Source organism: Clostridium pasteurianum (assembly GCF_001705235.1).
Lineage (GTDB): Bacteria > Bacillota > Clostridia > Clostridiales > Clostridiaceae > Clostridium_S > Clostridium_S pasteurianum_A.
Genome location: NZ_MCGV01000001.1, coordinates 2,595,218 through 2,652,888, shown reverse-complemented (window position 1 = coordinate 2,652,888; position 57,671 = coordinate 2,595,218). Strand labels below are relative to the sequence as shown.

Here is a 57,671-nt window from a genome sequence, read left to right as displayed (position 1 = left end):
TCAAGCATAAGTGCAGTTTACACACCATCACTTATTCTTTTAATTTTTGCAGCTGTATTTTTCATATTAGGGCTTGGTACCCTGAAGGTCGCCAAGTAACAATGCTTCGTCACATTAAAAAAATTCTATAAATCTAAGATAAAAAAAGTCGTAAAATACTAAGATATTTCAATAACTCGCTAAAAAGAAGCTCAGACAAATTGAAATAACTAAGTATTTTACGATTTTTTCATCAAGATTTATTAGAATTTTTTTAAATCGTTCCTTCAGCATTGTTACTTCGCTTATAAAATAAAAGCAAGGTAAAAATTCCTCCGTGCCTACGGAATTTTGGATAGCGTGGAGTTTTATAATAATACACCAAGTAGAATATAATTAATCCTACTCTTAAGTCTGATGTAAATTTTTATACAGAATCCATAGTCTGCTATGCTCTTGCACCAACTCTTTCTGGTAATTTGCCATCCTGAAATTCCTCTTTGAATGCTCTTTTTATAAAATACATAGACGTTAAAATAACAATTGTATCAGTTACAGGATAAGCTATAAATACGCCTTTCATTCCTATAGCATTAAATAAAATTACTGACAGCGGAATTAGTATAATAAGTTCTCTATAAATAGACAATATAAAACTTATTTTTGCCTCTCCTATTGCTTGATAATAGTATATTGTAACATAATACACTCCAAGCAGTGGAAGCATTGATATAACTACTCTAAATGCTGAAGCTGTATTGTGTACAAGTGCAGCATCTTTTAAGAAAAATCCAATTATAACATTTGCGCCTAATATGAATCCTATCCAGGCAACTGCTGAAACTATTATTACCGTCTTAAGTGAAAACTTTAAAATTTCCTTCATCTTATCGTATCTACAAGCTCCAAAATTATACCCTATTATAGGCTGCATGCCTGAACTTATTCCTATTATTGTTATAAACATAAACATGGATACTCTCGTTATAACCCCAAGCATGATTATGGCAGAATCGCCGCCTCCAGCATAAAGCACATTATTAAGCACAGCCGATACAACTGCATCCGCAATTTCTATTATAAAAGTAGAGAAACCAACCACTGTTATTTCTTTCAAAATACTTCCGCTTATTATGTTTGAATTAATATTCTTAAAAAACATAAAATTCTGTTTTTTATTCATCTTAAAGAATTCTACTGCTGCAAAAGAAAATGCAACGATCTGCGATATTACCGTAGATATACCACTTCCACGTATACCCATATGAAATTGTATTACAAAAACATAATTAAAAATTATATTTAATATTACACCAATAGTATTTGTGTAAAGCAAAATTTTAGTTTTACCAAGTGAAACCATAATATACGATAAAACAGCTGCTAAACAGAGGAAAATTCCACCAAATAGTATAATGGATACGTACTGATCTGTCATAGTATAAGTAATACTACTCGCTCCCAATGAATATATTATATTTTTCTTAAAAACAAATATTATACATGAGATTATGATAATAGAAATTATAGTTAGAAAAAATGAATTGATAACTATTTTCTTTAATTCTTTAAAGTTCTTTTCTCCTATAACTCTCGCTGAATACGTAGAAGCTCCAGCTGCTATTAAAAGTCCAATAGCTATTATGAGCTTTTGAATTGGGAATGCTATTGTCATAGCTCCTATAGCATTTTCTCCTATATACCTACCCGCAAAAACTGTATCTACCATATTATACATTTCATTTACAAAAAGAGAGAATATCGCAGGAACAGCAAACTTAAAGAGCAATCTCGATGGACTTCCATTTGATAAAGCCCTATTGTCTAAAGTCATTTTATCACCTCAATCTTTCCTACAATTAAATTATAATATTTATATGAGGTGACTTTCATCAACTAAAATGCTGATTTAAATGTACCAATATGTTATACCACTAAAATTTATAATCTATGATAAACACATATTAAACCAAATTTATGATTTTTTTATACCTCTTTTATTAAAATAAGCACAGCACCATAACCTTCAAGTGTAGTTCTTATATTGAATATTGTACTTTTTTTAATTTTTTTAAAGTATATCCTCGGAAAAGCAGCTTTATGTAGTATTTCTTTTTCCTCCTTGTTCAATCTCTTAGGTTTACCCATATCAACCCAATAATTGTAGGATGAACCCATACTTTCATTTATTTTATACATTACTATCCTTATAGATGATGGTATATTAACTATATTTAAGGATATCTTCTTTTCAGTTACATTCTTCCTGCCTTTAAACTTTGAAAAGTTATCAAATACATTCAGTGTATCTATACCTTCATAGTAACTGTACAATAAAATTTGATATTCATCTTCACTTTTAGTTACTACATATCCATCTCCCTTACACACAAAAGTGTCCCCTAATTTATTCATAAGATAACAAGCATAATACGATGGTTTTTTTATACCTTTATCATTTACAAGCCCGGGATATCCAAAAAATACTTCATTTGTAAGCTTAACTTGCTTATCTAAAACATCAAATGCTCTCAAAAAATTATTTTGTTTGCTATTCATACTGTTGTAAATTATAAACGGAATCATATATGCAGTATCATAAATAAAATTTGTACTATCATTATAGTAAAAAACATCTTCCATCGCTTCAAGTTCGTAATCCCCTAAGAGTTTTTTTATCTTTTCCCGTGTACTAACCTCCATTGACGCTGCAAATTGAAATTTAAAAGAATTTATATTAACCGTATCCACTTCAGTAAAATAATTTATAAGAGATTTTAATGCTACAATAAACTGATCTTCTGTAAATTCCCTATCATCTAAAACTATAATTGCACTTATACCCACATAATCTAAAAATTCAAATACGTCACTTGCTCTATTCCAGTTATAGAATTCAGAGCCAGGAAATATACCCATATCAATACTTATTACATTCAAAATTCTCACATACTTAAATCCTATTTCACTTTGAATCATTTCAAGTATATCCCGATTGTCCTCTATAAGAAGCTCAAATGCATCGCCTATATCAATTATATCTTTAAAGCTTTTGTGAAATTCGCCCATGTCTTCTGCCATATTTATGTATATCTTAGTTATTTTCTCTTCATAATTAAACCTATCATAATCCTCAAGATAATTAACTATTTTATCTACACTATCTTCAATCTTTAGATATGTAATCTTCTTTTGCTTTTCATAAGTTTCCTCATCTGCTTTATACTTTTTTCTAAACTGATTAGGTGAACATTTAAAGTGAATTTTAAAATGCTTATTAAAGTATCTTACATGAGAAAAACCGACCTCTTCTGAAATTTCAGTTATAGTTTTATCCGTATCCAAAAGAAACTTTAACGCTTCATCCACCCTAGTTAAATTGAGCAAGTCAGTAAAACTATATCCTGTGGTATCCTTAATTTCATGTGATAAATAATGTGTACTTAAAAATTCCTTTTTGGCTATATCCTGAAGCGTTATATTGTCATTATAATTATTAAATATATACTTAGTTATACGATGATACCTTGCGAGCTGTTCTTCATTATCCTTTAATTCTTCTCTCTCACTAGTTAAATAATGAAAATTGTTAATTAAGTGATAAAGTATTTCAACAAGTATATCTTCTATTTTATTATCATAGTCTTCCTGCTTTTGGACAATCTCACATACTACTCGAGATAAATACTTCCTTAAAATTTCATACTCTTCGCCTTCCTGAGCATTGTCATCTGTTATATTAGTATAAAAAAACATGTTTTGAATATCACTAAAATATTCCTCAAAAAAAGTAGGATCTATGTGAAATACAAGAATTCTATTATCTTTATCATCACTGCGGATTCCATGTGCCTCATCTATATTTATTATTTCAATATCATTTTCAACAAGTTCATAATTATCAGAATCAATAGTTACATTAAAATTGCCCTTAAGCACATACAATATTTCAATAGCATTATGCCAGTGTACAGGGTACCGCATTACATTAGCATATGATATTATAACCGGCATCTTCTCTGGATAGGTTATATATTGTCTTCTCAAAATTAAACACCCCTTAACCCATTTTTATATAAATTTTAATCATTATTATCATAATTATTTAACTATAACATATATTACTGACAGCTTTTCTTAATATTATATGTAAAATATTGTCATTAGTATCGTTATATGTAAATTTTATTGACTATTTTAACTATTATGTTTATAATGTTTAAAAGAGTTATGTTGATAATTTAATTATATAAAATTTTGAACACTATGTATAATATTTATTTAAGTGTTCTATTATTATATAATAGACTATTAATAAAATTAGCTTATGTGTATAGTAAAAAAGCTCTAGTATTTAATACTATTCAATGTCTAATTTCTTATTTTAGTTTACTATGGTAGGAAACGTTATCATTTTATTGGCAATTTAACCGCTTTAATGCAATGAAGGGAGCTTTTTAAAAATATGAAAAAATTAATATTGTCACTTGTACTTATCAGTACAATATTGGCTTCAACTATTATTATATATAACAATCAAGCAAGTAAAAAAATAGCAAATACTAAAACTCAAATTGGTAAAACGAAAAAAAAGCCCAGTGTATCTAAAAAACAAAAAGCTAAAATAGTAAAAAGACAAAATATATTAATTGTAAATAAGCAAAGTAAACTATCAGGGAACTACGTACCACAAAACCTAAGAGTTCCAAACGTAAAATTCATAAGCTATGCAGCTCCAAACGTAAGGCAAATGGAAGGAGAGGCTGCCACAGCACTTGAAAATATGTTTAATGCAGCTTCAAAGGATGGATTTACACTTTTAGCTGTGTCTGGATACAGAGATTACAATTATCAGCAAAAACTTTACACAGAAAAAGTTAAAAGGGACGGAAAAGCTGAGGCTGACAAATACGTAGCTGAACCAGGAACTAGTGAACATCAAACAGGTCTTGCAATGGACTTATTATCAACTGAGTATACTTCCCTAGATGATGGTTTTGTGAATACAAAGTCTTACAAATGGCTTCAACAAAACTGCGGAAAATATGGTTTTATAATACGATACCCTAAAGACAAAGAAAATATTACAAAATACAATTTTGAGCCATGGCATGTACGATTTGTTGGTTTACCAGCATCTAATACAATCATGACTAAAAACATTACTTTAGAAGAATATTTAAATGAACAAAATAACAGTGATTTGGAACATTAAATAAAACCCATAAGTCTAAGCTTCAAATTATAAAAATACTAAGTCTTTTTATAATTTGAAGCAAGACTTATTGAATTTTATTTAAATTGTTCCAGATCACTGTTATTTTTGTTTTGAGAGTAAGGTTTTGAAGTAAAAAGGGATAACAATCATATACGGGGCTTGGGTCAAAGACCCATTATCCTCTTTAAGTATCAATAGGCATTTTCTATATTATTACTAACAACTTCATGTTAGCAATTTTAAAATTGCCCAATCCTCATATATGATAATTATTCTAAAATTCAAACCTCATTATTTAAGTGACTTCTTAAATATTTTAAGTACATCGTCTGCATTTACAGGCATAAGATTTCCTATGGTTCCTCCGCTTAGTTTTACAGACTCTTTTGCCATTACTTCTAGGTTTTCTTCTCCAATTCCAACTTCACTTAGGGTTTCTGGAATTCCTAATGTATTGACAAAATAATCCTTAGTCTTTTTTATAGCTTCATAAGCAATTTCATAATTATCCTTGTTCTTATCTATTCCCCATACGTTTACACCATATTCTACAAACTTATATAGTGTATCACTGTTTAAAATATAATCCATCCAATTAGGTGTCAAAATAGCAAGTCCAACTCCATGAGTTATATCGTAAAAAGCACTAAGTTCATGCTCCATCAAATGTACACTCCAGTTAGTGTCCTTTCCATAAGTTAAAAGTCCATTTATTGCAAGACTTGATGCCCACATTAAATTTGCTCTAGCCTCATAATTACAAGGATCTTCAAGTGCAATTTTGCCATATTTGATGCATGTTTTTAAAAGGGCTTCTGCCATTCTATCCTGAAGATAAGCTGTTTTTGTAGGACTAAAATACACTTCAAAAATATGGCTCATAATATCTGCTGTCCCTGCTGCTGTTTGACTTTGAGGTACTGTAAAAGTATATGTTGGATCTAATATTGAAAACTTAGGTGCCAAATCAGGATGTGCAGCAATAAGCTTTTCATGAGTATCCATATTATTTATTACAGCCCAAGAATCCATTTCTGATCCTGTTGCTGCAATAGTAAGCACACTTGCAATAGGGAGCACTTTTTTTATTTTAGAACTATCTAAAACTACATCCCATGGATCTCCATCGTAATAGTATCCAGCTGCTATTGCTTTTGCGCAGTCTATTGCACTTCCACCACCTACAGCTAATACTAATTCAACATTGTTTTTTCTACATAAATCAATTCCCTTTTGTACTGTTGTTATCCTTGGATTTGGTTCTACTCCTTGGAGTTCACAAAAACTAATTCCATTTTCTTTTAATATACTTACAGCTTTATCATATATTCCATTTCTTTTTATGCTTCCTCCTCCATAAACCATAAGTACTCTTGAACCATACTTTTTAACTTCCTTGCCTAAAACATTGATTTTGTCTTTACCAAAAAAAATTTTAGTTGGTATAGAATATTCAAATTCAACCACTTTAACCCCTCCTGTTTATTTACTATTTAATTATATTTTACTATTGTAACAAAATATTACAACGATTTTTTGTCAGGTGGGACCATTTTTAATATATATTTAACAACTAAGAAGTAAAAAAATTAAGAATTGAGAGTAAAGAATTAAGAATGAATGAGGATTTTCCACCGCTTTGCTATGTAAAATCTACATCTTATAATTGAATCCATTTCCACTAGTGGAAATGGATTCAATTATAAGTTTAAAGTTTTTTCTCAGCAAAGCAAAGAAAAAATTACATTCATTCTTAATTTTTTAATTCTTAATTCTTAATTTTTTTCAAAAGCTTTTTATAGCTATAGTGATTTTTTTAATATTTTCAAAACATCATCAGCATCTATTGGCCTTAAACTTCCAAGAGAACCTTTTGCATTTTTAATTGCCTCATTTGCCATTATTTCTAACTTTTCTTCTCCTATTCCAACTGCCTTAAGTGTAGAAGGAATGCCCAAAGAATCAAAATATTCCCTAGTTTTATTTATAGCTTCATGTGCTATTTCATATTTGTCTTTATTTTTATCTATATCCCAAACATTTACTCCATACTCAACAAACTTATATAAAGTATCATCATTTAAAATATATTCCATCCAATTTGGAGTTAATATTGCAAGTCCAACTCCATGAGTTATATCATAAAATGCACTAAGTTCATGCTCTATAGGATGGCAGCACCATTTTCTATCTTTTCCAAGTGCTATAAGATCATTTATTGCAAGGCTTGATGCCCACATAAGATTAGCTCTTGCTTCATAATTTTCTGGATCATCAATAGCTATCTTTCCATACTTTATGCATGTTTTTAAAAGTCCTTCTGATATTTTGTCCTGAACATAAGCACCTTTTACACCGCTAAAATATTCCTCAAAAATATGACTCATAATATCAGCTGTCCCTGCTGCTGTTTGTCCCTTAGGTACTGTAAAAGTATATGTAGGATCTAGTACTGAAAATTTAGGCTTCATATCTTCATGTGCAGTACCTAGCTTTTCATTTGTTTTCATGTTTGTTATTACTGCAAATCTATCCATTTCAGAGCCTGTAGCTGCAAGAGTAAGTATACTTGCAATTGGAAGAACCTTTTTTATTTTAGATGGATCTTTCACTATATCCCAAGCATCACCGTCATAATAATATCCTGCTGCAATAACCTTAGCACAGTCTATAGTACTGCCCCCTCCTATTGCAAGTACTAATTCCACATTATTTTCTCTGCATATATTAACTCCCTTTTTTACACTTTCTATCCTAGGGTTAGGTTCTACACCAGAAAGTTCACAAAAACTGATATTATTTTTCTTTAGTATTTCTACCGTTTTATCATATATTCCATTTCTCTTTATGCTTCCACCACCGTAAACTATAAGTATTTTTGTAGCATATTTTTTTATTTCTTCGCCTATTACGCTTATCTTTCCTTTACCAAAAAAAATTTTCGTTGGTATAGAATAGTCAAAATTTTGCATATTTTTACCTCCCTTAGTGTTAAATTAATAATTTCCCTAATTACATTTTACTATCTTATAAACTTAATACAAGAGCTTGCAACGTTATTTTTTATTATCACAAATGGAACATCTAAGCCAACTAGTAACCTTAACAAAAATTAAAAGCTTAATAATTACGAAAATCAAGACCGTTATAATTTATATACTACCAAAACAAAAAGTACATATAATTGCAATAATAACGTATAAATAAGGTTCTAATTTAATACCTAGGGTGTCCTTGGAACAAATATTAACTGCTGTTCTATTCGCAAGTTTATAAAATATCTTTCTCATAATATTAAAAAACACAAATCCACACATAGTACCTAGAATATTCATTATTAGATCATTGATATCAGTTTCACGAGAACTTACAAATAATTGGCTAATTTCAATAGTAAGAGAGAAAATTGCTCCATAACATACTGTCCACAGTAATTTACGGTATCTTGTCCATAAAGCTGGCAATAGAAATCCAAAAGGTATAAAAAGCACTATATTAAGTATATCTGTAAATTCAAATCCGACCTTAAATGGCATCAAATTTATATGAGGATTAAATATTGGCTTATTTAATTGTAATAATATTTGCCATTCAGATAGAGAAGGGAATCCTACTAATTTTAAAGAAATTACAAGATACAATATAAAAAAATATCCAAATAAGTAATGCTGCCATCTTATTTTATTTCTAATATGCTTACTACTTCTACTTAAGAAAATATTTATCATAGTTACTATAAAAATAGATACTATGCTGCTTATCATTATATTCATTTTTTCTCCTTTCTAATATTATTCAAAGAGACTAATAATATCCTCATCAGTTAATGCGGTAAGATTTTTATCACTTGAGAGTTCATCACCTAAAAGATTTTCAGCAAGTTCTCTCTTATCCTTCTGGAGAGTTATGATCTTTTCTTCAATAGTACCCTGAGCTATTAGTTTTATAACCTCTACAGTATTATGCTGGCCTATTCTATGTGCTCTATCTGTTGCCTGATCTTCAACTGCTGGATTCCACCATGGATCAAAATGAATGACTACATCAGCAGACGTGAGATTAAGGCCTGTTCCCCCTGCCTTTAAACTTATTAAGAAAACAGGATTTGAGCCATTATTAAAATCATCTACTATTTTCATTCTATTTTTAGAAGATATTGTCCCATCAAGATAACTATATTCTATTTTCTCGTCCTCTAATCTTGAGGCTATATTCTTTAATACAGAAGTAAACTGTGAGAATACAAGAGTCTTATGTCCTTCATCTATACTTTGACTGAGGATTTCTACAAGTGCCTCAATTTTGGCACTACCTCCCTTATAATCCTCCATAATAACAGAAGGGTCAAGGCATATTTGTCTGAGCTTTGTTATATACGCAAGTATCTCTATTTTACTATTTTTAAATTCATCAAGCTGAACCTTTTTCTCAATTAAATTAATTGCATAATCAGCATAAGTCTTATAAACTTTTTTCTGCTTATTATCCATGCTAACAGTTACTATTTTTTCTATTTTAGGCGGAAGTTCTTTTATAACTTCATTTTTCTTTCTTCTCAAAATAAATGGTTTTATAAGTTTATTTAAATCTTCAATTACAGCAGGATCCTCTTTTAGCTTTTTATAATATCTAACGCTGAACCTATTTTCATCATAAAGGTATCCTGGCATTATAAAATCGAATATAGACCAAAGCTCCATAACTGAATTCTCCACAGGTGTACCTGACAGCGCAAATCTATTTGATGCTTTTACCTTTTTTACAGTAACTGCACTTTGAGAATGCGGATTTTTTATATACTGAGCCTCATCTAATATGCAATAATCAAACTGAAGGTTTTCATATAAATCAAAATCCCTCTTTAAAAGATTATATGTTGTTATAAGTACATCAAATTTTTCTATGTTTTTAATTATTAATTTTCTTTCGCTTTTTGTACCATTGACGGCTGCGGTTCTCATAGTTGGTGCAAACTTATCAAACTCTTGAATCCAATTATATACTAACGAAGTAGGCACTACAATTAAAGTCTTTTTACTTACATTGGACAATAAAAATGTGATTACCTGAAGAGTTTTTCCAAGTCCCATCTCATCTCCAAGTATTCCTCCAAAGCCAAAATAGTCAAGAGTTTTAAGCCAGTTATAGCCAACCCTTTGATATTTTCTAAGACTTCCCTGCAATTTTTCAGGTTCCTTAAATTTAAGCTTTTTAACGTCCTTGAATTTGTCCCTAACTTCTTCTAACTCGCTTTTCCCTTTAATATATCTAATATCATTTTCTTCTATGTACTCATCAATATAAACACTCTTGCTCTTAGATATTTCTACCCTGTTATTTTCAATCTTTTTAGGTGCAATTGAATCTATAAGCTTCAAAAACTTCTTAATCTCAATATCTTCAAGATCAATAAATTCACCACTTTTAAGCTTATAATATTTTAAATTATTGCGAAAAGCTCTTAATATATTTACCGTTTCTATAGGTGGTATATCGGCTATTTTAAATTCCATTTCAAAGTAATTGTACTTGCCAGTTCTTATATTTCCACTTATATTATTGCTATTAATATGTTTTATACCTCTGAAATTTTCAGAATAAAATACCTCACCTACATTTTGCAATCTAAATATTTCAGTCTTAAAAAAAGTAAAAGCATAATCTTCTCCAAACCCTAAAACAAACTTATTTTGGACTTGTTCAAATCTAAGCTGCCTTAAGAGCTCCAGCACCTCAGTTTCTCTTCTTGAATCTCTGTAAATTACTTTTCCTTTATAATCTTCAAATATATTAAACTCAATGGTTCCATATTTAACCTTTGTCGTAAGTATAATTTTTTCATTTCTTCTATCAAAGTAAAATTTAAATTCACATTTTGCCATTACTATCTTATTCCGTATATCTTCCGAAAGCCGTACATTTTGTGATAATATCTTTAGATTAGGTATTAATTTTCTTAGTATAGTACCTTCACTTTTGCGTGACAATTTAACCTCTTTTGCTCTACTAAATACCTCGAAATATGGATTTATTCTCTCACAGTACTCATAATTAGGTATGTATATATCAACTCCATATAAAAACACATCATTCTTTGAGCTAAGCGATACAGGCATTCCATCTGGAATACTTAAAACATAGTCATCTTTATTTTCTTTTAGAGAGAATCCTATAGGTGGATTTTCCTCTATAATTTCCACCTCTGAATTTAAATTAAACCCTTCATTTAAATATACTCTATGATTTTTTATAACCTGAAAAAATTCCCTCACAAGATAATCGGGAACATAAACATATTTACCAGTTACCGCCGCTTTTTTTGCCTTTCGTGAATAGTAAGATGCTCTATCGATATTTATAATCATCTGAATAAAATCAACAAGCTTTTTGTCCTTAACTGAAAGCCTTTGCTTTTTCATATTTAGGATAAGCTTTTTACCATACGGTATTGGTATATTTTGATATATAGCTAAAAGAAAACTATTTATATCCTTTAATATGTATAGACCATTTGAATTCATATCTTTTGTGCCTATTTTAAGCTCAAAATAAATTTTACTATTCCATTTATCTCTGTTTACATATACCTCTATTTTAAGCTCCTCTTTTAAGTTCTCATCCCCTAAAAGAAGTGATAAAGTATCCTTTAATTTGCCATTTCTATTTGCTTTTATTTCTTTTTTCTTGTTTAAACTTGGGCTCTTTATAAGTTCATCGAGTACCTTATAAAAAGTTGCTATTAAATGCTTACAGCAGTAATTTTTTTTGGACTCATGGTTCTCATAATCAGAACAACTACAATAAGTTGATGCTATACTTTTATCTGTACAATCTATCTTTATTCTCGTATTATATTGGTTAAAAAGGCTTTCAGATATAACTCTTCCATTTATGTTTATATAGTCATCTTGCTCTTCGATAGTTGCATCAGAAACTAAATCATTATTAAGCACTCTAAGTCCTTTAGTCTGATTCTTGCCTGATATACTTTCATTGAATATCTGAAGCATTTCATTTCTATTCATAATATATCTCCTACTTTTCTTTCTTAAAGAATATATCTATCATAAAATACTTAGTATTTAAAATCAATATTAATAACAAATATAAAAGGCGAACTCTTAAAGCAATTTCTTTACGAGTTCACCTTCCTTTTAATATAAACAAAGTTTGATTTTGAATAAGTCTTATAGTAACATGCATCACCATACTCTGTCTTAACCTTTTAGGGGCTTCCATTTTGTGATTTTGTGAGCTTTTAATCTTTTGACCCTTTTCATTTAATTCCTCAAATTTAACATGCATAAGCTCACAGCATATCTTTTCCTCTTCCCTATAGGAATCTATAAACGTCCTTTCATCATTAACGTTTATTATTCTTAAACTTTTATTACTGCCATAAAAAACAGGTTTAACAATATATTTAACTTTTGTTACACATCTAAAAGGCACATTAACAATAATATTTTTTACTTTTCCATCAAATAAATTACTATTGCTTCTTTGCTCACAATATTGAATACTCTTTATTACAGTTCCATTTAAAAAAAGCATGTTTGTTTCAGGAATTAGCTTACAGTTTCCAAGCTTTACTTCCTTACTTACACTATCTATGCACAAAATAGGTTCTTCTAAATCAACAACATTTTCTATGTTAATATTCACTGTCACCTCTGTTATTATGACAGGCATACGCACAGGAATAAAACCATCCCTAATTTTAAATTTAACTAAATCACTTTCACATTCCATAAGTGCATCATTATTGGAAGGTTCATCATTAATCAACTTATCATTATCAGGCTCATCATTAACCTGATCAAGTTTTTTCTCCTCCTGCATTTTATTTATTTCTTCATGGTCTTCACATCTTTTATGTTTATGATGATGATGTCTTCCATGCTTATGCAATATAATTCACACTCCAAATATTATTTTAATGAGGACCAGAATGCCTTCTGATCCCCTAATATCTTACTTTCTTGTATAATAGTCTGGTATTCCATGCCATTTATAATTATTATAGTTATAAAATTTACTTTTTGTATTATTTTCATCCTTTTCGTCGTCTTTTAAATCGTATTCTTCATCATATCCTCCGCCGTATTCTTCATCGTATTCTCCATAATCTTCTTCATCGTATTTTTTATCATCTTTTTTATCATGTTTACACTCATGTTTTTCATAATGCTTACTATGATCCCATACTTGCTGATTTTGAAGAAGTTTTATTTTTATATAAACAACAGATTTATCTGTAAACTCTCTAAATTCTTCTTCATTTGGTAAAGAATCAACTGAAGATCCTCTATCGTCAATATCTGCATCAAAGATTTTAGACCATTCAAGTTCACAATATACTGGTTCATTAAACCTTTCATAACTTGCTCTATCAGCTTCTCTTATATTTTTGCCCATTCTTCTTTTATCAAAATATCTTGTTACATCTGGCTGAAAATTAGGGGTAACTCTAGGACGAGCTCCATTAAAAAATACTCTAGTTACACATTTAAATGGAACATGAACCACCTGATCGTTAATCACTCCACTTATTCCAGATCTTGTTGTACAATTTCTAGAAGCATATTCTATATTTTTTCTTATATATCCAGCTATAAATACTTTGTCTGTTCCTCCAATATATCTGCATTGAGTAAGAAAAACTTGTTTTTCTATTCTCTTTATTTCATATGATGGGAAATTTAATCTTACTTTAGCTTCTACATCTATCTGAATAACAAATTCAGATAAAACAACAGGTAACTTATATTTTCCTGGTCTTACAGGAAAATTTTCTGCCTGCTCAAGCGTAGTTGGTCTTATAACTGCTGCACTACAGATTGGATCTGAAACTTCGCAACCCTGATTATTATCCATTTGTATATCTGCTCCTTTATCTAAAAAATAGGATATTTTTATACCCTGATATATCCTATTCACGAAAAAAAGAAAATGTACCATTTTTAGTTATAGAAAAAATCAACTTCACACAACTAATTTAAATTTTTAACATCCGCACATATAGTTATATCAATTAAAAGCACTCTCTTAAAAAGCATATATACTAAATATATATTAACTTACCATATATTTTTCTCTTTACACCCTTAAGATTACTCAACTTTTGCATGTAAAATTTATTTCCACTTTTATCAATGCTTAGAATATTATATCCCATACTTTCATAAAATCTTTCTACAGGCTTATTTTTCTTAGAATAATTATAGTAAGCTAAAATTTCCTCACAACCTTTTTGTCTATACATTTCTTCGACAAAATTCATGAGCTGTTCTTCAATTTTTCTTCCCATAACCCTACAGCTCATCAAAAACATATCTATAACAACTTGCTTTTTATTCTTTCTTTTAGTTACTATAACTGATGCCATACCATTGTCACCAAATTTATCCTTAACCTCCACTGCAAATACATCAAAATTATTATTCTTAATTAACTTATTTATTTCCGCCTCACCATATCTTCTATTTGTTAAATTAAATTGATTAGTCTTCTGAGTTAACTGTGAAATTCTCAGAGTATCTTTACTATTAGCCTTTCTTACGGTTATTTCCATGTCCAAATTTTTGAGGAACTTATCTAATGATTCCATCTCTTTTTTCTGTTCTTCTCTTTTAGCATTTTCCATGTACATTTCAGTTCTCATTAAATCTTCGTTACTGGTTTTAAGAATTCTAAAATATTTATTATATATATCTATAATAAAATCCTCCAATTCGAAAATATCATTTGGAAATTTTTGAACTGTAATCCCATTAAAATGAGTTTTAACAAGCTCACTTTCTATAGAATTATCGCTTATAAATACCACTGAATCCGTTCCTATGTTAAGTTCACTGCAAATTTCCTTTATATTGGTCACTTTTGAATTCCAATTAAATTTTATACTTGCAAAGTCGCTTTTCCTTAATATTCCGTGCCTATTACATAAAAATAAATTATTTATATCTTCAACATTATTTTTAGAACATATACTTAGCATTATTCCCGTATCCTTAATTTCTTTTATCCTCTTCTCAAAATTTTCAAACCCAGTTTTTTTAAATTCACTTCCCTTTATAGCATGTTTTATAAATACATTATTTATATCTAAAATAATACATTTCTTTCTTTTACCCTTTACTGAATTACATAGACTTTCTATTTCATCTTTAATCATTTGCTGCCCTTTTTTTGAAAATTTCTCTCTTGAAAAATACCATAGTTCTTTAGAATAAAATTCTCTTCTTCCATATTCCTCAATAAACTTTTTCAAATCCAAAATAAATGTATTCCTGTATCTAACTTTTAAATTATTTAAACCTTGAATCCAATAACATTCAAGCATTCTATTTTCGTCCTCACACTTTTCATCTGTGATGTTCTTACTACTTATATCTAAACTTGATATAAAAAACTTTATGTCAGAATTACTTTTAATAACATCTTCTATACAATTTAAGTACTTATGAAGGACCTTCTTGCTATTATCTAAACTTCTTACAATTTCATTTCCATCTAAAATCAAAAAAACGCACTCTGGTCTAAACCTATATAAATTCGAACTCAAATCCATAATTTCTTGAAACCAAGCATTATGTTCTGAAACTTTATAAACATCAAAATCATTTTGAGCTTCTTCTATAATAGAATTCAGATTGATATTTGAAAAAATGGCTATTTTCATTTTCTCTCACTTCTTATAAACTTAATGCCCTTTTTAGTCTTACATATATTAAAAATCTTCATCATTTCTACCTCCACTCTTTCATATCTCACTTTTTAGTACTAACCTTTGTGAGCTAACATTGATTTGTAACATTAAAAAAATCCTATAAATCTAAGGTAAAAAAATCATAAAATCCTAAGAGTTTTAATAACTCGCAAAGCTCAAACAAATTAAAATTGCCAATCGAAGTTTGAGTATAATCTCCCTTATTGAATATAGTATTCTGTAAAAAAGTTTTATGTTACAAATGAGTAAAACCTTTACTGCTATACTACAAATAGCAATAAAGGTTTTACTTTTATACCTGTGTACTTTTTAAACATAAATTATACTATATGATTTACAGGCCAAGATGGCTTTTTACCTCTTAAAACTTCATCTATACCGATAGCTGGGCAAATGGACATTCTAACCATTGCCTCTCTAGTATGTGCTGCAGTATGAGGTGATACAATTACATTTTTAAGTTTAAACAATGGATTATCCTTAGCTGGCACTTCTCCTGCATAAACATCCACAGCTGCTCCTTTTATCTCACCATTTGAAAGAGCATGAACAAGAGCATCATCATCTACAACTTCCCCACGAGCTGTATTTATGAGAAATGCACTTTTTTTCATTAAAGATAATTCTCGTTTTCCTATCATATGCCTAGTATTTTGGGTAAGAGGAACATGTAAGCTCACAAAATCCGAATTTTTCAAAAGATAATCCAAATCATTTGTTACTTGGGCATTTTTTTCTGACTTTAATTTTTCAATATGCCTTCTATATTCTATAACCTTCATACCAAAACCAAGAGAAGCCTTTTTTGCCACGAGCTTTCCTATAGCCCCTGCTCCAACTATTCCTAGAACTTTATCCTGAACATCCATTCCAAAGGTAGTCCTTATACCAAAATTGCCATCTCTAAGTTCACTATCATATAGAATAAGATTTTTAGCAAGGGCAAGTACAAGTCCCATAGTATACTCAGCCACAGTATTTTTGTTAGCTTCAGCTGAATTAGTAACCTGTATACCAAGCCTAGTTGCCGCTTCAACATCTATTGTATCTACTCCAACCCCGAACTTTCCTATAACCTTTAGTTTTTTTGCCGCCTTCAAAACTCTCTCACTTATAATAGCAACGCGGGTTAATATAGCATCATAATCATTTACTTCACGTACAAGATTATCTTCATCTATGCTGTCTGCTAATTTTATTTCATAACCAGCCTTTTTAAGATAATCCTTGCCTTCCTGCTCTATGTCTTCCGTAATTAACACTTTATACCCCATATGTATAGCCTCCTTAGTATATCTATTTACTTTTACATCTTCATTATACTTTAACTTTAATGCATTATAAAATAAAAATTTATCCCCATTAGCCTATCATGTATTGGTATGATATACTAACTGTGTAAATTAGTTAAGTAAAGGGATGAATAAAAATATGATTAATAAAAATGAAGCTAATAACGTTGAAGTAATTAATAATACCCCAGATACCTTTACACTTGCTAAACTATTTCTTACATGGCTACAAATTGGTGTTACATCCTTTGGTGGTGGAGCTACTACGCAATATCTTATTCAGGAAAAATTCATTTATAAACATAAGTGGATAACAGCTGAAGAGTACTCTAACATAATGGGAATAGGTCAAATGGCACCGGGTATAAACATCATTTCATATACAATACTTATAGGCAAAAAGTTAGATAATTGGATAGGAATATTGGTATCTTTAATCGGTCTTATTTTACCTAGTGCAACAATTACAGTTGCGCTAACTGCTATGTATACTTGCATTAGTAAATCTGCAAGGGTGCATTCTATAATTCATACAATATTTCCCGCTGTCTTTGGTATTACTTTGGCTACTAACTGGAGAAATATAAAACCCATTGTCAAAAAAAATTATAAACAAAGTTACCTTGCTTTTGGTGTGACACTTGCAATATTAATAGGCATTGCTGCTCTTTATATACTTTTAAATCCATCTGTAATTGTTTTATACATTTTAGGCGGTTTATGCTGTGCTATCACTTACTGGTATATTTCTAAAAAAAAGGATGATGATAGATGAACTGGATTGTATTTTTTCTAGATTTACTTAAGTCAATTTTGTTTTCATCAGGAGGATATGGGCCTTTACCTAGTATACACTCTGATTTCATATCTCAAGGATTGGCAAGCCAAAAACAGTTCACTGATTCTTTGGCAATTGGACAAGTTACCCCTGGACCTAATGGATTCTGGATTATAAGTTTATGTTATTTGGTTGGCGGACTAAAAGGAGCGCTACTAGCATGTATTGCATTAATTATACCACCCCTATTAATCTTAATCGTACAGCATTTTTATACCCGTATTGCTGGTTATGCTGCCGTACAAGGTTTACTGGATGGTCTTGTGCTAGTTGTATCCAGTTTTAGCGTAATAGTTGTATTCCAATTGTTTGTAAGTAATGGCATTGATATAGAAATGGTGGCAATTGCAATTATAAGCACTGTGCTAGCAGTATCAAGACGTGTATCTGCAAATGTTATATTACTAGCCGCTGCAATAATAGGATTAGTATTTGTTAAATAATTTTATTATTAAGAATAATGAAGATACTAAGGTGTAATCTTTAGCATCTTCATCATTTCAATATGTGCATATCACTTATTTAGATTTTTCATAAACTCAGGATCTGATTTAGAAAGATCTATTCCTTTTACATGCTTCTCAATTTCTAAATTAGGGTTTTTTACTGATCCCCCAAGTGATTTAATTATCTCCTTTGCCTTATTTTCATTACTCGTATCAGCATTTACTACAACCTTATAATTTACGTCTGCTATTTCCTCAAATCCTCCCATTCCACTTACCATAGGACTAGCTGCAAGCATTGGTGACTTATCTCTATCGCCTCCTGGGACTCCAGAATTAAGAACTAAATCTGAATTAAGTGGATTAACCAAAAGACGTCCTCCACTATTTTTAGTATTTTTGTCTAGCTGAAAATGATCATTTATATCAGTATAAGCTTCAATTCCTTCATTATTTAATTTACTAACAACCTCATTTGCATTCTTTATTCCTCTAAAAAACGCCTCAATCTTCATATTCTCCTCCTGCATTAACTTTATTTATATTAGTTTTTGTTTTCATCCGCTTTTTATACGTTCTTCACGCATAATAAAAAAATTGTCATTAACCTTTGCCTCAATCAAATCTCTCACTTGTCAATAAGGCAAATAAAGTTGATATCCTTCCCATGCTGACGAGCATAGCAATGTCAGTACACCTCAGCATTACCTGTCCACCAACCATTTTTCCCTTGCTTTACCCATAAAAGATAAGTAACAATGCTTTGGAACAGTTTAAAAAAATTCTAATAAATCTTGATTAAAAAATCGTAAAAGCCTTAGATATTTCAATTTGTCTGAACATTTTTTCAGTGAGTTATTGAAATATCTTAGGACTTTACGATTTGCATTCTAAAATTCCGTAGGCAGGGAGGAATTTTTTCCTTGCTTCACCCCCAAAGAGAAGAAACAATGATGAAGGAACAATTTAAAAAAATTCTAATAAATCTTGGCAAAAAAATCGTAAAATCCTTAGATATTTCAATTTGTTTGAACGCTAGTGAGTTATTGAAATATCTTAGGATTTTACGATTTTTTTACCTTAGATTTATAGAATTTTTTTAATGTTCCAAATCATTGTTCCTTCTCTTTATTTCATTAGGCTTGCTACATCATTTGCAAACTGTACAGGATCTTCTATTGGAAGTCCTTCAATTAAAAGAGCCTCATTATACAAAAGATTTGCATATTTCTTTAATTTATCCTTATCATCTGCATATGCATTCTTAATAGCCTTAAACATCTCATGGTTTGTGTTAACTTCAAGTATCTTTTCAGCCTTAGCACCTTGACCATTAGGCATTGCTTGAAGTACTTTTTCCATTTCAATAGACAAATCTCCCTCATTTGAAAGACAAACAGGATGTGTCTTTAATCTATTTGATGCTCTAACTTCTTTAACTTTGCCATCTAATGCATCTTTCATGAAATTAAATAAATCTTTATTCTCTTCTGTTTCTTTCTTGCTTTCTTTTTCGTCAGCCTCAAAGCCTAAATCCTTACTTGAAACAGATTTAAATTCCTTCTCTTTATATTTCATAAGCATCTTAATTGCAAATTCATCTACATCATCTGTGAAATACAACATTTCATAGCCCTTATCTTTAACAACTTCAGTTTGAGGAAGTTTCTCAAGCTTATCAATACTGTCACCTGCTGCATAGTATATATACTTCTGATCTTCCTTCATACGTGAAACATATTCATCAAGAGTTACAAGTTTCTTTTCTGTTGATGAGTAGAACATAAGTAAATCCTGAAGAACTTCTTTATTGCTTCCAAAATCAGAATAAACTCCATATTTTAATTGTCTTCCAAAGCTATTAAAGAACTTATCATAATTTTCACGATCATTTTTCTGCATTAATAAAAGTTCATTTTTAATCTTCTCTTTAATCTTCTTTGCAATAAACTTAAGCTGTCTATCATGCTGCAAAAGTTCTCTTGATATGTTCAAAGATAAATCTGGTGAATCAACTAATCCCTGTACAAAACTGAAGTAATCAGGAAGTAGATCTTCACATTTCTCCATTATCATTACACCATTTGAATAAAGCTCTAAGCCCTTTTTGAATTCTTTTGTATAAAAATCATAAGGTGCATTTGAAGGAATAAACATTAAAGTTGTATAACTTACTACCCCTTCTACGTTTGAATGAATTGTTTTAAGCGGTTTTTGATATCCAAAATGTTTATCCATGTAGAAATTATCATAATCTTCCTGTTTTAATTCATTCTTATTTTTTCTCCATATTGGAACCATACTATTTAAAACTTCATCTTCAAAATATTCTTCAGTTTCCTTGTCATTATCTTTCTTAGCCCTTGTCTTCTTAACCATCATTTTAATTGGATACTTTATAAAATCAGAATACTTTTTAATAAGTGTTCTTAATCTAAATTCATCCAAATAATCTTCATATTTCTCATCATCAGTATTATCTTTGATTTTTAATATAATTTCAGTTCCAGGTGCATCCTTTTCACATTTTTCAATAGTGTATCCTTCTGCTCCCTTTGAATTCCACTTATATGCTTCATCAGAATCGATTGAACGACTTATTACAGTAACTTCTTCTGCTACCATGAAAGCAGAATAAAATCCAACTCCAAATTGTCCTATAATATCTACTCCATCTTTTGCTTCATTTTCATTTTTGAAAGCCAAAGAACCGCTTTTAGCAATAGTTCCTAAATTATTTTCAAGTTCTTCCTTTGACATTCCTATTCCAGTATCAGTTATTGTAAGAGTTTTTTTCTCCTTATCAGGTGTGATTCTAATATAAAAATCATCTTTATTGAAGGTAATATTTGTATCAACGAGCGAACGATAATAACACTTATCAATAGCATCACTTGCATTTGATATGAGTTCTCTTAAAAAAATCTCTTTATTTGTATATATTGAGTTGATCATTAAATCTAAAAGTCTTTTAGACTCAGCCTTAAACTGTTTTACAGCCATTTTATATCATACTCCTTCACTTAATTAATATTTAAATGTCTAAAAAACCAAACAATACAATTGCATGGTTCATGGACTAAATTTTATTTCTTATCGTTGTTAGCACTCTTTATTGTTGAGTGCTAATTTTATTTTAGCAATTATTACAGTTTTGTCAATACATTTTGAGCTTTATTTTTAGAATACATCTGCAAAAACTTGTTCTGCTTTATTAAAAATCAATCTCAAACCTCTATTTTAAGCCAAATTTAAAATTCGCCGACCCACAGTATTTTACTCTACTCAAGGTCGACGAAAAATCACATATATGATTACATCATTGGTGCAAACACTCTCAGCACTAAACGCCACAACAGCGTGTACCATTTCACTGATTTAGCATCTTCTAAAGTAATTTGCTTACATTTCTTTAATGTATCAAGAAAATCATTTTTTACATCAAGCACACTTGGAGTTTTATACATCCAAACCCCGCATTCAAAATGAAGATATAAACTTCTAAAATCCATATTTATACTTCCTACAACACTGTACTCATCGTCCGCAACATAAGTTTTTGAGTGAATAAAGCCTGGAAGATACTCATAAATTTTAACTCCACCTTCTATAAGCGTCTGATAATACGATTTAGTAACTGAATTTACAAGCTTTTTATCTGGAATATATGGAGTTATAATTCTAACATCTACACCAGCCTTAGCTGACGAAGTGAGTGCACTCAATATTTCATTACCAATAATCAAATACGGTGTTGTCATGTAAATATATCTATTTGATCTATTAATTAAATTCATATAAACAGTTTCCCCTACAGGTTCATTATCTAGTGGGCTGTCCACAAATGGTTGAACATATCCTTTAATGCTTGGGTCATAAGGGAAGTCTTTTTTGAATTTATAAAAATCTTCATCTACGCCTTTAAGAAAATCCCACATTGATAAAAATGCAACTGTTAAATTCCATACAGCATCACCTTTTATCATAATTGAATTATCTTTCCAGTACCCATATTTCTCATATTTATTTATATATTCATCAGCTAAATTTATTCCCCCTGTAAAAGCAACCGCGCCATCAATCACAGCAATTTTTCTATGATCACGATTGTTAAATTTAAGAGATATTAACGGAACTAGTGGGTTAAAAACGCAGCACTTAATGCCAACTTTTTCAAGTTCTTTGTTGTATCCCTTAGGTAATGTAAATATGCAACCTATATCATCATATATTACACGAACATCCACACCTTTATTTACTTTATCTATTAATATATCTAAAATGCTATTCCACATAAATCCTTTACCTATAATAAAATACTCTAAAAAGATATAGTGTTCTGCCTTTTTTAGTTCGTCTATAAGTTTTTCAAAAGTCATCTCACCAGACTTAAAATATTCTACTTTTGTATTAACACATGGCGGGAAAAGTGAATAATTTTGAATATATCTCGACTCATTAGCTGCAGTCTCACTTTGTGATTTTATTTCATCTAAAATTACTTCATGCTTCATTAAAACCTGTCGTGACTCAGATGTAATAGACTGCATCTTCTTTTTAGTTCTTCTATTAAGTTTATTAAAACCAAAAAACAAATAAAGTAGTCCGCCTAGAACCGGGAACACTGATATAAGAACAATCCATGCAATCTTATATGCAGGATTTGTGTTTTTATATAATATAACAAATACTGCAAGTACACTTATAATAATGCAGATGACATAAAAGAAAATAAAGTATTCATTGAATTTTATTATTGCACCTGCTAAAACCAATAACTGCGCCAATATAGAAATGGCTACAAAAGTCACCCTATGAAATATAATCTTTCTTAAAACCTTCAATTATTCACCCCCATCGCTGTAAATATTTAATGCAATATTATATATAAAACATTATATACCAAAATATTTTATGGGCAAGTTTTCTCTATATAAACTTTCCTAAACCATGGGTGCGAATACCCGAAGAACTATACACCATAATGACTTATACCACTTTACAGATTTAGTGTCATATTCAGTAATTTGCCTGCACTTTTCTAAAGTAATAAGAAAATCTTTTTTCACCTCACTTACACTTTTAGTTTTGTACATCCAAACACCACATTCAAAGTGAAGATATAGGCTTCTAAAATCCATATTTATGCTGCCAACAACGCTGTATTCATCATCTGATACATAAGTTTTTGAATGAATAAATCCAGGCATGTATTCGTAAAGTTTTACTCCACTTTCTATAAGTGTCTGATAATAGGATTTAGCAACAGCATCTGCAACCTTGCTATCTGTAATATTAGGGACAATAATTCTAACATCCACCCCTCCTTTAGCAGCAGACTTTAAGGCTGTAAGCATTTCACTGTCAATAACTAAATAAGGCGTAGTAATATAAATATATCTATTGGCTTTGTTAATCAGATTCATATAAACTGTTTCCCCTACAAGCTCATCATCTAAAGGATTATCGGAATACGGCTGAACATAACCATTATCATAAATTTTGCAATCAAAATTCTTTTTAAAATTATAAAAGTTTTCATTAGTACCCCTAAGAAAATCCCACATAGCAAGAAACATAACTGTGAAATTCCAGACAGCATCTCCCTTAATCATAATTGCAGTATCTTTCCAGTGCCCATACTTTTCATATTCATTTATGTATTCATCGGCCAAATTTATACCACCTGTAAAACCCACTATACCATCAACTACAGTTATTTTTCTGTGATCACGATTATTGAATTTAAGGGATACTACAGGAACTACATGATTAAAAATGCAGCATTTAATGCCAAGCTTCTCAAGTTCTTTATCGTATCCCTTTGGTAAAGTTAGCATGCACCCTGCATCATCATATATAACACGTACATCTAGCCCCTGCTTTGCCTTGTCAACTAATATATCTAAAATACTGTTCCACATAATTCCCTGATTAATAATAAAATACTCTAAAAAAATATACTTTTTTGCTTTCTTTAATTCATCTATAAGTCTCTTGAAAGTAAGCTCACCAGAACTTAGATATTCTGTTTGTGTGTTAACACATACCGGAAAATGCGAAGAATTTTGAATGTAATTCGCCTCATTAGCTGCACTCTCGCTCTGCAGCTTTATATCACTTAAAATTGAATCATTTCTCACCAGTACATCTTTTGATTTTAATATAACATACTGCATTTTCCTCATAGTCCTTTTACTCAATTTATTAAAGCCAAAAAATAAATAAAGTAAACCACCTAAAGCAGGAAATACTGATATAAGAACAATCCATGCAATTTTATATGCAGGACTAACCTTTTTATATAATATAGCAAGTAATGCAACTATACTTATTAAAACACAAACAATATAAAAAGGGATAAAATATTTTTTGAATTTTATAATCACACCTATAAAAGCTATTAATTGTACCAATATGGCAATAAATATAAATGTAATTCTATTAGCTAAAAGCTTTTTTAAGATTTTCAAGTGTTTATCCTCTCTTACTATAAATATTTCATTTAATATTTATAGTATTAACACTTTTTATAGATACAACGCTATTTTTTATTTAATATTATGTTTACTAAAAAAGAAGTGTTCCCAGTAATCTAAGAATTGCTGAAAACACTTCTCAATGTAACTTTATATCTTTATGATAATTCAAAGGCTCCAGTATAAAGCTGATAATACTTGCCTTTTTGCTTGATCAAATCGTCATGACTTCCTCTTTCAATAATTCTGCCCTGCTCCAATACCATAATTACATCAGAGTTTTTAACTGTTGAAAGTCTATGTGCAATAACGAACACAGTTCTGCCTTTCATAAGTCTGTCCATTCCCTCTTGAACAATTTTCTCTGTTCTCGTATCAATACTTGAAGTTGCCTCATCTAGTATTAAAACTGGTGGATCAGCAATAGCCGCTCTAGCAATAGTTAGAAGCTGTCTCTGCCCTTGAGATAAATTCCCTCCGTCACCTGTTATAATTGTATTGTATCCATCTGGTAAATGCTTTATAAAACCATGTGCATTTGCAAGCTTAGCTGCTGCAACTACTTCATCTTCAGTTGCATTAAGCTTTCCGTATCTTATGTTATCCGCTATAGTTCCAGTAAACAAATGTGGATCTTGAAGTACAATACCAAGTGATCTTCTTAAATCATCCTTTTTAATCTTATTTATATTAATACCATCATATCTTATTTTTCCATCCTGTATATCATAGAAACGATTGATTAAATTAGTAATAGTAGTTTTGCCTGCCCCCGTAGCACCAACAAATGCCACCTTTTGTCCAGGTTTTGCATAGAGCTTTATATTATGAAGTATTACTTTTTTATCATTATATCCAAAATCAACATCATTAAATACAACTTCTCCACAAAGCTTTGTATAAGTAACTGTTCCTTCTTCTTGATGTGGATGCTTCCATGCCCAAAGTCCAGTATGCTCGTCAGCTTCTACTAACTCACCTTTTTCATTTTCTCTTGCATTAACTAAAGTTACATACCCCTCATCCATTTCTGCCTTTTCATCAGCAAGGGTAAAAATACGCTCTGCACCTGCCAAAGCCATGATAACAAAGTTGAGCTGCTGTGACATCTGATTTATTGTCTGACTGAAAATTCTCGTTAATTGCAAAAACGATGCAAGTGCTCCAAGAGTAAATCCAGCAAATGATCCAATGGCAAGAATAGAACCTCCAACGGCTACAGCTACATAGTTTATATACCCTATGTTACCCATAATAGGCATCAAAACATTGGCATATTTATTGGCATTATCTGCACTGGCAAAAAGCATATCATTTAATTTATCAAAATTGGCCTTGGCCTCATCTTCATGGCAAAAGACTTTTACAACTTTCTGTCCTTCCATCATCTCTTCTATATAGCCATTTACCATTCCTAGATCCTTTTGCTGAAGTCCAAAATACTTACCACTTTGACCACCAACAAATTTAGTAACATAAACTATTAAAATTATAATTAAGACTTCAATAACTGTTAATGGCAGACTTAAGAAAATCATAGAAATAAATACTCCAACAACAGTTATAATCGATGACATTAACTGCGGTATACTCTGACTTATCATCTGTCTTAACGTATCTGTATCATTTGTATAAAGGCTCATCAAATCGCCATGAGCATGAGTATCAAAAAACTTAATTGGTAAACTTTCCATATGAGAAAACATATTATCTCTTATCTTTTTAAGCGAACCTTGAGAAATTGTAATCATCATACGGCTGTATGCGTACGTTGCTAAAACTCCAACATAATAAATTAAAGCCATAGTAAGTATCATTTTAAGTAATGGTCCAAAATCAGGATGAGATTTTCCTAAAAGTGGTGTTATATAAGTATCTATTAAGGTTTTTATAAATAGTGTACCAATAACATTAGCAAGTGAACTTATAATAATGGTTATAAATACTATAAAAAATAAAAATTTATATTCCTTAATAATATAAGCCAGCAGTCTTTTTAATGTTTTTAAAGAATTCTTACTTAATTTTGCGTGTCCACGTGGTCCATGCATTGCTCTAGGCTTATTAGCATTATTTTGACTCATTATTATCAGCTCCTTTCACTTGAGATTCATAAACCTCACGATATATGTCATTTGATTTTAGAAGCTCTTCATGTGTTCCAAAACCATCTATTTTTCCATCATTCAATACTATAATTTTATCTGCATCCTGAACAGAGGAAATACGCTGTGCAATTATAAGTTTTGTAGTATCTGGTATAGATTCTTTAAATGCTATCCTTATAAGTGCATCTGTTTTTGTGTCAACTGCACTTGTAGAATCATCTAAAATTAGTATTTTAGGTTTCTTTAAAAGTGCTCTAGCAATACACAATCTCTGTTTCTGACCTCCAGATACATTTGTACCTCCTTGCTCGATAAAAGTATCATACTTATCAGGAAACTTTTCTATAAATTCATCCGCTTGAGCCTGTCTACATGCAGTAATTAATTCCTCATCGGAAGCATTTTTATTTCCCCATCTTAAGTTTTCCTTTATTGTTCCTGAAAATAGTACATTCTTTTGAAGTACCATAGAGACTTCATTTCTAAGAGTTTCTATATCATACTTTCTAACATCCATTCCACCAACTTCAACACTTCCACTTGTTACATCATATAACCTTGGTATAAGTTGAACTAAAGTAGACTTAGCGCTGCCTGTCCCACCTATAATTCCTATAGTTTCACCTGAGTTGATTTTTATATTAATATTCTCTAGAACTAATTTATCAAGACTATTCTTATAAGAAAAATCAACATTCTTAAATGCAATAGAACCATCTTTTATCTCATAAACTGGTTTTTCAGTATTAGCTAAATCACTCTTTTCATCCAGTACTTCTACTATTCTTTCAGCAGATGATCTTGCCATAACTACCATTACAAATACCATAGAAATAACCATAAGACTTATCATTATGTTTGTTGTATAAGTAAATAAACTCATTAGCTCACCAGTTGTCATTGACTTTACCACAATCATTTTTGCTCCAAGCCATGACAAAAGCAAAATACATGTATATACTGAGAACTGCATCGCTGGTGCATTAATTATAATCAATTTTTCAGCTCGTACAAAAAGTTTATATAATCTTAAAGAAGCCTTATAAAATTTACTTGTTTCATGTTCTTCCCTTACATAAGCCTTTACAGTACGGATTGCTGTTAAATTTTCCTGTACACTTGCATTTAATTCATCATACTTTCTAAATACCTCCATAAAATATGGATGCACTGTTGTCATAATAAAATATAATACAATTCCTAAAAAAATTATTGCTCCTAAAAAAACTAAAGACAATTTAGCATTAATGTAAAAACTCATACCCATAGCAAAAATAAGCATGAATGGTGCTCTAACAAACATTCTTATTACCATTTGAAATGCATTTTGAACATTTGTTACATCTGTAGTAAGTCTTGTTATTAATCCTGCTGTAGAAAATTTATCTATGTTAGAAAACGAAAAATCCTGTATATTGTAGTACATAGCCCTTCTTAAATTTCTACCAAAACCCGTTGATGCTCTAGCTGCATACTTTCCTGATAATGCACCGCAAGTAAGAGATACAAATGATACTAATATCATTATTACTCCAATCTTACATACGTATGACATATTTCCCTTTCCTACACCATTATCAATAATCCACGCCATCATTAGTGGGAGAATTGTTTCCATTATTGCTTCTAGTGCGACAAATATAGGAGTTATAGCTGTATCTTTTTTAAACTCTCCTACGTAATGTAGTAATTTTTTTAACATAATTTGCCTCCTATTGTTAGATTTCTAACTACTATTTAGATTTTTTTATTAAATTTTTTGTGATAGTCTGCTGATAAGTCCAATAAACATTCTAAACTCTTCTTCACTAAGCTCATTTCTTAAATCATTTTCAAAATTAGTAATATAATTATATACTTTTTTTTGAATTTCTGTACCTTTGTCTGTAAGTATTATTTTTTTCAATCTTCCATCCTCTGAAACACGTATCCGTTTTATATAGCCATTTTTCTCCATTAATTGAAGTACACTGGTTACTGAGGAACGTCTAACTTGTAGCTCCTCCTCTATGTCTTTTTGAAATATATCCTTCTTATCAGAATTATGATATATAAATCCAAGTATTCTCGATTGAACAGCTGTTAAACCGTACTTTCCAGCTTCCCTGTTTATCCTTCTAAGGATTTTATTAGAAAAAATCATTATTTCTCTACCTATTTTCACCTCATTATTCACCATTATCGCCGCCTTAATTTGTTAGGTTTCTAACTAATTATACTTGTAATAATTTTAACTGTCAACATATTATGAAATTTATATTTTTAGCATTAAAATCCTTAAATTATTTTATATGAAATTATATTTATGTATTTTTATGTTAATATTATTTAATATATTTTATTTGAAATCAATTCCAGTATAAAAAGTAAACGTTTTTTGATATAATTAATCATACTTTATCGTATTTAATATACTTGATAATATCAATGGGGGTATTCTAAAAAATGGGAACTCATAGTCTAAAAAAAAGCTCTTCTTTAAGGTTAAAAATTGTTGGAAGTTTTTTTATACTCATCTTCTTTTCTTCAATATCCATTGGCTTTTATTCTTATAACAGAGCTAAATCAAATATTGAAATTACAGTAGGTAGTACTGCTATATCAATCCTTCGATCCGTAGCTAAAACAATAGATACTGTAAAACTCGATAAACTCCAAACAAAAGAAGATATGAAATCCGAATATTATAAAGAACTTCAATCTAATTTAGTAAATATAAGAAAAACAACCGGGTTAAAATACCTCTATACTATGAGGAGAAATGCAAGTGGTAAATACATTTATATAGTTGATGGTACTTCAATGAATGATAAGGATAACTCCTTACTAGGTGATGAAGAAGCAGATCCTGGCGCTGCTTTCAAATCAACTTTTACCGGCAAAGCGTCATACGAGTTATCTCATGATGATAAGTGGGGAAATCTGCTTTCTGCATATATTCCTATTAAAAACAAATCAGGTGAAATTATTGGTGTATTAGGTGCTGACTTTGATGCCAATAATATGATTAACCAGCTCAATAAATTTAAAATAAACATATGTATAATAATTATAGTAGTGATACTTATGGGAATATTATTTAGTGAATTATTGTCTATTGTTCTAGTTCGTTCCTTAAATAAGCTTAAAGATAAAGCATGTTTAATAAAAAATGGTGACTTAACAGTAAAATTTGATAAAGTAAATAACGATGAGATTGGCATGTTAACTCTGTCCTTTAAGGATATGGTGGACAATCTATTATTATTAATTAATAAAATAAAGAGCAGCTCTGGAAATGTAACTAACGAAATTAGTGACCTATATACAAGCTTTAATGAAACCATCAAAGCAAGAGAAGAAATTACTCATGTGATTACTAAAATTGCATCTAGTGCCATTGAACATGAAAATAGTGTAAATGACGTTTCAAATTCCATGGGACAGATATTTGACCATGTGAAACAATCAGTAGCACTTGCAAATTCAGTCTCTAATTCATCAAATGAATCCTTAAATAATACTTCAGAAGCAATGAATATATTCAAAACTTCCATTGAAAAAATAGTTATTGTCAATAAAACTGTTGAGAATACAGCTGATATAATAAAAGAATTAGAAAATAAATCAAAAGAAATAAAATCATTCAGCGAAATAATCTCAGCCATAGCAAAGCAAACTAATCTACTTGCTTTAAACGCATCTATTGAAGCTGCTAAAGCCGGCGAACAAGGTAAGGGCTTTGCTGTGGTAGCATCTGAAATTAAAACTCTAGCAGAACAATCAAATGATGCAAACGCACAAATAAACGGTATTGCAATTAGCATGCAAGAAGAGATTGGTAATGCTATTAGCGCAATACATGATGGCGTTATTGACGCTAAGGAAGGCGTGGCTGCCGTAACAGAAGTAGATAAATATTTAATACAATCGCAAAAATCAAGTAATGATGCATACCTAAAAATCAAAGACATTATAGATGTTATTACTTCAATAGAAAATGAATGTAACCATGCCGTAAATAATGTGCATGAATTATCTAATATTTCAAAAGACTTCAGTATGGGAAGTCAAAAGACAGCTTCCTCAGTAGAAGAACAGGAAGCGGTTATGAATCAAATAAATGAAAATATTAGTGCCATAAAACAAACAATTTATAAATTAAATGATGTAGTAAATAAATTCAAAGCATAGTGTTTATTAAAAGTCTGCTCAAATTAGTAAGCAGACTTTTATTATACTGAAATATGATCTATTTTTACTTAGCAATTTCACTATATATATTTCTCCTCAATTTCCATACATCGCAGCCAAAATTACTTACTACTGTAATGCCAATATCATTATATGTGTCATAGCTAGAAATAAAGCTTACTCCTGGATCACAACCTTGAAAATATGGTGTATATGTTTCATTATCCATTTTACGAAGCCAAATACCATATCCATAATTATGTGAATCATTTCCACTTTGTCTTTTAAGCATTTGTTCAAGCATTTCCTTAGAAATAAGCTTTCCACTTAACAGGTTCATCCAAAATTTATTTATATCTTGAACTGTAGTAAAGGCTCCCCCTGCCCCCGTGCCTTTAACATCTACGCTATAAATATTAATATAATACTCTTTGCGTTTTTCATCATATATATAAGAATTAGCACAGTTTGCAGGCAGTCTATCCAATTCATAATAACCTGTATTATACATGTGAGATGGTTCAAAAACCTTTTCCTTCAGATATTCATCAAACAATTTTCCCGTTACCTTTTCAATAATCAAACCCAATACTACAAAACCTGTGTTATTATATTGAAACTTTTGTCCTCGTGGATACATCATGGGCTTATCTATAAAAAGTGGAATTAAATCAGCTGAGGTTCTAATTTTATAATTAGGATAATCCCTCCAGAGTTCATCATAATCCTCCATAATAGTTTCATCAAAATAATCTGGAATACCAGATGTATTACACAAAAGTTCTTTAACTGTTATTGCTTTATCTATACCCTTTAAGTCAAAATCAAGCAAGTTTCCTAATTCATCATCAAACCTTAACATTTTATCTTCTATAAGCTGCAAAATGCCCACAGCCGTAAAAACTTTTCCCGCCGATGCAGTAGCAAATTTTGTATCAAGCTTGCTATAAACTTTATTCGATAAATCAGCATATCCATAACTTTCTTGAAAAATCACATTCTTATTTTTAGTAGCTAAGATGCATCCGCTAAAATCTTTTTCTACTAGACTTTCTAAATTCACTTTATCATCACCTCTATGTCCAATTTATTTCCAGTCCCACGCCAACCTCTTTTATAGGTAAAACTTTATGTATCTCTGCTTTAACAGCAAAAGATGTACAATGACATGGATATAATTCCCTTATATTGTTTTGCTTTAAATATTCGATAGTCTTATTAGCCTCTTCATTTACTTCAAATAGATGAAAGCCACCTATAACGCCTAATACCCTATTATCCCTGCATACTTTTTTTGAGTATTCTATAATATTACATATGCCGCTGTGAGAACAACCTGTAATAACATAAATTCCATTCTCAGTTTTATATGCAAGAGCGGTATCATCCATTACATAGTCTTCAATGGACTCTTTTCCACACGTTTGTTTCCCAATAGGTTTTCTATTCTCAAATTCATTTGTTTGCGGAATTTCGCCTAAAAAAATCAAATTCTCAGTAATCCTTATTGGCTCTTTGGATAAGATTAAGTTGCATTTTTCTTTAAGTTCATCTTCTAATATGGGGGAACAAATTTCAAGGTCACCTATATGCTTTTCCTTAAACGCATCAGGATGTGCAATAATAGAAATTTTATTTTTATATTTTTTCTCAAAATAATACTTTAACCCTCTAGTATGGTCATCATGTCCATGTGAAATAGCAATAATACTTATCTCCTCTAAATTTATACCAAATGCATTTGCATTCTTAATAAATATATCGGAATATCCAACATCAAACAGCATTTTAATGTCCTCATCCTCAATGTAATAAGAAACAGCTGGTTCACCATAATAATAGTGATCAATATATGTATTATTATCTACTAGAACTTTTAATTTCATAATATATTATTCTCCCTATAATAAATGGAAGTCACACGTAAATTGACTTCCATTTTAAATTAACTCTATTTATCTCCATATCCAAAAAACTAAAAGTAATAAAGCACTAACAGCTGAAAATCCAAAGGTTTTCCAATATCTATAGTATAAAGCTTCTCCAAATGCATACACTGCAAATAAAATTAAAACAATTAGGAAATAGGTTTCATTCACATAATGCAAAAAATACGAATTTATTCCCATTGAAAAAAATATAAGTCCAAATATAAGCATAAATACGACTTTAACTTTTAACTGTTTTCTAGTGGCTCTCTTCGGTATTTCTCCATGTTGTAATCTTGCATACTCCATTCCATTTTCTAAACACAAGAAATTGGCATTTGCAATAATTTCAAACGTCCCTAATGCAAGAAAAAGCGCCCTATATATTTCTAATTTCCAGGTCATTATTCTTCCCCCTATTTATCTTTAGTTTCAGGATAATCATCCTTATCAAAATCACCAACAACAAAATAAGAAGCATGTGAGCTAACAAGCAGCTCTTTATGCTCATCATATATTTCTCCTACCGCTCTTATTATAGTATTACCTCGGCTAATTACTTTGCCAACTGCCGTAATCGTACTTCCCGTATGTACATTTTTAATATAGCTTATGCCCATATCCGTAGTTACCACACGTTTTCCTAACGTAACACATGAAACTCCCATTACAGCATCGGCAATTGAAGCAAAAGTACCCCCATGAGCATAGCCGTACACATTACAATGCTTATCAATAATTTTTGCACGATATTTAACTTTTCCCTCTTCAACATCAAGAATTTCAAGGTTGAGAAAATTTTCAAGTACATTTGTTTTATATATTTTATTAAAATAATTGCGTACCCACAAAAGATGTTCTTTAGACATGTTATTCCTCCAATAATTCTGTACATAAAACTAATATACGTTTTTAGTCACTGATTAAAATATATTATACACTTAATTTTAAGTTATAAGTTTTTATAAGTAAATAAAATATTTTTTCATGCGGAAGATATTTTACATAAAATAGTTACTTGCTTTTGACAAATGCCTCCCTTCGAAGTATTATAATACTAAAAATACCAATATAATACTTTAAACTATTGCAATAAATTATATGAACTAAAGGGGTGTATGGTAATGGATACTTTCTCAATTTCAAAAGGAAATTCCATGTCTCCAGCTGGAAGTAAACTTAACTACATGGCACTTGACTTCATGGCTCATACCGTTGTTGGCTCTAAAGATTCAGATTTAATCGAAAAAACACTTTATGAAATGTGGAAACTTAACCATAATCGGTTTAGCCATGAATTCGCTTTTGAAGCACATCTTAACAATAAAACCGTGGGCATGATTACATGTTATCCTGTTACTATCATGAATAAGCTTGAATGGCCAACCTTTTGGAAATTAATGAAACTTCGGAACTTAGGTTTAATTGGTTATTCACTTACACATTTACATAATCTATTTTCAATAATGTCATTAAAAGAAGGCAGAGAAGGCGAATATCACATTGGCACTTTAGCTACAATGCCTGAAAGCAGGGGGCATGGTGTAGCCTCAAAGCTAATTCATTTCGCCGAAAAACAAGCTAAATTGAATAACTGCAATAAATGCTCTTTAACAGTTAAAATACATAATAAACCTGCACTGAATTTGTACAAAAAATCAGGATTTAAAATTGTAGGTTCGATAGAAAAATCACCATTTTTGTTATATCGTATGGTAAAAGAATTGGAACCTTACAAGTAATACTAAATTAATAATGCAGCAGAACATATTTTAAGTTCTGCTGCATTATTCTTAATTTTAATATATCTCACGTGTATACTACGCAGGTTAAAATATTAATCTTTTTTGTGCGTCTTTTTACTATGTTTAGTTTTCTTATTATTTTCTTTCTTTTCTTTATCCTGCTGATTTGATACAGAAGGATCATTTTTTTCTCCCATAATTTTTATCCCTCCTAAAGTAAAAACTTATAATATTTTCACTTTACTATTTTTTTCAATATGGTAGTTTTGATACTATGAAAATAATAGTAAAAGTCAGCAATAATATTTGTTGACACCTGTATAAAATTTCTTGAGTGTAATTCATAAAAAATTAATTAATATAAAAAAGTATGTATAATATAATATAATTTTGCTAATTCTATTTATCGTAGGAGGTGATATCATGAAAAATAACAATAATAACAACAATAACCAAAGCAACAACAATAACAATAAGAATAACAATAAGAACAATAACAACAATAACAACAATAACAACAAAAATAACAATAAGAATAATAATGACAATAACTAGTTTAATTCGTAAGCATTTTATAGTAATAAATTAAATTTGTCCCATAAGATGAATAAAAGTGATAGCAACATCATTTAACTGATATTGTTATCACTTTTATTTACTTAAAAATTTATCTAGGACTCCCTACTTATGAAATTATAAACGATTTGCCCGTCAATTATAGTGTACATAGTTCTTGTGAAAATTTCCATTGGATTACCATCAAATATTGCAATATCAGCATCTTTTCCTACTTCAATACTTCCTAATCTATTTGACACATTGCATATTTCGGCTGCATTTATTGTTATTGCCTTTAGCCCTTCCTCTATACCTAAGCCTTCTTTAGCTGCAAGTCCGGCACAGATTAAGAGATCCTGTATTCTTGTAACCGGGTGATCAGTAGTTATAGCTACTTTTATACCTTCCCTGTGAAGTATACCTGCTGTTTTAAAATCAGCATATTGCGTTTCTATCTTATTCCTTGAAGTTAGCGTAGGTCCAATTATAGCAGGAAATCCTGATTCTTTTATTTCCTTTGCAACTAGGTGCCCTTCTGTACAATGATCAAGTGTTAACTTTAAATCGAACTCCTTGGCTATACGAATTGCAGTTAGAATGTCATCGGCTCTATGTACATGCGCTTTCAATGGTATTTTCTTATCAAACACAGGTATCCAGCACTCTTTTCTAAAATCAAGATCGAAGCTATTACCTGACTTTTCAGCATTCTTCTTATTTTGATAATACTGTTGTGCCCCAAATAGTTCTTCTCTCAAAAGTGCTACCATAGCTATACGTGTTGAAGGCATCATACTTTTTTTATCATAATTTGCTTTTGGATTTTCCCCAAAGGCGATTTTCATAGCTGCAGGTTGTAGAACAATCATTTTATCTATACATCTACCATAGGTTTTCATAAATACCCATTGGCCACCTACTACATTTGAACTTCCCGGCCCAACCATTATACCAGTTATGCCTGCACTTAATGCATTACGGAAAGCAGAATCCATAGGATTAATTCCATCCAAGCCTCTAAGGTAGGGTGTCACTGGATTAGTCATCTCATTACAGTCATTTCCTTCAAAACCCTTTCCTTCTTCTTGAATCCCTACATGGCAATGAGCCTCTATAATTCCTGGCATAACCCAGCAGTTTTTAGCATCAATGACTTTAGTAATCTCTTTATTGTTTACATCGATATCTTCCCCTACACCTACAATTTTTTTACCGTCTATTAATACACTTCCATTTTCATAATTTGTACCTGCCATTGTTAATACTTTTCCATTCTTAATTAATAACATAACCTCGCTCCCTTATAAATTAGATATTACAACTTTAAATTACTATTCAACATATTCAAAACTCTGCAATGACTATTTAAATTATATAGGTATTGTGATTTTATAATAATATCTAGATATCTATGTTTTACAAAATTAAACATAATTATTCTATTTATTAAGCACTTAGTAACAATTGTGCCTTATCTAATCTACAAACTCCATGTATTTCTTGGCGTAATTTTAAAATGGACAAAAATAAAAAGCCAAAAGAAATATTAAAAAATATCTCCCAGGCTTTTATCCTTCTGTGTACACAGTTATCTGTGCGTTCTCTCTGGAACCTGCCAGTAAGGTATGTGATATTAAAATAAAGGCGTTTTCACATCTCTTTGTGAAACTTACCAAAATAAAACATATACGTTATAAAAATAAATAAGTATGCTGCACACGCAAGTAAAACCATAAGTAAATTATATTTCATAAAAGTATAAATGATTATTAGAATTCCAAACACTATCCCCGTAACATCAAATGCTTTTGCTTTAGCTCTATCATCAATAGCAATGTTTCGCTCATCCTTTTCTTCTTTCTTAACAAATACCTTACTTCGTATGCTATTTATAATCATAGAAACCGCTATTGTTGCAACAATAATTGATATAATTTGAGGTGTATACCCTCCTACGAAGAACACAGCAACTGCTGAGGTAATAAATAGTATACCTACCACTGCAATAAATACATAATTAAAAGGTTTCATTTTTCATTCCCCTCCTCATAAATAAATATCTCTTCAATACTGACACCAAATAGTTTAGATATTTTAAACGCAAGTATTATAGACGGATTATATCTTCCATTTTCAAGTGAACCTATTGTTTGCCTTGACACCTGAAGCTTTTCTGCAAGTTCTTCCTGTGTCATGTCTTGCTGCTTCCTGATTTTTTCGAGGTTATTTTTCAATATAATTTTCCCCCAATCATTTTATGTAAAGCTTACTTTCCATTTAAATGTAGCATTCTGTGATTATAATGTCAAGTTTGCTTTCCATTGAAATTAAACATAAATTTACTAAAGATTTGATTATATTTCGTAAGTATTATTCCTTTTCAACGCTATCTAAAGGAATACTTTCTTCTTTATTATTTTTATATTCTTTATATAATTTAATTTCATCTTCTGTTGGTTCATCTTCTTCTATTTGTGACCATTTCCTTTTTAACTCTTTTTCTTTTTTCTGCTTTATATATTCATAAAAGCCTAAAACTTCTGCCAAAGTCTCGCTGTCTTTTTCATTATTCAATTTATCAATTATTTCTTTCACGAATGGATTCATAAAATCATATCCTCCTCAATTTTCAAATTGCTATATATTTAATATATCCTATTGGAAAAATAATTTAAAGTAGTTCAAAAATCAAAATTCAGTATAAAAATATTCATACTGATTATTTAGTAGTATATAATATAGATATATTTTAAGTGAAGCAACAAATTATTTAGAAAATTGGAGGGTTTAAAATAATGAATACTCCTAAAATAAAAAGTATTAATGTTAATTCTAAAGAGTATAGTATTAATGTTTTATTTGATAATGGTGTAATTAAACACATTGATTTTAAAGGAAAACTTAAAGAAGATTTTTATAGTGACCTGAAAAACAAATTATTATTTGACCAGGCAAAAATTGATGCAGGTGGTTATGGAATTAGCTGGAATGATGATATTGATATTAGCGAATATGAATTGTGGAATATGTAGTATTTAATTTTATGATAACACAAAAAATTAATCAAGCTTCCTATGGTGAAAAATCATAGGGAGCCTTTTATTATAGCAAAAAGATATTTATAAGATAAAACCACTATTAAGATGGAAAAGAAGTATATTCCCCAATGATACATCAATATTAAAAGCTTTTCATTTTGATACTTTTAAGGCTATCAAAGAAATAGCGTTTACCTGTAAGAAACTGTTGTAAGATGCATATTTAAGAATATAACAAACAGTCGTTTTATTACAATACTGTTTAAAAACATTACCGTGGAAATCAATTTACAAAAAAATTTAACACATTCAATTTTATTATTTTAGTTTGTACTTTTTTGATATAGTACTACAGAATTCAATTACTTGTAATTGGATAATAAATATACGTAATTGAATAAACAAAAATAGTATCTTAATAATTATTATAGACTGTAAATATTAAGCGTTAATTTACTTTTCTATTTTATCTCTGGATTATCATTATTGCCACAATTCGTTCTATCTTTTTCAAGTTTAATTACCACACCATTATTCATAACTCCATTTTGACTTAAAGTTGCCTTAGTCTGCTTATTTACCTTCTCATTAACATCAATAAGTTTATTTTTCAAAAACTTGTTCTGTACTTGGTTTGCTTGATTCAGATCTTCTGATTGTGATAAAGCAATTACAGTATCTCTTATGTCATTATCAATTTCTTCTTCCTCCGATTCAAGTTCCTTTTCCTTTTTATCATTTAACATTTCTTGCTTCACACCTTCATACAATAGTGCTGCTATTGATACTATAGCAATTCCTGCAATTATAGTTATAACAAATGGACTGTTGTGTGAATAATCTTTATAATCTAAAAAATTTTCACTTTCCACTTCATTTAGCATATATTCTTTTTTTATTATACTTAATTTGTTAGTTTTTTCATCATATTTCAATATTATAGGCCTGTCTACCCTTTTGAATTCTTTGAAAAACTTATTGTAATAATTTTTATCCATATAAATAAATAATTTTTTTTCTTCATCATTAAGTTGTTTGAATTCTTTTCCAATTAATCCATTGAACTCTTTTATATTGATAATTGCTTTTTTAAACTTTCTGTAACTTTCTATTGATTCTTTTGCATGCTCACAAATATGCTTTTTTAAACTTTTAACCTTATTTTTATCAATATTTTTTATAGCATCAAGTATTTGATAGCTATCTTCCTGTAACACACTAATTGCTTCATCAAATTCCAAATTTATATATGTTTTAAGCCTATTTTTAGGAACTGTATGTATCTTATTAGCTCTAAACAAAGAAAATAATTTTTCATACAAGTTAAAAATCATCTCAATTTTTTTCATAAATTCATTTGGATACATAGAAATAGGGCGTCCTAAATTATAAAACTTCTCAACCATACTTTCTTTGTTTAAATCTATTTGATTTGATTTTTTTAAATAACTATAAGCATTATTTATTTCATAGGATTTATTTATAATAATTATATTTTCTGGTCTTTCGCCCAAATTAAGTAGTCTAGATATTTCATTGATTAAATCCAGTTTACTATATCCCTTATTAATATTATTTATAAATTCCTGTAGTTGCCATCCTGATAATGGTTTCTTTTTATTACTTTTTAATTGCATTTCTATTCTTTTTATCTTACTGTCCATAACATCACCTCTATTAGTTCTTATACTTATTAATCTCATTCTTTAGTGTCTGAATATCATCCTTTCTTTTTTTTATTTCACTACTCTTACTTTTCAATTGAAACTTTCTTGACTTTATAGTACTTAAAAAATTTGATAAAAATGTAACAGATAGAGATAGCAATAACCACGTATTATTATCAATATTTTTAACAATTTTATTTGCCTCATTTATTAACTGAAATCCAACAATAAATCCTGCTGCCATAATATAGAATAGAATCCTAAATATTTTTTTATTAAATAGTGGTGCAATACATAAGAATAATGCTCCAACAGTCATGCCAAATATAGCACTATCTGTAATAGTAATTACTCCAATAATATTCAAGACTGCCAAAAGTAAATATATAATGCAGAGAATAAAATTTATATTTTCCATAAAGCACCTCTCTTTTATTACATAGTAATAGTATCATAAATCGTTAATAAATTCCATAAATTCTGCCATTTAACTATATCTTTATTACCATAAAAAAAGTGAAGCCTAAGACTCTGTTCTCTTAAGACTTCTCTTTTCTAATATTAATTACACTATCTTCGTCGTCCACTCTTCGCAGTTCCACACATCTGTAACAACATCTTTATAAAATTCAGGCTCATGGCATACAAAAAGTATACTTCCCTTGTATGCCTGTAATGCCCATTTCAGTTCATCCTTAGCATCAACATCTAAGTGATTAGTAGGCTCATCCAGTAAAAGTATATCTGATTTTTCAAGTAAAAGTTTTGCAAGAAGTACCTTAATCCTCTGACCACCACTTAAATCAGCCACATCCTTATCAAGTCCTACATCAATAATATAAAAGTCATTATTATTCAAAGTATCCTGTATTCTTCCTATTCATCATATTAATTTTCACATTTCTTTGTGAAACTTGCTAAAAATAAATATCTCTTCAATACTGACACCAAATAGTTTAGATATTTTAAACGCAAGTATTATCGACGGGTTATATCTTCCATTTTCAAGTGAACCAATTGCTTTCCTTGACAACACAAAATAATATCTATATCTTATTTAAGTAAATCACTTTATGTGGATTTCACTAAATTACTTACTAAAATTACTTTTTTTATATCTATAAAGGACTACATTTAATGCATCATAGGAGGTTTAGCATGAAAAAGAAATTTATACCTTTAGCTATATTATTGATAATTATTATGTGTATGGTTTCAGCATATGCATGTGAAAAGGAAATTATCTTCCCAGAAGTTTCCGCTCTTGTTATTAGCGCTTGGATTTTGACAGAACAAACTTCCGAAAATAAAAGTTTTCACTTTTGGATTTCTCCAACTATTGGTGCTTTAACGGGAATGTTAATAAATAGATTCTTGCCATCATCAACTATTCTAATGGTTGCAGTTGCTTTTATACTTGTATTTTTACAATTGAAAATTATTGGTTCGGAAGTATACCCTGCTTTATCAGCATCAATTCTTCCAATTCTATTACATAGTGAAAGCTGGTATTATCCCTTATCTGTATGTATACTTACTGGAATAATTGCTTTGGGTAATAAACTAATAATAAGCTTTTACTCTAAAAAGACTAAAAATTCAACGTTAAATAAAAACATGAATAAACAAATAAAAGTACAGCTAAATAGCAAAGAATTAGTACATTGGGCTAAATTATTAATAAGTGTTTTATTAGTTCTAATAATAGCTTTGTATTTTAATTGCAATTACATTATTGCTCCACCCTTAATAGTAGTTTTTGTTGAACTATGTAAGCCTAAAAGCAAACTAAGAAGGAACAGATTTCTGACATTTATATTGCCAGCGTTATCAGCCTTCTTAGGTGTAGTGTGGTTATATTTGATGTTCTACTTATTACATTTACCTATTTGGATTTCAGCTTGTTTATCCGTAAGTTGTGTTTTACTTATTTTTCACCTTCTACAATTTTCATTACCACCCGCAGCCGCTCTTTCCTTATTGCCATCAATAATACCTGCTCGAAGCTTGTGGGCATACCCTTTGCAAGTTTTAGTTGGAAGTGTTCTACTTTTAATAATTAACTTATTATGGTTTAGAAACACTACAATATTTAATACATCAGTTACTCAAAAAACTTAAAAGTTTATATAATGCATTATCTTTGTTAGTAAAAGAGCTATGCAGTATCTTTATCCTGCATAGCTCCCATTTATCTTTGCTTATTAAACTATTTTCGTTGTCCACTCTTCGCAGTTCCACACATCTGTAACAACATCCTTATAAAATTCAGGCTCATGGCATACAAGAAGTATACTTCCCTTGTATTCCTGTAATGCCCTTTTCAGTTCATCCTTAGCGTCAACATCTAAGTGATTAGTAGGCTCATCTAGGATAAGTATGTTTGTCTCATTGTTTATAAGCTTGCATAATCTTACCTTAGCCTGCTCACCTCCACTTAGAACTGCTACCTTGCTCTCTATGTGTTTTGTAGTAAGACCGCATTTTGCAAGAGCTGATCTAACCTCATATTGAGTATATCCCGGGAACTCCTCCCAGATTTCCTCTATACAAGTCTTATAATTTGCTTCTTTTATTTCCTGCTCAAAATAACCTATATGCTGATAATCTCCAAGCTCTACATCACCAAAAATAGGCTTAATCTTACCTAAAAGGCTTTTTAAAAGAGTAGTCTTACCGAGACCATTAGCACCAACTAAAGCTATCTTTTGTCCTCTTTCCATTGTAAGATTTAAAGATTTTGAAAGAGGGCTGTCATATCCAACAACTAAGTCTCTAGTTTTAAAAATTAATTTTCCAGAGGTTCTAGCACTCTTAAAATTAAACTCAGGCTTTGGCTTTTCCTGTGATTTTTCTATTATCTCCATTTTGTCTAGCTGTTTCTGTCTTGACTTTGCCATTCCTGTAGTTGCAACTCTTGCCTTATTTCTAGCAACAAAATCCTTTAGTTTTGCAATTTCCTGCTGCTGTCTTTCATATGCTGCTTCAACCTGCTTCTTATTTGCTTCATAAACTCTCTTAAAGTTGTCATAATCCCCAACATATCTAGTAAGCTTTCTGTTATCAATATGGTATATTATATTTATAACTGAATTTAAGAAAGGTATATCATGAGATATTAAAATAAAAGCATTTTCAAAATCATTTAGATACCTTTTCAGCCATTCAATGTGAATTTCATCAAGATAGTTAGTAGGCTCATCCAGTAAAAGTATATCTGGTTTTTCAAGTAAAAGTTTTGCAAGAAGTACCTTAGTCCTCTGACCACCACTTAAATCAGCTACATCCTTATCAAGTCCTACATCAATAAGTCCAAGTCCCTTTGCAACTTCCTCTACTTTTACATCAATAACATAAAAATCGTTATTATCTAAAGTATCCTGTATCGTTCCCATTTCATCAAGCAACTTTTGAAGCTCATCTTCAGAAGCATCTGCCATCTTTTCAGTTATTTTCATCATCTTTGCTTCCATATCAAAGAGATATTTAAATGCATCTCTTAAAACATCCCTTATACTGCTTCCAGCCTTAAGACTTGCATGCTGATCCATATAACCTACTCTTACGTTGTTTGACCATTCTACAGTTCCTTCATCTGGCATAAGTTTTCCTGTTATTATGCTCATAAAAGTAGACTTACCTTCTCCGTTAGCACCTATAAGACCTACATGCTCCCCCTTCAAAAGTCTGAAGGATACATCCTCAAATATAGCTCTATCTCCAAAACCATGATTTACATTTTTTACATTTAAAATACTCACTTTGCCCTCCTACTTTTCATTAGTAAATTACTATATTAACCGAAAATTGTAGAGAGCATCAAACCCTCTACAATTTAAATTCATTTTTATCTATATATCAGTTTAAATGAAATCAAAGCATTTTTCAATCTAAATTTTCTACCTGTTTCTGTATGTTCTGCATTTTAATATCAGTCTCTGATATTACATCTGCACACTCTTTTAAATCCTTCCTAATAGTTCCTACATCCCTATCAATAGTTTTATAATACAATTTATGTTCTAAGCTCGCCCAAAAATCCATAGCTATAGTTCTAATTTGAACTTCTACTCTCACAGGCTCCGTATGATCAGAAAAGAATATAGGTATCTCTAAAATCATATGAAGACTTCTATATCCATTAGCTTTTGGATGCTTTATATAATCCTTTTCAATTACAAGTTTTATATCATCTTGCTTTTTAAGCATATCTGCAATTTCATATATATCACCCACAAAAGAACATACAACCCTTATCCCTGCTATATCATTTAAATTTTCTTGAGCTGATTTAAAGTTCACTTCAAACCCTTTTCTCTCAAGCTTATCTATTATACTTCTAGGATCTTTAACTCTAGATTTCATATATTCTATGGGGTTACGCTTTCTTTTAACCTTAAATTCATTATCCAGTATTTCAAGTTTAGTTCTAACTTCTTTTATAGCTGCACTGTATTTCATTATAAGTTCCTGCATTTCTTCTAGCTTTCCCTCAACATCATCCTGAAGAAATGTCGTAACTTCTTTCCCCAACTGTACCATATTCATCCTCCCTTAAATATATATAAATATATTCTTATCTTCATAATACTACATTTCTTTATATGATAAAAGGAGTTCTGTTAGTTTTAACAAATACATCATTATTTATTCATAAAAATAGACTGCATTAAGACCATAAATCATCTCAATGCAGCCACATATATTAATACATTAAAGCCTAATTTTGTACACTTTGAGCATTGCCTTCATCTTCACTGCTCACTAATTTTTTGGAGCAGGAAACTGTTACCATGATTCCAAGTGCCATTAAGAGAATAGCAAATATTAGCTGCAAGCCGTCAGTTAAAAATACAAAGTTTCCAGCTGATAATTTCTTAAAAATTCCTATGATTGCTTGCGCTAATGCTGTAAAAGTAACTACAAGCATAATGCACATTGGTCCCCAAAGCATGAAGCCCTTACGTCCAGTAGTTTTAAGAAATACTGCTAAAGCTATTAAAACAAGTGCTGAAAGAAGTTGATTTGCTGATCCAAATAAAGGCCAAACGTTGTTGTATCCTCCAAAGGAAAGAGCAAGTCCAATAGCAAGTGTAATAATAGTAGCAAAATAATTATTAGTCATAAGTTTCTTAAAAGATGACATTTGACTTCTATCTGTATCTTCATCTATAAAAAATTCCTGAAAAGACATACGACCAATACGGGCAACAGAATCAAGTGTAGTTAATGCAAGTGCTGAGACAAACATTGTCATAATACATACAGCAACATGCTTTGGAATTCCTAAAACTCCGAGGAATCCAGCTATAGCAGAAGCAAAAATTGTAAACGGGGTTCCCTTTGGCATTTTTCCGCCTACTGCAAGTGAACCTACAGCAACTATAGCAATAACAGCAAGTAAAGATTCAACAAGCATTGCTCCATATCCTATTCCAAGCATATCTTTTTCATTTTTTACCTGCTTTGAAGATGTTCCCGATGAAACCAAGCTATGAAAACCAGATACAGCTCCACAAGCAACAGTTACAAATAATGTTGGGAAAAGCATCTTTCCATTTACTACAAAGCCAGTAAATGCAGGAAGGTTCATTGATGGCCTAGCTACAACTACTCCAATTACAGCACCAATAATCATTCCTATGAGTAAGAAAGAGCTCAAATAATCTCTTGGCTGCATTAAAAGCCACATAGGTGTTATAGAAGCAATAAAAATGTACGCAAATACTATAACAGTCCAAAAACTTTTACTGAAATATAGTGGGAATGAAATACCAACTGATAGCATTAATATTAAAAGAATAACTCCCATAACAAATTCTAATAGTTGACTTGGCTTTTTATAGTGAACAAATAATCCAAATAATACTGCAACTACAATATATAGCATTGATATCGATGCTGCAGCAGCATTAGGTGTATTTTTAGCACCAGTAGCCGTAAATCCGTTAAATGTACTAGTAACTATATCAGCAAAAGCTGCAATAACTAATGCTGAGAATATCCATGAAAACAATAGAAATAATTTCTTACCTGTTTTACCTATATACTGTTCTATTATGCATCCTATAGATTTTCCCTCATTCTTGACTGAAGCATAAAGTGCTCCGAAATCATGAACTGCTCCAAAAAAAACTCCTCCAATTAATATCCATAATAATGCCGGCAGCCATCCAAACATTGCTGCAATAATAGGTCCTGTTACTGGACCCGCACCTGCTATTGATGAAAACTGATGTGAAAAAACCACTGCTTTTGGTGCAGGTATGTAATCTTCACCATCTTCTTTGGTATATGCTGGTGTTTTAGCCTTGGGATCAATTCCCCATGTATTAACAAGCCATTTTCCATATATCAAATAAGCACTGACTAGAACAACAATAGCAATTCCAATCATTAATAATCCGCTCATTTCTACACTCTCCTTAATATAATATTATTAAAAAATAAACTATTCCTGAATTTTTAGTTAATTTTATGTTTCATTAATATAATTACATTATTTCAGCTATTTTGTCAATATATTTGTTAAATTGTAATGATATTAATATTCTTCGATAGTTTATATTATTAATTTGATTTTTATAAACGTTTTCTAAAGTAAATTTATTTATAGAAATGTATGATTATGCATTAACAATTTATTCATAACTATGGCAAGCCGCATTATGCAGTTATTTAAATAAAAGCATAATACTTTTCTTTATTCTAAATACGTTATATACTGAAAACAATAAAATCATGTACTATTCTATATAAAAGGAGAGTGAAAACTTTATGCTACAATCAAACACAAAGATAGGTTTTATTGGAATTGGTGTAATGGGAAAAGGCATGGCTGCAAATTTATTAAAAGGTGGATTTAACTTATACGTGTATAACAGAACTAAGTCTAAGGCTTTAGGTTTAGTAAACAAAGGCGCTAAATGGGTAGATTCCGTAGGTGAACTTTCAAGAATCTGTGATGTTGTTATAACTATGGTTGGCTATCCAAGCGATGTTCACGAAGTTTACTTTGGCTCTCAAGGCATTATAAATAACATTAAAGCTCAAAGTTATGCTATTGATATGACAACTTCCAAGCCAGCTCTTGCAAAAAAAATATACGAAGCTGCAAAGGCAAAAAATGTTTTTGCTTTGGATGCTCCTGTATCTGGCGGCGACATCGGTGCTGCGGATGGAACTCTTTCTATAATGGTAGGTGGGGATAAAGAAGCCTTTAACAACCTAAAACCTATATTTGAACTCATGGGAAAAAATATAGTTCTTCAAGGTGGCCCAGGCTGCGGTCAGCACACAAAAATGTGCAATCAAATAGCTATAGCCTCTACCATAATGGGAGTATGTGAATCCCTTGCCTATGCTAAAAAATCCGGACTCGATGTAGAAACCGTTTTAAAATCAATTGGTTCTGGCGGCGCTGCAAGCTGGCAGTTAAGTGCCTATGCTCCTAGAATACTTAAAGGTGATTTTGAACCAGGCTTTTATATAAAGCACTTCGTAAAAGATATGAAAATAGCTTTAGAAGAAGCAGATGAAATGGGTCTCAAAACTCCTGCCTTAGAGCTTTCAAAAAAGCTTTATGATAAGCTTATAACTGATGGAAAAGAAAATCTAGGTACTCAAGCTCTTTATAATTTATATATTGACAAGTAATAATTCTTTAGAGCATTAAATAAAGTTCATAAGTCTAAGCCTTTTATAATTTATGGCAAGACTTATTGAATTTTATTTAGGCCCTTGCTATAATCACCCCTTACTTAACATATCTGCATATTCCTTTGGATTTTCTAGCAAGTACCCACAGTGATTATATCTCTCCTTCATCAAAATACGGGCATACTTATACCTTTTTAATCTTCCCATGCACAGACGTGCAGTTTCTTTAGTTCCATACATAAATACAATTTTTTTCTGCTGCTTTTCATTTAACTCTGGCATAACAAAACTAAAGCAGGCCTCACTTAAATTTTTACAGCTTTTCTCTGACATTTGTGTGCAAACACTCACCATCAGCTTCCCAATCCCAGGAAATAATTCATCTATTTTTTCCAATGCTTTCTCAGGTTTTTGTCTTACTCTACAACATATTTTCCAGAACTTTTTTCCACAAATTTTCTTTAAAAGGCATGGAAATTTAAAAAGAGGTGCCCCATCAAGAAAAACTCTATTTATATTTATTTCATTTCTTCTATATACTTCAAAAGCAATAATAGCCCCAAGAGAAGTACCCAGTATAAATTCTAAATCATCAATATTATTTTTCTTAAGATAGACCATGATCTGATCTGCTTCATCTTTAAGCGATAAAAAATCACCCTTCTCAACCTTACTATGACCATCTAAGGTTGGCATTATTACATAATATTTATCCTTTAAATATTCTACTAAGGGTAAAAAACTTTCTGCTGCTGCAAACATTGCATGTATTAAAAGTACTTTTGGCTTTTCATAATTTCCTATAGTCTTAAATTTCATAATAGCAGCATCTCCTTCTTTTTTGCAATTTTATGATAATGATTATCATTCTCCTGACTTTATAATACTTTTACTCTCTTAAAATGTCAATAATAGCCTAAAAATTTTTATTAACTTTATCAATAATGTATCTCCTCTTTACACGAACATATGTTTGGTGATATAATAAAGAAAAATTGGGGGTGCTTTTTAGTGGATGTATTTGAAAAACTTCAAATTTTAACTGATGCAGCTAAATATGATGCTGCCTGTACTTCAAGCGGCGTCGATAGAAAATCAAAAGCTGGAGGAATGGGCAGTGCTGAAGCCTGCGGTATTTGCCACAGTTTTGCTGGTGATGGAAGATGTATTTCTCTTTTAAAAGTACTTATGTCAAACGCCTGTGTATATGACTGTCAGTACTGTGTAAATAGAATTTCAAATGACACTCCACGTGCTTCTTTTACTCCCCGCGAACTTGCCGACCTTACGATGAACTTTTACAGGCGAAATTACATTGAAGGACTATTTCTAAGTTCAGGGATACTAAAAAATCCAGATTACACCTGCGAACAGATGATTAAAACCATAACTATTTTAAGAGAAGAATATAATTTTTATGGTTATATACATGCCAAGGCTATCCCTGGTGCAGATGATATTTTAATTGAAAAATTAGGTATGCTTGTTGATAGAATGAGCGTAAATATAGAGCTGCCTTCACAAAAAAGCTTAAAGCTTCTGGCACCTAATAAATCAAAGCATTCTATATTAAAACCAATGGGTTACATTAAAAATAGAATACATGAAAGTACTACTGACATAGTAAAGTACAGACATGCTCCGAAGTTTGTCCCTGCAGGTCAAAGTACACAGATGATTATAGGCGCTACACCTGACACAGACTTTCAAATTTTAAATCTTACAGAAAGTCTTTATAGTACATATAAATTAAAAAGGGTATTTTTCTCCGCTTATATGCCTGTAGCAGAGAACCCACTTCTTCCAGCAGTACAAACGAAGCCGCCACTTTTAAGAGAACATAGACTATATCAAGCAGACTGGCTTTTGAGGTTTTATGGCTTTAAGGCAAATGAACTTTTGGACAGTAATCATCAGAGTTTTAATCCATACATAGATCCAAAGTGTAACTGGGCTCTTAATCACATGGAGTATTTTCCAGTTGACGTAAATAGAGCATCCTATAAGCTTTTGCTTAGAGTTCCAGGAATAGGTGTACACAGTGCTAAAAGGATTGTAATTGCCCGCCGCACAGTAAACTTGAATTTTATGGGATTAAAAAAATTAGGCGTAGTACTAAAAAGAGCACAGTACTTTATAACATGCAGTGGAAAAGCCATGGATGGCATAAAAATATCACAGGATTCTGTACTTAGATCACTTTTATCCGAAAAAGCTCTTTATATGTACAATAATAAATTTCCTATTGAAACACAGTATGAGCAGCTGTCCTTCTTTGATAATAAAAAACTTCTAAAGGAGGAAATTCACAAATGCCTAACAGGTCAGATTTAATCTATTACTACGATGGAAGTTTTGAGGGTCTTATGTGCTGCGTTTTTGAAAGTTATGAAAAAAGGGAAATACCAATGCATATATTTATTAATGAAAGTTCTCAAATGACCCTTTTTAAATCAAAAGAAATAGAAACTGATGTTAATAAATCTAATAGAGTTATAACTTCTATTCCAATTAAAATAGGTACTCATGCTTTAAACTTTATTCAAAGGGCATTTTTGACTTGTCTTAATGATAAGGAACTTTACATATTGCTTTTCATGCGCCTTGGTTACAAATATGGCTCTAAGGTCATGGGAATGCTGGCAAATGATGTGGTAAACACTTTATTTAAGGCTGTTAAATACCTAGGTCAGGAGAGCCATCTTTTTATGGGCTTTATAAGATTTTCTGATTATAAAGAAGGGTTAGTTGCAGAAATAGAACCTAAAAATTATGTACTTCCTCTCTTAAACAGGCATTTTGTAGAAAGATACCCAGAGGAGCGTTTTCTAATACACGACAAAACCCACGATATGGCACTTATCTACGAACCATATAAATCAAGTATTATACCCGTAGAAAATATGAGGCTCCCAGAAATCACTGAAGAAGAAAAGCACTTTAGAGCTCTATGGTCATTGTATTACAAAACTGTTGAAATTGAAGGAAGACACAACCCTAAATGCCGTAGAACACTTATGCCCAAAAGGTATTGGAAGTATCTCACTGAATTTAATTGCCAGGGAAATTATAATAATAAATAATAGAATAAAAAAAGCGAGGATACGAACCCTCGTTTTTATTTTATACTACTGCATCAATAGACGTTTTAATATGTGAATGTTTAACTTCATCTACTAAATTAATAACTGAATTCCAGCTGCTTTTTAATGAATCTATTTCTTTATTTTTAATATCTTTTACTAACTGAATATTTTGCGGCATATTTTTAAACTGAGTACCAATTATATCGTCATCTAAATGACTATCTGTAAGTGTATTGTATATTAAATTTAGCTTTTTATCTAAATCGTCAGTATCTAAATTAATATTTTTATACATATGCTCATACGTATTCTTACTAACCTGAACAGCTGAAGTACCATTTTTATATTTTGTAAGCTTCTCACTGCCCATTTTCCTTAAATCTTCATAATCGCTATTTGCAAAAGCTGTATATAAATTCTTATATATATAATTATAATTATTAGTAAAATCATTTGTAAATTTATCCGCTATAGAATTAAACTTAGCTTGATATTTTTTAGGAATTAAGTTTTTTGATATATATTTCAATTCCAAGTTTGCATGTGAATAATTAATATCATACAAACAGTCCTCAATATTATTGCCTCCTAAATTATTCACATTACCTGCACAATTAATTGCTTCCATTATTGAATCCCTAATTCCTGATTTTGTACTACTATCCAGTCCCTTCATTTTACTTACGAAGTCATTAAAATACTCATCATAATTATCAGAGGAAGTAGTACCGTACTGTTTATGCCATGCAACAGCTACTGAATCTGAGTATACTATTTTTGTATTTGGATCATAATACTCATTCTCTTTGTTATAGAGTGTACCGTCAGTTTTATCAAAACAAAGATTTTTTTCCTGTTCCTTCAAGTTTTTTTGTATATAATCATCATCTTTTCCTATTGATTTTAAATACTCTGTTACAACATCTTTAATACCTTTAAAAACTTCTTTATAGTACATCTTGCTTTTAGTTTTATTATTTATTTTATATTCATCAGAACCAAGTTTAATATTATTTTTTTTTGCAAAATCTTCAGCAGCTGCTCTTTCTGATTTAATGAGTGAATTATCAGTATCATCACATTTAGTTCTATTATTTTCAGCAGCTTTGCCTTTAATTTCACTATTACACTGGCTGCCTGAAACTTTTTGATCGTTATTTTCACTACTTCTAATCCCTATTTTATATGCTGGATAAGTTTTAGAAACTGATGTAATCACTTAATTCGCCTCCATGGTAATACATTTTTATTATAAAATTTTAAAATTAGTTTTACCTTTGTATTTTTCCAATTCATCTTTTTCTAGCTCTTCTTCTTCCGGTTCTTTACTTTCTAATTCATCCTCTTGTATCTCATCTTCTTCTAATTCATCGTCTTCAGAATCAGTATCCACTATTTGAAATAGCATACCGCTGAACGCAGGAATATCTACAGTTAATTTAGTTTTTTCATCCTCTTCTTCAACTTCATATACTTCTTCATTTTCCGAAATTGTACCACTATATTTTTCCCAATTACTATGAAGAATTAGTTCAGCAGTCTTTCCCTTCTCTAATGCTAAACTGTAACTTTGTACATCCTTATCATTAAAATTGAAAATTGCCAGTAATGTGTCCTCTTCCCCATACCTATTAATGGCATAAATGCAATCATCGTTCTTATTGCAGTCTGCCCATTTAAAATTGTCTAGGTTATAGTCATCATGAAGAGCTTCATGCTCCTTATAAATTTCATTTAATTTTACCATATAGTTATGGAAAGCATCATGCATAGGGTACTTTATCATATCCCAGTCCTGCTCCCTTTTTTCGTCCCATTCTCTAAGCTGTCCTATCTCATTTCCCATAAAATTGAGTTTCTTACCGGGATGCATTATCATATATAAATACATTGCTCTCGCTTGTGGAAACTTGTCCTCATATTGTCCGTTCATTTTTTGAAGAATAGTTGCCTTACCGTGAACTACCTCATCATGCGAAAATGCAAGAATGTATCTCTCATTATAAAAATACAGCATAGAAAAAGTTAACTTATGATAGTCTCTTGGTCTGTATTCTGGTGCACTTTGAAAATACTCTAAAGTATCATGCATCCAGCCCAAATCCCATTTATAATCAAAGCCCAAACCTCCATCATCTACTGCCTTGGTAACTCCCTTATAATGTGAAGAATCCTCCGCAATCAGCATAGCATTAGGATTAAGCTCTTTAAGTCCTTTATTCATCACTTTAACAAAATCTATGGACAGCCCATTTTCTCCTCTTCCTTCGTCCCCCTGCCAATAAATAAGACGACTTACTGCATCCATCCTGAGACCATCAAAATGAAATTCTTTAAGCCAGTAATTAGCTGCCGACTGTACAAAGCATCTAACTTCTCCTCTTGAAAACATAAAATTGCAGCTGCCCCACTCACTTGTCCCTACATCATCATTAGGATATTCATATAATGCTGTTCCATCATATTTTTTGAGTCCATATGCATCCACTGCAAAGTGAACAGGTACAAAATCTAAAATAATTCCAATGCCAGCCTGATGCAACTTGTCTATCATTTCTTTAAGCTGATCTGGTGTGCCATATCTTGATGTTGGAGCAAAAAAGCCAGTATTCTGATATCCCCATGATCCATAAAAAGGATGTTCTGACAGAGGCATAACTTCAACATGAGTGTATCCATTTTCTTTAATATAATCTATAAGTAAATCTGCAATTTCAGAATATGAATACCAACCGTCTTCATCCTCTGATTTTTTTCTCCATGATCCTAAATGAAGTTCATATATATTAAGTGGTTTATCATAGTCAGCGCTTCGTGTCCACATCCAGAAATCGTCGTGAAAATTATATGACTTTAAATCTGTAGTAATAGAACATCCACCCTGTCCCTTTTCCATTAAAAACCCATATGGATCGCAGTGTTCTTGCCGTGCGCCATCGCTTCCATAAATGCAGTATTTATACATCATGCCATAATCTGCATTGATTCCATTAATATAAAAGACTCCGCTTTGGGCCTCTTCGCTCATATCTTGTTCTTGCCAGCCATTAAATTCCCCTATTATGGCAACTTTTTTCGCATTGGGAGCATAAGTACGGAAAGTAAATGTACCATTCTCCTTATGTGCTCCAAAATACTCATATGCATCAAATGACTTTCCAATATAAAAATCTTGAAGTTTCATATTTCTATTCCCCCTTGTACCCCTATTCAAATTAATTTTCACCCATTTATGGTAATTATATCGTACATCTTAACTTATTTCATTACCTTGATGTAACAAAAATTATAAATTTATTTTTAGTTGTTAATGTTATAATAAATTTATCTTAAACTCTAAAGGAAGTGTATTATCCTATGAAGAATACTGATTTAAAAATGTCCGAAATGCTTAAATTATCAACTGATTTATGGGAAAAGCACAAAGATACGTGGTCTCCTATGAGTCCTGAATATGGAAGAGACTCTATACTCTATATGATTGAAGAAATAGGCGAAGTTATAGCTATAATAAAGAAAAAAGGCGAGAAGGAAATCATGGATAATCCCACTGTGCGCGCTCATTTTGTTGAAGAACTTTGCGATGTCATGATGTATTATACCGATGCCTTAAATAGGTTTAAAATATCTCCAGAAGAATTTTCAAAATCCTATTTTAAAAAATTTGAGTATAATATGAAAAGAGATTATGAAAAACAGTATGCCGAAAAGTATTAATGCTTTGCCACGTTTAAAAATTAAGAATGAAAAATTAAAAATTAAGAATAATTGTAACTTTTTCTCCGTTCCACTACGAAAAACTTCTAAACTTATAGCTTCTTTCATTTCTATATTATTAGATTTTCCAGAGCAAAGTGGAGGAAAATCCTCCTTAATTCTTAATTCTTCATTTTTAATTCTTAATTTTTCTAACTTAGTTCACTTATCCACATTTCTAATAGAATTTATTATCATATCCACAACCGACTTTGCAATATCCTCGTCCGTTACAGCATTGTGCTTAACAGGTAAATTAGTATATGTCATTCTTTGAAGCACTCCCATAAGAATTTGAAAAATAGAACATCCCACTTTTATAGGATCTAAATCTGACTTAAGGGATTTATCAACAATTCCCTTATTAATTGCCTCATTGAAAAAATTACTGCTGTTATCTTCAAAAATAAAATTTTCATATTTCGATTTTAATTCTTCATTTAAGTCATGAGAGCTATAATAAAAGTCGAACAAGAAAATAAATTTCATTTCAGCTTTATAGTCCTTAGCGAAATTTATCCAGGCGTATAGCATATCCTGTATCATTTCTTTTCCATTGGATTCTTTTTTAATGCTGCTCATTATGCAGTGTACCATATTTCTTAAAATATTCATTTGAACTTCAAAAACTAGCTCATCAATTGATTTAAAATACTTATAAAAAGTAACTCTGCTTACATTAGCCTCGCTGCATACATCTTTAATGTTTACATCAATAAAATTATATTTTAAAAAAAGCTTTTTTCCTGCTTCTATAATTTCCTCACGGTTTCTATTTCTAACCTTTTCATGCCATGAATCACTCATTTTTTAATCCTCTCTAACCTTGGTTTTATTATTAAAAGTTAACCCTATTGTTGCAGCAAGTATTACGGCACCTACAGCATATGGCAGATTTATATTTTTGTCAAACAAGTTTCCCGCCATTATAGGTCCAATTATACCTCCCAAACTAGTGTATGTGTTATTAAGTCCCGAGACAAATCCCTGCTCATCACCAGCTTCATTTGAAAGCATAGTATTTACCGTTGGTCGCAAAAATGAATTAAAAGCAAAGAATATAGCACATACCACCAAAAGATATATTAAATTTACTTTTACTAACATAAGCAAAAGAGCAACTGCTGACATTATTAGTGAAAATCTAATGAGTTTATACTCTCCATAACGTTTTATCACCTTATCAATAAGTCCTACTTGGACTATAATTCCAATAATCGCTCCCAAAGTAATTATAATAGAAATAACCTGAGAACTAAATCCATATCTTTGTTTTACATACAAAGAATACACCGTTTCATAGTTCTGCAAACCAAAAGTCATAACGAGAGTAAGTATCAAGTATTTAAAATAGGGGCCATGAATAGACTGTATAAGCTGTTTTATGGAAGATTCCTGTTTTTTAGACACTTTCATTTTATTTCTCTTTTCTACTGTAAGGGTTTCTGGCAAAGCAAAAGTTAATAAGGTTGCAACAAAACCTAAAGATGAAGCACAAAAATAAGGTACTCTAATTCCAAACTTCGCTATAAGTCCACCGAGTCCAGGCCCCAATACCATTCCCAAGTTCATGGCTGCACTAAAATAGCCCATCCCCTTGGCACGAGTTTCTCTTGTAGTTATGTCCGCTACATATGCAAGATTAGATGGAACCATAATTCCTAGTCCAATGCCCCCTATAAACCTTGCTATATATAAAAGTACTAATTGATGAGATATTGCAAATATGAAATCAGAAATGACAGTAAGAAACATGCCGCAAAGTATCATCTTTTTTCTTCCATATTTGTCCGAAAGCTGTCCTCCTATTGGAGAAAAAATGAATTGAGCTCCTGCAAAAACAGCAACCAAATATCCTGCGGCAGAGCCTCCAGCACTAAATTGCTTTAAATAGTCAGGCAAAATAGGCATTACCATTCCTTGTCCTATTATAGCAATGAATATATTAAGCATTAGTATGTATAATGGAAACATTTTATTTGTATTTGAATCAGACATTTTTAATCGCTCCTTGATTTACACTGTGTAAATAGTTTTCATTGTGTAAACTATTATACGATTATTTTAGATATTTTGCAACTTCTTTATAAATATTGTCATTTGGTTATAGTTTCCTTCTCCTTTTTAGTAAGTCCTTTAAAAACAAGGTCATAAGAAATATCTATTAGAAATTTAATTTTCTCATCATCAAGATCTTTTCCTACTGTTACAGTATTCCAGTGCTTTTTATTTAAATGATATCCAGCTTCAACTGCTTTGTAATCCCTTCTCAAATCTATAGATATGAACGGGTCACATTTCAAACTTATTTTTAAAGCAGAACTATTTATATCTGTAAGTAAAAACATCTTAGAACCAACCTTCATCACAAGAGTTGTATCATCAAAGGGAAAGTCTTCTTTTACACCTTTCTTAGCCTTACAATATTCCTTTATATCCTCTAAATTCATTTAACTCTACCTCCCTAATTATTGTATTTTCCGTTCCTTAAACATATATCTCTACTTATAATAGCTTCACAAAAGGCATACTATATAAAAATAAAGTATGCCTTTAACTGAAATCTAAAATTGCAAAAATAAAACTTTTTATTTCTCTTTATATTCAAAATCACACTCTTCAAGTGGAACTATTTTTGTTTTCTTAACATACTTATATCCCAAATATAGAAGTATAAAAATAGGAATACAAATATAGTTAGTAATGAAATCGAACCAACTGAAGGTGTCTGCCTGAAATATCCATATATTAGCGCCAAATATTACTATAACACATAATATCATTGCTATTATAGGTCCATATGGATAAAACTTTGCTTTAAACTTTAAATCCTTTAAATCCCTGCCCTGAGCCAAATAAGCTTTTCTAAATCTGTAGTGGCAGATTGCTATTCCAAGCCATGCAAATAGTGCCGTTATACCAGAAGCATTATAAAGTACATAATATATCTTTCCATCACCAATTAAGGA

General features: G+C 30.5%; 50 protein-coding genes and 1 pseudogene (2 of these 51 running past the window's edge). 12 read left to right on the top strand and 39 right to left on the bottom strand.

The features are described 5' to 3' along the window. Positions 1–99, top strand: the 3' end of a protein-coding gene (locus BEE63_RS11810) for an ABC transporter permease (protein WP_066021582.1). It extends 1,104 nt beyond the left edge of the window; the window shows 99 of its 1,203 coding nt (coding positions 1,105–1,203); the start codon falls outside the window, past its left edge; its stop codon occupies positions 97–99. A 328-nt stretch (positions 100–427) separates the two neighbouring features. Here the strand turns inward: BEE63_RS11810 and BEE63_RS11805 are convergent, their stop codons facing one another. Beyond that, entirely contained in the window at positions 428–1,813 is a 1,386-nt protein-coding gene (locus BEE63_RS11805; protein WP_066021581.1) for an MATE family efflux transporter, read from the bottom strand. Between the two features lie 152 nt (positions 1,814–1,965). Next, complete coding sequence (locus BEE63_RS11800) at positions 1,966–4,026, bottom strand: helix-turn-helix domain-containing protein (protein ID WP_066021580.1); 2,061 nt, start codon at positions 4,024–4,026, stop codon at positions 1,966–1,968. Positions 4,027–4,444: 418 nt separating this feature from the next. On the opposite strand from BEE63_RS11800, the gene BEE63_RS11795 reads away from it, so the two are divergent. Next, positions 4,445–5,194 (top strand): M15 family metallopeptidase, encoded by a 750-nt coding sequence (locus BEE63_RS11795; protein WP_066021579.1) that lies wholly within the window; start codon positions 4,445–4,447, stop codon positions 5,192–5,194. A 294-nt stretch (positions 5,195–5,488) separates the two neighbouring features. Here BEE63_RS11795 and bdhB read toward each other — a convergent pair whose 3' ends face one another. The 8 genes from bdhB to BEE63_RS11755 all read right to left on the bottom strand — a co-directional run bounded on the left by bdhB (position 5,489) and on the right by BEE63_RS11755 (position 17,203). Then, the gene (bdhB, locus tag BEE63_RS11790; RefSeq protein WP_066021578.1) at positions 5,489–6,664 is read right to left on the bottom strand and encodes an NADH-dependent butanol dehydrogenase BdhB; all 1,176 of its coding nucleotides are present in this window, start codon (positions 6,662–6,664) and stop codon (positions 5,489–5,491) included. A 335-nt stretch (positions 6,665–6,999) separates the two neighbouring features. Beyond that, positions 7,000–8,169: an iron-containing alcohol dehydrogenase gene (locus BEE63_RS11785; protein ID WP_066021577.1), complete on the bottom strand. Its 1,170-nt coding sequence runs from the start codon at positions 8,167–8,169 to the stop codon at positions 7,000–7,002. A gap of 180 nt (positions 8,170–8,349) precedes the next feature. Beyond that, complete coding sequence (locus BEE63_RS11780) at positions 8,350–8,970, bottom strand: VanZ family protein (protein ID WP_066021576.1); 621 nt, start codon at positions 8,968–8,970, stop codon at positions 8,350–8,352. 18 nt (positions 8,971–8,988) lie between these two features. Then, positions 8,989–12,222: a DEAD/DEAH box helicase gene (locus tag BEE63_RS11775; protein WP_066021575.1), complete on the bottom strand. Its 3,234-nt coding sequence runs from the start codon at positions 12,220–12,222 to the stop codon at positions 8,989–8,991. A gap of 118 nt (positions 12,223–12,340) precedes the next feature. Beyond that, entirely contained in the window at positions 12,341–13,108 is a 768-nt protein-coding gene (locus tag BEE63_RS11770) for a hypothetical protein (RefSeq protein ID WP_066021574.1), read from the bottom strand. Between the two features lie 63 nt (positions 13,109–13,171). Next, the gene (locus tag BEE63_RS11765; protein WP_066021573.1) at positions 13,172–14,074 is read right to left on the bottom strand and encodes a CsxC family protein; all 903 of its coding nucleotides are present in this window, start codon (positions 14,072–14,074) and stop codon (positions 13,172–13,174) included. A gap of 187 nt (positions 14,075–14,261) precedes the next feature. Then, entirely contained in the window at positions 14,262–15,881 is a 1,620-nt protein-coding gene (locus BEE63_RS11760) for an HAD-IIIC family phosphatase (RefSeq protein WP_066021572.1), read from the bottom strand. A gap of 368 nt (positions 15,882–16,249) precedes the next feature. Further along, positions 16,250–17,203, bottom strand: coding sequence for a hydroxyacid dehydrogenase (locus tag BEE63_RS11755; protein WP_066021571.1), 954 nt, complete (start codon positions 17,201–17,203; stop codon positions 16,250–16,252). A gap of 157 nt (positions 17,204–17,360) precedes the next feature. On the opposite strand from BEE63_RS11755, the gene BEE63_RS11750 reads away from it, so the two are divergent. Both BEE63_RS11750 and BEE63_RS11745 read left to right on the top strand, forming a co-directional pair. Next, positions 17,361–17,996 carry a chromate transporter gene (locus BEE63_RS11750; protein WP_066021570.1) on the top strand — a complete coding sequence of 212 codons (636 nt, stop codon included), beginning with the start codon at positions 17,361–17,363 and terminating at the stop codon, positions 17,994–17,996. Continuing rightward, complete coding sequence (locus BEE63_RS11745; RefSeq protein WP_066021569.1) at positions 17,993–18,502, top strand: chromate transporter; 510 nt, start codon at positions 17,993–17,995, stop codon at positions 18,500–18,502. The genes BEE63_RS11750 and BEE63_RS11745 overlap by 4 nt, the downstream gene beginning before the upstream one ends. Positions 18,503–18,573: 71 nt before the next feature. Here BEE63_RS11745 and BEE63_RS11740 read toward each other — a convergent pair whose 3' ends face one another. The 7 genes from BEE63_RS11740 to BEE63_RS11705 form a co-directional block, all read right to left on the bottom strand. Further along, positions 18,574–19,020 carry a hypothetical protein gene (locus tag BEE63_RS11740; RefSeq protein ID WP_066021568.1) on the bottom strand — a complete coding sequence of 149 codons (447 nt, stop codon included), beginning with the start codon at positions 19,018–19,020 and terminating at the stop codon, positions 18,574–18,576. A 613-nt stretch (positions 19,021–19,633) separates the two neighbouring features. Then, positions 19,634–21,508 (bottom strand): molecular chaperone HtpG, encoded by a 1,875-nt coding sequence (htpG, locus tag BEE63_RS11730; protein ID WP_066021566.1) that lies wholly within the window; start codon positions 21,506–21,508, stop codon positions 19,634–19,636. A gap of 311 nt (positions 21,509–21,819) precedes the next feature. Next, complete coding sequence (cls, locus tag BEE63_RS11725; protein ID WP_066021565.1) at positions 21,820–23,349, bottom strand: cardiolipin synthase; 1,530 nt, start codon at positions 23,347–23,349, stop codon at positions 21,820–21,822. 99 nt (positions 23,350–23,448) lie between these two features. Next, positions 23,449–24,978, bottom strand: a complete 1,530-nt coding sequence (cls, locus tag BEE63_RS11720) for a cardiolipin synthase (RefSeq protein ID WP_066021564.1) — start codon at positions 24,976–24,978, stop codon at positions 23,449–23,451. A 164-nt stretch (positions 24,979–25,142) separates the two neighbouring features. Beyond that, positions 25,143–27,068, bottom strand: coding sequence for an ABC transporter ATP-binding protein (locus BEE63_RS11715; protein WP_066021563.1), 1,926 nt, complete (start codon positions 27,066–27,068; stop codon positions 25,143–25,145). Further along, positions 27,055–28,794: an ABC transporter ATP-binding protein gene (locus BEE63_RS11710; protein ID WP_066021562.1), complete on the bottom strand. Its 1,740-nt coding sequence runs from the start codon at positions 28,792–28,794 to the stop codon at positions 27,055–27,057. The genes BEE63_RS11715 and BEE63_RS11710 overlap by 14 nt, the downstream gene beginning before the upstream one ends. Before the next feature lie 48 nt (positions 28,795–28,842). Beyond that, positions 28,843–29,268: a MarR family winged helix-turn-helix transcriptional regulator gene (locus BEE63_RS11705; RefSeq protein ID WP_066023220.1), complete on the bottom strand. Its 426-nt coding sequence runs from the start codon at positions 29,266–29,268 to the stop codon at positions 28,843–28,845. 269 nt (positions 29,269–29,537) lie between these two features. Between BEE63_RS11705 and BEE63_RS11700 the strand changes: the two genes are divergently transcribed. Further along, positions 29,538–31,265 carry a methyl-accepting chemotaxis protein gene (locus tag BEE63_RS11700; RefSeq protein ID WP_066021561.1) on the top strand — a complete coding sequence of 576 codons (1,728 nt, stop codon included), beginning with the start codon at positions 29,538–29,540 and terminating at the stop codon, positions 31,263–31,265. A 64-nt stretch (positions 31,266–31,329) separates the two neighbouring features. Here the strand turns inward: BEE63_RS11700 and BEE63_RS11695 are convergent, their stop codons facing one another. The 4 genes from BEE63_RS11695 to BEE63_RS11680 all read right to left on the bottom strand — a co-directional run bounded on the left by BEE63_RS11695 (position 31,330) and on the right by BEE63_RS11680 (position 34,062). Next, positions 31,330–32,328 carry a serine hydrolase domain-containing protein gene (locus tag BEE63_RS11695; RefSeq protein WP_066021560.1) on the bottom strand — a complete coding sequence of 333 codons (999 nt, stop codon included), beginning with the start codon at positions 32,326–32,328 and terminating at the stop codon, positions 31,330–31,332. Between the two features lie 13 nt (positions 32,329–32,341). Next, positions 32,342–33,151 carry an MBL fold metallo-hydrolase gene (locus BEE63_RS11690; protein WP_066021559.1) on the bottom strand — a complete coding sequence of 270 codons (810 nt, stop codon included), beginning with the start codon at positions 33,149–33,151 and terminating at the stop codon, positions 32,342–32,344. A gap of 69 nt (positions 33,152–33,220) precedes the next feature. Further along, positions 33,221–33,598 carry a hypothetical protein gene (locus BEE63_RS11685; protein WP_066021558.1) on the bottom strand — a complete coding sequence of 126 codons (378 nt, stop codon included), beginning with the start codon at positions 33,596–33,598 and terminating at the stop codon, positions 33,221–33,223. 11 nt (positions 33,599–33,609) lie between these two features. Beyond that, positions 33,610–34,062, bottom strand: coding sequence for a PaaI family thioesterase (locus BEE63_RS11680; RefSeq protein ID WP_066021557.1), 453 nt, complete (start codon positions 34,060–34,062; stop codon positions 33,610–33,612). Between the two features lie 255 nt (positions 34,063–34,317). On the opposite strand from BEE63_RS11680, the gene BEE63_RS11675 reads away from it, so the two are divergent. Then, a complete protein-coding gene (locus BEE63_RS11675; protein ID WP_066021556.1) occupies positions 34,318–34,935 on the top strand; it encodes a GNAT family N-acetyltransferase in 618 nt (205 codons plus the stop codon). Positions 34,936–35,609: 674 nt separating this feature from the next. On the opposite strand, the gene BEE63_RS11670 is transcribed toward BEE63_RS11675, so the two are convergent. The 4 genes from BEE63_RS11670 to BEE63_RS11655 all read right to left on the bottom strand — a co-directional run bounded on the left by BEE63_RS11670 (position 35,610) and on the right by BEE63_RS11655 (position 38,103). Beyond that, positions 35,610–36,785 (bottom strand): amidohydrolase, encoded by a 1,176-nt coding sequence (locus BEE63_RS11670; RefSeq protein ID WP_066021555.1) that lies wholly within the window; start codon positions 36,783–36,785, stop codon positions 35,610–35,612. A gap of 361 nt (positions 36,786–37,146) precedes the next feature. Next, positions 37,147–37,527 carry a hypothetical protein gene (locus BEE63_RS11665; RefSeq protein ID WP_242874793.1) on the bottom strand — a complete coding sequence of 127 codons (381 nt, stop codon included), beginning with the start codon at positions 37,525–37,527 and terminating at the stop codon, positions 37,147–37,149. Then, positions 37,524–37,730: a helix-turn-helix transcriptional regulator gene (locus BEE63_RS11660; RefSeq protein ID WP_066021554.1), complete on the bottom strand. Its 207-nt coding sequence runs from the start codon at positions 37,728–37,730 to the stop codon at positions 37,524–37,526. The genes BEE63_RS11665 and BEE63_RS11660 overlap by 4 nt, the downstream gene beginning before the upstream one ends. Before the next feature lie 136 nt (positions 37,731–37,866). After that, positions 37,867–38,103: a hypothetical protein gene (locus BEE63_RS11655; RefSeq protein ID WP_066021553.1), complete on the bottom strand. Its 237-nt coding sequence runs from the start codon at positions 38,101–38,103 to the stop codon at positions 37,867–37,869. Positions 38,104–38,291: 188 nt separating this feature from the next. Between BEE63_RS11655 and BEE63_RS11650 the strand changes: the two genes are divergently transcribed. Then, positions 38,292–38,528, top strand: a complete 237-nt coding sequence (locus tag BEE63_RS11650; RefSeq protein ID WP_066021552.1) for a DUF2442 domain-containing protein — start codon at positions 38,292–38,294, stop codon at positions 38,526–38,528. A gap of 467 nt (positions 38,529–38,995) precedes the next feature. On the opposite strand, the gene BEE63_RS11645 is transcribed toward BEE63_RS11650, so the two are convergent. The 4 genes and pseudogenes from BEE63_RS11645 to BEE63_RS21245 form a co-directional block, all read right to left on the bottom strand. Continuing rightward, positions 38,996–40,198, bottom strand: coding sequence for a hypothetical protein (locus tag BEE63_RS11645; RefSeq protein WP_139111563.1), 1,203 nt, complete (start codon positions 40,196–40,198; stop codon positions 38,996–38,998). 13 nt (positions 40,199–40,211) lie between these two features. Next, entirely contained in the window at positions 40,212–40,619 is a 408-nt protein-coding gene (locus BEE63_RS11640) for a hypothetical protein (RefSeq protein ID WP_066021550.1), read from the bottom strand. A 147-nt stretch (positions 40,620–40,766) separates the two neighbouring features. Then, positions 40,767–41,081, bottom strand: a complete 315-nt coding sequence (locus BEE63_RS11635; RefSeq protein ID WP_081312530.1) for an ATP-binding cassette domain-containing protein — start codon at positions 41,079–41,081, stop codon at positions 40,767–40,769. Positions 41,082–41,096: 15 nt separating this feature from the next. Next, positions 41,097–41,234: pseudogene (locus BEE63_RS21245) on the bottom strand (helix-turn-helix transcriptional regulator); the annotation flags it as partial. A gap of 125 nt (positions 41,235–41,359) precedes the next feature. On the opposite strand from BEE63_RS21245, the gene BEE63_RS11630 reads away from it, so the two are divergent. After that, positions 41,360–42,322: an HPP family protein gene (locus tag BEE63_RS11630; protein ID WP_066021548.1), complete on the top strand. Its 963-nt coding sequence runs from the start codon at positions 41,360–41,362 to the stop codon at positions 42,320–42,322. Positions 42,323–42,405: 83 nt separating this feature from the next. On the opposite strand, the gene BEE63_RS11625 is transcribed toward BEE63_RS11630, so the two are convergent. The 3 genes from BEE63_RS11625 to BEE63_RS11615 all read right to left on the bottom strand — a co-directional run bounded on the left by BEE63_RS11625 (position 42,406) and on the right by BEE63_RS11615 (position 46,613). Next, on the bottom strand, positions 42,406–43,962 hold the full coding sequence (locus BEE63_RS11625; protein ID WP_066021547.1) for an ABC-F family ATP-binding cassette domain-containing protein: 1,557 nt from the start codon (positions 43,960–43,962) through the stop codon (positions 42,406–42,408). A 124-nt stretch (positions 43,963–44,086) separates the two neighbouring features. Beyond that, positions 44,087–44,743: a GTP pyrophosphokinase gene (locus BEE63_RS11620; protein ID WP_081312527.1), complete on the bottom strand. Its 657-nt coding sequence runs from the start codon at positions 44,741–44,743 to the stop codon at positions 44,087–44,089. A 178-nt stretch (positions 44,744–44,921) separates the two neighbouring features. Then, entirely contained in the window at positions 44,922–46,613 is a 1,692-nt protein-coding gene (locus tag BEE63_RS11615; RefSeq protein WP_066021545.1) for a carbon starvation CstA family protein, read from the bottom strand. Between the two features lie 365 nt (positions 46,614–46,978). On the opposite strand from BEE63_RS11615, the gene BEE63_RS11610 reads away from it, so the two are divergent. Then, positions 46,979–47,857 carry an NAD(P)-dependent oxidoreductase gene (locus tag BEE63_RS11610; RefSeq protein WP_066021544.1) on the top strand — a complete coding sequence of 293 codons (879 nt, stop codon included), beginning with the start codon at positions 46,979–46,981 and terminating at the stop codon, positions 47,855–47,857. Between the two features lie 93 nt (positions 47,858–47,950). Here BEE63_RS11610 and BEE63_RS11605 read toward each other — a convergent pair whose 3' ends face one another. After that, complete coding sequence (locus tag BEE63_RS11605) at positions 47,951–48,679, bottom strand: alpha/beta fold hydrolase (RefSeq protein WP_066021543.1); 729 nt, start codon at positions 48,677–48,679, stop codon at positions 47,951–47,953. Positions 48,680–48,871: 192 nt separating this feature from the next. On the opposite strand from BEE63_RS11605, the gene BEE63_RS11600 reads away from it, so the two are divergent. Next, positions 48,872–50,194: a putative DNA modification/repair radical SAM protein gene (locus BEE63_RS11600; RefSeq protein WP_066021542.1), complete on the top strand. Its 1,323-nt coding sequence runs from the start codon at positions 48,872–48,874 to the stop codon at positions 50,192–50,194. Then, positions 50,173–50,943, top strand: a complete 771-nt coding sequence (locus BEE63_RS11595; RefSeq protein ID WP_066021541.1) for a TIGR03915 family putative DNA repair protein — start codon at positions 50,173–50,175, stop codon at positions 50,941–50,943. Before BEE63_RS11600 ends, BEE63_RS11595 begins: the two co-directional genes overlap by 22 nt. 40 nt (positions 50,944–50,983) lie before the next feature. Here BEE63_RS11595 and BEE63_RS11590 read toward each other — a convergent pair whose 3' ends face one another. Together BEE63_RS11590 and glgB are read right to left on the bottom strand one after the other, a co-directional pair. Continuing rightward, on the bottom strand, positions 50,984–52,165 hold the full coding sequence (locus BEE63_RS11590) for a hypothetical protein (RefSeq protein WP_066021540.1): 1,182 nt from the start codon (positions 52,163–52,165) through the stop codon (positions 50,984–50,986). Positions 52,166–52,195: 30 nt separating this feature from the next. Continuing rightward, complete coding sequence (glgB, locus tag BEE63_RS11585) at positions 52,196–54,130, bottom strand: 1,4-alpha-glucan branching protein GlgB (protein ID WP_081312526.1); 1,935 nt, start codon at positions 54,128–54,130, stop codon at positions 52,196–52,198. Positions 54,131–54,303: 173 nt separating this feature from the next. Between glgB and BEE63_RS11580 the strand changes: the two genes are divergently transcribed. After that, positions 54,304–54,663, top strand: a complete 360-nt coding sequence (locus BEE63_RS11580; RefSeq protein WP_066021539.1) for a MazG nucleotide pyrophosphohydrolase domain-containing protein — start codon at positions 54,304–54,306, stop codon at positions 54,661–54,663. A 201-nt stretch (positions 54,664–54,864) separates the two neighbouring features. Here the strand turns inward: BEE63_RS11580 and BEE63_RS11575 are convergent, their stop codons facing one another. From BEE63_RS11575 to BEE63_RS11560, 4 genes are all read right to left on the bottom strand, one after another. After that, on the bottom strand, positions 54,865–55,509 hold the full coding sequence (locus BEE63_RS11575; RefSeq protein WP_066021538.1) for a TetR/AcrR family transcriptional regulator: 645 nt from the start codon (positions 55,507–55,509) through the stop codon (positions 54,865–54,867). 3 nt (positions 55,510–55,512) lie between these two features. Beyond that, positions 55,513–56,700, bottom strand: coding sequence for an MFS transporter (locus tag BEE63_RS11570; RefSeq protein WP_066021537.1), 1,188 nt, complete (start codon positions 56,698–56,700; stop codon positions 55,513–55,515). Positions 56,701–56,798: 98 nt separating this feature from the next. Further along, on the bottom strand, positions 56,799–57,152 hold the full coding sequence (locus BEE63_RS11565) for an MmcQ/YjbR family DNA-binding protein (RefSeq protein WP_066021536.1): 354 nt from the start codon (positions 57,150–57,152) through the stop codon (positions 56,799–56,801). 138 nt (positions 57,153–57,290) lie between these two features. Then, positions 57,291–57,671 carry the 3' end of an amino acid permease gene (locus BEE63_RS11560; RefSeq protein WP_066021535.1) on the bottom strand. 1,092 nt of this gene lie beyond the right edge of the window, so the window shows 381 of its 1,473 coding nt (coding positions 1,093–1,473); its start codon lies beyond the right edge, outside the window; it ends in the stop codon at positions 57,291–57,293.

Excerpts from the sequence above, each read along its gene's own strand:
- htpG (WP_066021566.1), bottom strand. The coding sequence starts at position 21,508 with ATGGCTGTAAAACAGTTTAAGGCTGAGTCTAAAAGACTTTTAGATTTA.
- BEE63_RS11630 (WP_066021548.1), top strand. The coding sequence starts at position 41,360 with ATGAAAAAGAAATTTATACCTTTAGCTATATTATTGATAATTATTATG.
- glgB (WP_081312526.1), bottom strand. The coding sequence starts at position 54,130 with ATGAAACTTCAAGATTTTTATATTGGAAAGTCATTTGATGCATATGAG.
- BEE63_RS11700 (WP_066021561.1), top strand. The coding sequence starts at position 29,538 with ATGGGAACTCATAGTCTAAAAAAAAGCTCTTCTTTAAGGTTAAAAATT.
- BEE63_RS11565 (WP_066021536.1), bottom strand. The coding sequence starts at position 57,152 with ATGAATTTAGAGGATATAAAGGAATATTGTAAGGCTAAGAAAGGTGTA.
- BEE63_RS11750 (WP_066021570.1), top strand. The coding sequence starts at position 17,361 with ATGATTAATAAAAATGAAGCTAATAACGTTGAAGTAATTAATAATACC.
- BEE63_RS11595 (WP_066021541.1), top strand. The coding sequence starts at position 50,173 with ATGCCTAACAGGTCAGATTTAATCTATTACTACGATGGAAGTTTTGAG.
- BEE63_RS11760 (WP_066021572.1), bottom strand. The coding sequence starts at position 15,881 with ATGAAAATAGCCATTTTTTCAAATATCAATCTGAATTCTATTATAGAA.
- BEE63_RS11670 (WP_066021555.1), bottom strand. The coding sequence starts at position 36,785 with ATGTTATTAATTAAGAATGGAAAAGTATTAACAATGGCAGGTACAAAT.
- BEE63_RS11665 (WP_242874793.1), bottom strand. The coding sequence starts at position 37,527 with ATGAAACCTTTTAATTATGTATTTATTGCAGTGGTAGGTATACTATTT.
- BEE63_RS11645 (WP_139111563.1), bottom strand. The coding sequence starts at position 40,198 with ATGGACAGTAAGATAAAAAGAATAGAAATGCAATTAAAAAGTAATAAA.
- BEE63_RS11710 (WP_066021562.1), bottom strand. The coding sequence starts at position 28,794 with ATGTTAAAAAAATTACTACATTACGTAGGAGAGTTTAAAAAAGATACA.
- BEE63_RS11715 (WP_066021563.1), bottom strand. The coding sequence starts at position 27,068 with ATGAGTCAAAATAATGCTAATAAGCCTAGAGCAATGCATGGACCACGT.
- BEE63_RS11570 (WP_066021537.1), bottom strand. The coding sequence starts at position 56,700 with ATGTCTGATTCAAATACAAATAAAATGTTTCCATTATACATACTAATG.
- BEE63_RS11755 (WP_066021571.1), bottom strand. The coding sequence starts at position 17,203 with ATGGGGTATAAAGTGTTAATTACGGAAGACATAGAGCAGGAAGGCAAG.
- BEE63_RS11685 (WP_066021558.1), bottom strand. The coding sequence starts at position 33,598 with ATGACCTGGAAATTAGAAATATATAGGGCGCTTTTTCTTGCATTAGGG.
- BEE63_RS11615 (WP_066021545.1), bottom strand. The coding sequence starts at position 46,613 with ATGAGCGGATTATTAATGATTGGAATTGCTATTGTTGTTCTAGTCAGT.
- BEE63_RS11640 (WP_066021550.1), bottom strand. The coding sequence starts at position 40,619 with ATGGAAAATATAAATTTTATTCTCTGCATTATATATTTACTTTTGGCA.
- BEE63_RS11605 (WP_066021543.1), bottom strand. The coding sequence starts at position 48,679 with ATGAAATTTAAGACTATAGGAAATTATGAAAAGCCAAAAGTACTTTTA.
- BEE63_RS11780 (WP_066021576.1), bottom strand. The coding sequence starts at position 8,970 with ATGAATATAATGATAAGCAGCATAGTATCTATTTTTATAGTAACTATG.
- BEE63_RS11675 (WP_066021556.1), top strand. The coding sequence starts at position 34,318 with ATGGATACTTTCTCAATTTCAAAAGGAAATTCCATGTCTCCAGCTGGA.
- BEE63_RS11580 (WP_066021539.1), top strand. The coding sequence starts at position 54,304 with ATGAAGAATACTGATTTAAAAATGTCCGAAATGCTTAAATTATCAACT.
- BEE63_RS11740 (WP_066021568.1), bottom strand. The coding sequence starts at position 19,020 with ATGAAGATTGAGGCGTTTTTTAGAGGAATAAAGAATGCAAATGAGGTT.
- BEE63_RS11655 (WP_066021553.1), bottom strand. The coding sequence starts at position 38,103 with ATGAATCCATTCGTGAAAGAAATAATTGATAAATTGAATAATGAAAAA.
- BEE63_RS11795 (WP_066021579.1), top strand. The coding sequence starts at position 4,445 with ATGAAAAAATTAATATTGTCACTTGTACTTATCAGTACAATATTGGCT.
- BEE63_RS11805 (WP_066021581.1), bottom strand. The coding sequence starts at position 1,813 with ATGACTTTAGACAATAGGGCTTTATCAAATGGAAGTCCATCGAGATTG.
- BEE63_RS11775 (WP_066021575.1), bottom strand. The coding sequence starts at position 12,222 with ATGAATAGAAATGAAATGCTTCAGATATTCAATGAAAGTATATCAGGC.
- BEE63_RS11785 (WP_066021577.1), bottom strand. The coding sequence starts at position 8,169 with ATGCAAAATTTTGACTATTCTATACCAACGAAAATTTTTTTTGGTAAA.
- BEE63_RS11610 (WP_066021544.1), top strand. The coding sequence starts at position 46,979 with ATGCTACAATCAAACACAAAGATAGGTTTTATTGGAATTGGTGTAATG.
- BEE63_RS11650 (WP_066021552.1), top strand. The coding sequence starts at position 38,292 with ATGAATACTCCTAAAATAAAAAGTATTAATGTTAATTCTAAAGAGTAT.
- BEE63_RS11745 (WP_066021569.1), top strand. The coding sequence starts at position 17,993 with ATGAACTGGATTGTATTTTTTCTAGATTTACTTAAGTCAATTTTGTTT.
- BEE63_RS11575 (WP_066021538.1), bottom strand. The coding sequence starts at position 55,509 with ATGAGTGATTCATGGCATGAAAAGGTTAGAAATAGAAACCGTGAGGAA.
- BEE63_RS11620 (WP_081312527.1), bottom strand. The coding sequence starts at position 44,743 with ATGGTACAGTTGGGGAAAGAAGTTACGACATTTCTTCAGGATGATGTT.
- BEE63_RS11690 (WP_066021559.1), bottom strand. The coding sequence starts at position 33,151 with ATGAAATTAAAAGTTCTAGTAGATAATAATACATATATTGATCACTAT.
- BEE63_RS11680 (WP_066021557.1), bottom strand. The coding sequence starts at position 34,062 with ATGTCTAAAGAACATCTTTTGTGGGTACGCAATTATTTTAATAAAATA.
- BEE63_RS11765 (WP_066021573.1), bottom strand. The coding sequence starts at position 14,074 with ATGGATAATAATCAGGGTTGCGAAGTTTCAGATCCAATCTGTAGTGCA.